The 52771-nt window shown below is 47.8% G+C and carries 60 protein-coding genes, 5 tRNA genes, 1 riboswitch and 1 other annotated feature; of the genes, 5 read left to right on the top strand and 60 right to left on the bottom strand.

The features are described from left to right. The coding region (locus tag H569_RS0113560) for a phage integrase N-terminal SAM-like domain-containing protein (protein ID WP_027365439.1) at positions 1 to 230 on the bottom strand (230 nt) is incomplete at its 3' end. Positions 231 to 496: 266 nt separating this feature from the next. Here H569_RS0113560 and H569_RS0113550 point away from each other — a divergent pair. Continuing rightward, on the top strand, positions 497 to 766 hold the full coding sequence (locus H569_RS0113550; RefSeq protein ID WP_027365438.1) for a hypothetical protein: 270 nt from the start codon (positions 497 to 499) through the stop codon (positions 764 to 766). On the opposite strand, the gene H569_RS0113545 is transcribed toward H569_RS0113550, so the two are convergent. From H569_RS0113545 to recO, 17 genes are all read right to left on the bottom strand, one after another. Next, positions 767 to 842: transfer RNA gene (locus tag H569_RS0113545), tRNA-Val, on the bottom strand. Positions 843 to 892: 50 nt separating this feature from the next. Then, positions 893 to 968, bottom strand: a tRNA-Val gene (locus tag H569_RS0113540). 3 nt (positions 969 to 971) lie between these two features. Then, positions 972 to 1047, bottom strand: a tRNA-Glu gene (locus H569_RS0113535). A gap of 22 nt (positions 1048 to 1069) precedes the next feature. Then, a tRNA-Ile gene (locus H569_RS0113530) sits at positions 1070 to 1144 on the bottom strand. Between the two features lie 7 nt (positions 1145 to 1151). Continuing rightward, positions 1152 to 1226, bottom strand: a tRNA-Asn gene (locus H569_RS0113525). Between the two features lie 66 nt (positions 1227 to 1292). Then, positions 1293 to 2399: an RNA polymerase sigma factor RpoD gene (gene rpoD / locus H569_RS0113520; protein WP_027365437.1), complete on the bottom strand. Its 1107-nt coding sequence runs from the start codon at positions 2397 to 2399 to the stop codon at positions 1293 to 1295. A gap of 17 nt (positions 2400 to 2416) precedes the next feature. Then, positions 2417 to 4195: a DNA primase gene (gene dnaG, locus H569_RS0113515; protein WP_169726472.1), complete on the bottom strand. Its 1779-nt coding sequence runs from the start codon at positions 4193 to 4195 to the stop codon at positions 2417 to 2419. Positions 4196 to 4292: 97 nt separating this feature from the next. Further along, positions 4293 to 5306: a deoxyguanosinetriphosphate triphosphohydrolase gene (locus H569_RS0113510; RefSeq protein WP_027365435.1), complete on the bottom strand. Its 1014-nt coding sequence runs from the start codon at positions 5304 to 5306 to the stop codon at positions 4293 to 4295. A gap of 80 nt (positions 5307 to 5386) precedes the next feature. Beyond that, positions 5387 to 6001 carry a flavodoxin family protein gene (locus H569_RS0113505; protein ID WP_027365434.1) on the bottom strand — a complete coding sequence of 205 codons (615 nt, stop codon included), beginning with the start codon at positions 5999 to 6001 and terminating at the stop codon, positions 5387 to 5389. A gap of 35 nt (positions 6002 to 6036) precedes the next feature. Next, positions 6037 to 6606 carry an RNA 2',3'-cyclic phosphodiesterase gene (thpR, locus tag H569_RS0113500; protein WP_027365433.1) on the bottom strand — a complete coding sequence of 190 codons (570 nt, stop codon included), beginning with the start codon at positions 6604 to 6606 and terminating at the stop codon, positions 6037 to 6039. Positions 6607 to 6850: 244 nt separating this feature from the next. Then, positions 6851 to 9496, bottom strand: a complete 2646-nt coding sequence (gene ppdK / locus H569_RS0113495) for a pyruvate, phosphate dikinase (protein ID WP_027365432.1) — start codon at positions 9494 to 9496, stop codon at positions 6851 to 6853. Further along, positions 9486 to 10322: a pyruvate, water dikinase regulatory protein gene (locus H569_RS0113490; protein ID WP_027365431.1), complete on the bottom strand. Its 837-nt coding sequence runs from the start codon at positions 10320 to 10322 to the stop codon at positions 9486 to 9488. The genes ppdK and H569_RS0113490 overlap by 11 nt, the downstream gene beginning before the upstream one ends. Before the next feature lie 14 nt (positions 10323 to 10336). Continuing rightward, positions 10337 to 10978, bottom strand: a complete 642-nt coding sequence (locus H569_RS0113485) for a helix-turn-helix transcriptional regulator (protein ID WP_027365430.1) — start codon at positions 10976 to 10978, stop codon at positions 10337 to 10339. Positions 10979 to 11219: 241 nt separating this feature from the next. Beyond that, entirely contained in the window at positions 11220 to 13307 is a 2088-nt protein-coding gene (glyS, locus tag H569_RS0113480; protein ID WP_027365429.1) for a glycine--tRNA ligase subunit beta, read from the bottom strand. A 1-nt stretch (position 13308) separates the two neighbouring features. Next, entirely contained in the window at positions 13309 to 14187 is an 879-nt protein-coding gene (gene glyQ, locus H569_RS0113475; RefSeq protein WP_027365428.1) for a glycine--tRNA ligase subunit alpha, read from the bottom strand. A 57-nt stretch (positions 14188 to 14244) separates the two neighbouring features. Next, positions 14245 to 14458, bottom strand: a binding site (T-box leader). A gap of 157 nt (positions 14459 to 14615) precedes the next feature. After that, the gene (locus tag H569_RS0113465; protein WP_027365427.1) at positions 14616 to 15080 is read right to left on the bottom strand and encodes a DUF4342 domain-containing protein; all 465 of its coding nucleotides are present in this window, start codon (positions 15078 to 15080) and stop codon (positions 14616 to 14618) included. Positions 15081 to 15153: 73 nt separating this feature from the next. Further along, positions 15154 to 15909, bottom strand: coding sequence for a DNA repair protein RecO (gene recO / locus H569_RS0113460; protein ID WP_027365426.1), 756 nt, complete (start codon positions 15907 to 15909; stop codon positions 15154 to 15156). A 140-nt stretch (positions 15910 to 16049) separates the two neighbouring features. On the opposite strand from recO, the gene H569_RS0113455 reads away from it, so the two are divergent. Continuing rightward, positions 16050 to 16610: a UbiX family flavin prenyltransferase gene (locus tag H569_RS0113455; protein ID WP_027365425.1), complete on the top strand. Its 561-nt coding sequence runs from the start codon at positions 16050 to 16052 to the stop codon at positions 16608 to 16610. Here H569_RS0113455 and corA read toward each other — a convergent pair. The 10 genes from corA to H569_RS0113405 all read right to left on the bottom strand — a co-directional run bounded on the left by corA (position 16607) and on the right by H569_RS0113405 (position 25254). Further along, positions 16607 to 17578 (bottom strand): magnesium/cobalt transporter CorA, encoded by a 972-nt coding sequence (gene corA / locus H569_RS0113450; RefSeq protein WP_027365424.1) that lies wholly within the window; start codon positions 17576 to 17578, stop codon positions 16607 to 16609. The genes H569_RS0113455 and corA overlap by 4 nt on opposite strands. Before the next feature lie 153 nt (positions 17579 to 17731). Beyond that, positions 17732 to 17900: riboswitch (M-box (ykoK) riboswitch) on the bottom strand. 54 nt (positions 17901 to 17954) lie between these two features. After that, positions 17955 to 18851, bottom strand: coding sequence for a GTPase Era (era, locus tag H569_RS0113445; RefSeq protein ID WP_027365423.1), 897 nt, complete (start codon positions 18849 to 18851; stop codon positions 17955 to 17957). After that, on the bottom strand, positions 18851 to 19258 hold the full coding sequence (cdd, locus tag H569_RS20400) for a cytidine deaminase (RefSeq protein WP_034630667.1): 408 nt from the start codon (positions 19256 to 19258) through the stop codon (positions 18851 to 18853). Before cdd ends, era begins: the two co-directional genes overlap by 1 nt. A 153-nt stretch (positions 19259 to 19411) precedes the next feature. After that, a complete protein-coding gene (locus tag H569_RS0113435) occupies positions 19412 to 19771 on the bottom strand; it encodes a diacylglycerol kinase (protein ID WP_027365422.1) in 360 nt (119 codons plus the stop codon). Between the two features lie 6 nt (positions 19772 to 19777). Next, the gene (ybeY, locus tag H569_RS0113430; RefSeq protein ID WP_027365421.1) at positions 19778 to 20239 is read right to left on the bottom strand and encodes an rRNA maturation RNase YbeY; all 462 of its coding nucleotides are present in this window, start codon (positions 20237 to 20239) and stop codon (positions 19778 to 19780) included. Then, positions 20223 to 22370: an HD family phosphohydrolase gene (locus tag H569_RS0113425; RefSeq protein WP_027365420.1), complete on the bottom strand. Its 2148-nt coding sequence runs from the start codon at positions 22368 to 22370 to the stop codon at positions 20223 to 20225. Before H569_RS0113425 ends, ybeY begins: the two co-directional genes overlap by 17 nt. Positions 22371 to 22374: 4 nt before the next feature. Beyond that, positions 22375 to 23355 (bottom strand): PhoH family protein, encoded by a 981-nt coding sequence (locus H569_RS0113420; protein ID WP_027365419.1) that lies wholly within the window; start codon positions 23353 to 23355, stop codon positions 22375 to 22377. Positions 23356 to 23373: 18 nt separating this feature from the next. After that, a complete protein-coding gene (yqfD, locus tag H569_RS0113415) occupies positions 23374 to 24627 on the bottom strand; it encodes a sporulation protein YqfD (protein WP_027365418.1) in 1254 nt (417 codons plus the stop codon). A 14-nt stretch (positions 24628 to 24641) separates the two neighbouring features. Beyond that, positions 24642 to 24926, bottom strand: a complete 285-nt coding sequence (gene yqfC / locus H569_RS0113410; RefSeq protein ID WP_027365417.1) for a sporulation protein YqfC — start codon at positions 24924 to 24926, stop codon at positions 24642 to 24644. An 85-nt stretch (positions 24927 to 25011) separates the two neighbouring features. Beyond that, the gene (locus H569_RS0113405) at positions 25012 to 25254 is read right to left on the bottom strand and encodes a hypothetical protein (protein ID WP_027365416.1); all 243 of its coding nucleotides are present in this window, start codon (positions 25252 to 25254) and stop codon (positions 25012 to 25014) included. A gap of 330 nt (positions 25255 to 25584) precedes the next feature. Between H569_RS0113405 and selD the strand changes: the two genes are divergently transcribed. Continuing rightward, positions 25585 to 26625, top strand: coding sequence for a selenide, water dikinase SelD (selD, locus tag H569_RS0113400; RefSeq protein ID WP_081411018.1), 1041 nt, complete (start codon positions 25585 to 25587; stop codon positions 26623 to 26625). Positions 26626 to 26991: 366 nt separating this feature from the next. Then, a complete protein-coding gene (yedF, locus tag H569_RS0113395) occupies positions 26992 to 27606 on the top strand; it encodes a sulfurtransferase-like selenium metabolism protein YedF (protein ID WP_027365414.1) in 615 nt (204 codons plus the stop codon). Between the two features lie 204 nt (positions 27607 to 27810). Here yedF and larB read toward each other — a convergent pair whose 3' ends face one another. The 22 genes from larB to H569_RS0113285 all read right to left on the bottom strand — a co-directional run bounded on the left by larB (position 27811) and on the right by H569_RS0113285 (position 46244). After that, entirely contained in the window at positions 27811 to 28572 is a 762-nt protein-coding gene (larB, locus tag H569_RS0113390) for a nickel pincer cofactor biosynthesis protein LarB (RefSeq protein WP_027365413.1), read from the bottom strand. Then, positions 28541 to 29320 (bottom strand): nickel pincer cofactor biosynthesis protein LarC, encoded by a 780-nt coding sequence (gene larC, locus H569_RS20395; RefSeq protein ID WP_081411017.1) that lies wholly within the window; start codon positions 29318 to 29320, stop codon positions 28541 to 28543. The genes larB and larC overlap by 32 nt, the downstream gene beginning before the upstream one ends. Next, positions 29317 to 29772, bottom strand: a complete 456-nt coding sequence (locus tag H569_RS0113380; RefSeq protein WP_157833539.1) for a hypothetical protein — start codon at positions 29770 to 29772, stop codon at positions 29317 to 29319. Before H569_RS0113380 ends, larC begins: the two co-directional genes overlap by 4 nt. A 90-nt stretch (positions 29773 to 29862) precedes the next feature. After that, on the bottom strand, positions 29863 to 30864 hold the full coding sequence (gene floA / locus H569_RS0113375; protein WP_027365411.1) for a flotillin-like protein FloA: 1002 nt from the start codon (positions 30862 to 30864) through the stop codon (positions 29863 to 29865). A 13-nt stretch (positions 30865 to 30877) separates the two neighbouring features. Continuing rightward, positions 30878 to 31375: an NfeD family protein gene (locus tag H569_RS0113370; protein ID WP_027365410.1), complete on the bottom strand. Its 498-nt coding sequence runs from the start codon at positions 31373 to 31375 to the stop codon at positions 30878 to 30880. Positions 31376 to 31468: 93 nt separating this feature from the next. Next, the gene (gene rpsU / locus H569_RS0113365; RefSeq protein ID WP_027365409.1) at positions 31469 to 31663 is read right to left on the bottom strand and encodes a 30S ribosomal protein S21; all 195 of its coding nucleotides are present in this window, start codon (positions 31661 to 31663) and stop codon (positions 31469 to 31471) included. A gap of 119 nt (positions 31664 to 31782) precedes the next feature. Next, positions 31783 to 32127, bottom strand: a complete 345-nt coding sequence (locus H569_RS0113360) for a histidine triad nucleotide-binding protein (protein ID WP_027365408.1) — start codon at positions 32125 to 32127, stop codon at positions 31783 to 31785. An 89-nt stretch (positions 32128 to 32216) separates the two neighbouring features. Further along, complete coding sequence (gene mtaB / locus H569_RS0113355) at positions 32217 to 33533, bottom strand: tRNA (N(6)-L-threonylcarbamoyladenosine(37)-C(2))-methylthiotransferase MtaB (RefSeq protein ID WP_027365407.1); 1317 nt, start codon at positions 33531 to 33533, stop codon at positions 32217 to 32219. After that, entirely contained in the window at positions 33533 to 34282 is a 750-nt protein-coding gene (locus H569_RS0113350; protein WP_027365406.1) for a 16S rRNA (uracil(1498)-N(3))-methyltransferase, read from the bottom strand. Before H569_RS0113350 ends, mtaB begins: the two co-directional genes overlap by 1 nt. A 9-nt stretch (positions 34283 to 34291) precedes the next feature. Beyond that, a complete protein-coding gene (gene prmA, locus H569_RS0113345; protein ID WP_027365405.1) occupies positions 34292 to 35209 on the bottom strand; it encodes a 50S ribosomal protein L11 methyltransferase in 918 nt (305 codons plus the stop codon). An 18-nt stretch (positions 35210 to 35227) separates the two neighbouring features. Continuing rightward, entirely contained in the window at positions 35228 to 36346 is a 1119-nt protein-coding gene (gene dnaJ / locus H569_RS0113340) for a molecular chaperone DnaJ (RefSeq protein WP_027365404.1), read from the bottom strand. 141 nt (positions 36347 to 36487) lie between these two features. Continuing rightward, positions 36488 to 38326, bottom strand: a complete 1839-nt coding sequence (gene dnaK / locus H569_RS0113335) for a molecular chaperone DnaK (RefSeq protein WP_027365403.1) — start codon at positions 38324 to 38326, stop codon at positions 36488 to 36490. Positions 38327 to 38384: 58 nt separating this feature from the next. Next, positions 38385 to 39029 (bottom strand): nucleotide exchange factor GrpE, encoded by a 645-nt coding sequence (grpE, locus tag H569_RS20390; RefSeq protein ID WP_238492561.1) that lies wholly within the window; start codon positions 39027 to 39029, stop codon positions 38385 to 38387. Positions 39030 to 39096: 67 nt separating this feature from the next. Next, the gene (hrcA, locus tag H569_RS0113325) at positions 39097 to 40143 is read right to left on the bottom strand and encodes a heat-inducible transcriptional repressor HrcA (protein ID WP_027365402.1); all 1047 of its coding nucleotides are present in this window, start codon (positions 40141 to 40143) and stop codon (positions 39097 to 39099) included. A gap of 79 nt (positions 40144 to 40222) precedes the next feature. Continuing rightward, entirely contained in the window at positions 40223 to 41422 is a 1200-nt protein-coding gene (gene hemW, locus H569_RS0113320; protein WP_051273657.1) for a radical SAM family heme chaperone HemW, read from the bottom strand. Positions 41423 to 41447: 25 nt separating this feature from the next. Beyond that, the gene (locus tag H569_RS0113315) at positions 41448 to 41672 is read right to left on the bottom strand and encodes a hypothetical protein (RefSeq protein WP_157833538.1); all 225 of its coding nucleotides are present in this window, start codon (positions 41670 to 41672) and stop codon (positions 41448 to 41450) included. A gap of 20 nt (positions 41673 to 41692) precedes the next feature. Further along, complete coding sequence (gene lepA / locus H569_RS0113310) at positions 41693 to 43501, bottom strand: translation elongation factor 4 (protein ID WP_027365399.1); 1809 nt, start codon at positions 43499 to 43501, stop codon at positions 41693 to 41695. Positions 43502 to 43669: 168 nt separating this feature from the next. Then, positions 43670 to 43858, bottom strand: a complete 189-nt coding sequence (locus H569_RS0113305) for an RNA polymerase sigma factor (protein ID WP_027365398.1) — start codon at positions 43856 to 43858, stop codon at positions 43670 to 43672. Further along, positions 43859 to 44194, bottom strand: a complete 336-nt coding sequence (locus H569_RS20385) for a sigma-70 family RNA polymerase sigma factor (protein ID WP_051273656.1) — start codon at positions 44192 to 44194, stop codon at positions 43859 to 43861. Positions 44195 to 44392: 198 nt separating this feature from the next. After that, on the bottom strand, positions 44393 to 44695 hold the full coding sequence (locus tag H569_RS0113295; protein ID WP_157833537.1) for a hypothetical protein: 303 nt from the start codon (positions 44693 to 44695) through the stop codon (positions 44393 to 44395). A 53-nt stretch (positions 44696 to 44748) separates the two neighbouring features. Then, the gene (spoIIP, locus tag H569_RS20380; RefSeq protein ID WP_051273655.1) at positions 44749 to 45822 is read right to left on the bottom strand and encodes a stage II sporulation protein P; all 1074 of its coding nucleotides are present in this window, start codon (positions 45820 to 45822) and stop codon (positions 44749 to 44751) included. 83 nt (positions 45823 to 45905) lie between these two features. Then, positions 45906 to 46244 carry a phage holin family protein gene (locus tag H569_RS0113285; protein ID WP_034630678.1) on the bottom strand — a complete coding sequence of 113 codons (339 nt, stop codon included), beginning with the start codon at positions 46242 to 46244 and terminating at the stop codon, positions 45906 to 45908. Positions 46245 to 46369: 125 nt separating this feature from the next. On the opposite strand from H569_RS0113285, the gene rpsT reads away from it, so the two are divergent. After that, a complete protein-coding gene (gene rpsT / locus H569_RS0113280; protein WP_027365395.1) occupies positions 46370 to 46636 on the top strand; it encodes a 30S ribosomal protein S20 in 267 nt (88 codons plus the stop codon). A gap of 111 nt (positions 46637 to 46747) precedes the next feature. On the opposite strand, the gene holA is transcribed toward rpsT, so the two are convergent. The 10 genes from holA to H569_RS20370 form a co-directional block, all read right to left on the bottom strand. Then, positions 46748 to 47752: a DNA polymerase III subunit delta gene (gene holA / locus H569_RS0113275; RefSeq protein WP_027365394.1), complete on the bottom strand. Its 1005-nt coding sequence runs from the start codon at positions 47750 to 47752 to the stop codon at positions 46748 to 46750. A gap of 24 nt (positions 47753 to 47776) precedes the next feature. Further along, on the bottom strand, positions 47777 to 48577 hold the full coding sequence (locus tag H569_RS22905; protein WP_238492560.1) for a HesA/MoeB/ThiF family protein: 801 nt from the start codon (positions 48575 to 48577) through the stop codon (positions 47777 to 47779). Beyond that, complete coding sequence (gene mobB / locus H569_RS22900; protein WP_207637563.1) at positions 48531 to 49043, bottom strand: molybdopterin-guanine dinucleotide biosynthesis protein B; 513 nt, start codon at positions 49041 to 49043, stop codon at positions 48531 to 48533. Before mobB ends, H569_RS22905 begins: the two co-directional genes overlap by 47 nt. Next, positions 49030 to 49467: an MOSC domain-containing protein gene (locus H569_RS0113260; protein ID WP_027365392.1), complete on the bottom strand. Its 438-nt coding sequence runs from the start codon at positions 49465 to 49467 to the stop codon at positions 49030 to 49032. The genes mobB and H569_RS0113260 overlap by 14 nt, the downstream gene beginning before the upstream one ends. Further along, positions 49455 to 49964, bottom strand: a complete 510-nt coding sequence (moaC, locus tag H569_RS0113255; protein WP_027365391.1) for a cyclic pyranopterin monophosphate synthase MoaC — start codon at positions 49962 to 49964, stop codon at positions 49455 to 49457. The genes H569_RS0113260 and moaC overlap by 13 nt, the downstream gene beginning before the upstream one ends. A gap of 2 nt (positions 49965 to 49966) precedes the next feature. After that, on the bottom strand, positions 49967 to 50947 hold the full coding sequence (gene moaA / locus H569_RS0113250; RefSeq protein WP_027365390.1) for a GTP 3',8-cyclase MoaA: 981 nt from the start codon (positions 50945 to 50947) through the stop codon (positions 49967 to 49969). 37 nt (positions 50948 to 50984) lie between these two features. Then, positions 50985 to 51680 (bottom strand): ABC transporter permease, encoded by a 696-nt coding sequence (locus H569_RS0113245; RefSeq protein WP_027365389.1) that lies wholly within the window; start codon positions 51678 to 51680, stop codon positions 50985 to 50987. 51 nt (positions 51681 to 51731) lie between these two features. After that, the gene (locus tag H569_RS0113240) at positions 51732 to 52100 is read right to left on the bottom strand and encodes a winged helix-turn-helix domain-containing protein (RefSeq protein ID WP_034630657.1); all 369 of its coding nucleotides are present in this window, start codon (positions 52098 to 52100) and stop codon (positions 51732 to 51734) included. A gap of 1 nt (position 52101) precedes the next feature. Then, on the bottom strand, positions 52102 to 52341 hold the full coding sequence (locus tag H569_RS0113235) for a MoaD/ThiS family protein (RefSeq protein ID WP_027365387.1): 240 nt from the start codon (positions 52339 to 52341) through the stop codon (positions 52102 to 52104). A 95-nt stretch (positions 52342 to 52436) separates the two neighbouring features. Continuing rightward, a partial coding sequence (locus tag H569_RS20370; RefSeq protein ID WP_034630654.1) for an aldehyde ferredoxin oxidoreductase C-terminal domain-containing protein occupies positions 52437 to 52771 on the bottom strand: 335 nt, incomplete at its 5' end.

Raw genomic sequence — 52771 nt, 5'->3', positions numbered from 1 at the left:
ACAAGTTCTTCCGTTAAAAGATAATCATAAAACGTCCTCAGCACGCTAACATAGTACCTAATGGTACTAATTTTTAATTCCGGATAACTGGAAAGCCAATTTCTTATATCCTCTGTGGCAATCTTGTTTACTGGTTTTTCTGTGTATGCCCCGAAACTTTGAATAGTTTTGCGGTAATTCCGTAAAGTTTTTTCACTAAGGCCTTCCATTCTCTTAGCCATGAGAAACATGTTCATTTTTTCCGATATGTCGGGGTGTGTTTGTCCAGTAGCTATTTTCTTAATTTCGTATTGGCTCAGTAACTCGTGCAGTTTTTCGCCGCCCGGTTCACCAGGTTCAAAGGCACTTCAGTGATTTTAGCCCGGTGCAGCTGCTTTAATATCATCAGCTGTACCTCAAAACCGGTACCGATGTCGGTTAACTCTTTTAAAACCTCCTTTCGATAAGCCATCGTCTGATAAGTAGAGAGCAATTTGCACAAAAAAACGGTGAATACTTGGAAAAAGAAAAAATACTCATGGATAAGCTGGAGCAAATAGAAGCACAATCATCAACCCGAGATCTGGAAAATGCGGAGTTAATGATTACAACAGCTGCTGCCATGCGTGAGGACTGGGCAAATATGACCGGTGCGGAGAAAAAGTTGGCCTTACGCCAGGTTATTAAGCGAATAGAAGTTTATCCTGGAAAAATTATCGTTGACTTATTTGGCTTAAAAAAAGAAATAACACCGAAGATTGATTCCGGTGCTACCCTGTTATTTTAATGGTGGGATCAACAGGACTTGAACCTGTGACATCCTGCTTGTAAGGCAGGCGCTCTCCCAACTGAGCTATGATCCCATTCTATTTCAAAACGACAGCGCCGCATATGCGGCGCTACCTCTGGATATTGGTGGGAGCAAACGGGCTTGAACCGCTGACATCCTGCTTGTAAGGCAGGCGCTCTCCCAACTGAGCTATGCTCCCTTATGGTGACCCCACCGGGATTCGAACCCGGGTTACCGCCGTGAAAGGGCGGTGTCTTAGGCCTCTTGACCATGGGGCCTTTTATATCAACTACTGCAATTTGGTGGGCCCACTAGGATTCGAACCTAGAACCAGCCGGTTATGAGCCGGATGCTCTACCGTTGAGCTATGGGCCCGGGGAATTGGCTCCCCGAGCTGGATTCGAACCAGCAACCCTCCGGTTAACAGCCGGATGCTCTACCGTTGAGCTATCGAGGAACGCTGCAGTAGTAATTATACAACAAACCTACCCCACGGTCAATAGATTATTAAAATCAAAAATTACTAATCCAGGTAGTCCTTAAGTTTTTTACTGCGGCTGGGATGACGCAGTTTTCTTAATGTTTTGGCCTCAATCTGCCGGATACGCTCCCGGGTTACACCGAATTTTTGACCCACTTCTTCAAGGGTTCTCGCTCTGCCGTCATCCAGGCCGAAACGAAGGCGCAGAACTTTTTGTTCCCTGTCTGTAAGAGTTTCCAGCACTTCATCCAACTGTTCGCGGAGCAAGGTAAAGGAAGCCTCTTCTGCTGGCGCCCTGGCATCATGGTCTTCGATAAAATCACCAAGGTGTGAATCTTCCTCTTCACCAATCGGTGTTTCCAAAGACACAGGTTCCTGGGCTATTTTCATTATTTCCCGGACCTTATCTTCGGAGATGCCCATTTCCTTGGCAATTTCCTCCGGAGCCGGGTCCCTGCCCAGTTCCTGCAGCAGCTGCCTGCTTACCCTGATTAGTTTATTGATGGTTTCCACCATGTGCACCGGTATGCGAATAGTCCTGGCCTGGTCCGCTATGGCTCTGGTAATTGCCTGGCGAATCCACCAGGTTGCATAGGTGCTGAACTTATAACCCTTTCGGTAATCAAACTTTTCCACGGCCTTGATTAACCCCAGGTTACCTTCTTGAATTAAGTCGAGAAAAAGCATGCCTCTGCCAACATAGCGCTTGGCGATACTCACCACCAACCTCAGGTTTGCTTCAGCCAGGCGGCGCTTGGCCTCCTCATCTCCCTGCTCCATGCGTTTGGCCAGGACTACTTCTTCTTCTGGAGTCAGCAGTGGCACACGGCCGATTTCCTTCAAATACATGCGCACCGGGTCATCTATGCCAACGCCCTCGGGGACAGTCAAATCTACTTCCACATCTTCTTCGGCATCTTCTCCCAGCGGCGCATCATTGATATTTTCCATATCCTGTGTTTCCGGTACAACTTCTATGCCCATAGCGGCCAACTTTTCGTATATGTCATCCATTTGTTCGGGGGTAAGTTCTATGCCCTGAAGGCTATCCATTACCTCGTGGTAAGTCAGGACTCCCCTCTTTTTGCCCTTTTCGATCAGTTCCTTGACGTCTTTAATCTGCTCTGTTCTGTTCGGGTCCTCCCTCATCGCGCATTCCCCTCCTTTCAGGGCTTGTCGGCTATACTGATTTCATGCAGGATTCGGTCCACTTCTTCACTATTGCCTGATTTTTCAGCGTTGGCCAGTGCTATTACCAGCTCGTTCCTGTATTGCAGCAAACGTTTTCTTTTAATGGCGGCAATATATCCCGGCAGTAAAGCTTTTATATCTTCACCTGGAATTGGTTCCATTAACAGCATACCCAATTTTTGCTGGTGTTCTTCCTCTAAACGATCAAATAAAGCTGAAGGGCTATAGAAAGAACTCGCAGATATCTCCAGCAAATGGTCATAAACACAGGAACAAAACGTATCTATAAAAAAATTACCTTTGATTTCACTGGCAACCTTTGTTATCGTAGAAGCATCCTCCAGCATTATTCTAAGTAATCCATATTCTGCCTTGTCCCCAAATTTAATCCTATTTTTTCTAATAATATTATGCTTATTTTTAGCAATTTTATCCGGGTTTGTCCTTTTTTTGGGATTATTTTTGCAAAATCTATGCAATTCTTCAGCTACTGCGTGAAAACTTGTATATAATCTTGATGCCACCATTTGAATTGCTTCTGTTTTTTCCAGCTCAGCACTGATGGCGGCAACGTTGGGTAAAACTTCTTCTAAAATAGCATCTTTACTAGCTGCAACATTCTTATATTTTTCCAGTGCCATCTGAAGTTTAAACTCTACCAGCGGCATTGCCTTTTCCACCTGGTGCTGCCACTCCTCATGGCCTCTGGCCCTTAAAAATTCATCTGGATCCTTGCCCTCCGGGAGGTGCAGCACCCTTACCCTGCAGCCGGCCTCCTGCAATATATCAAGACCTCTAAGAGCTGCCGCCATACCAGCAGCATCGGCATCGTAGGCAATAATGACCTCCCTGGTCTGACTGGCCAATAGTTTGCCATGCTCCCTGGTAAGGCTGGTGCCCAGCGAAGCAACGGTATTTTTAATGCCATACTGGTGAGCGGTAATGGCATCCATATAGCCTTCGGTAATAATAACGTAACCCGCTTCGCGAATATGCTGCCTAGCTTTATCCAGCCCGTATAATATTTTTCCCTTGTTAAAGTAGTCGGTTTCCGGAGTATTTAAATACTTGGGATTGCTTTGATCTAAAACCCTGCCCCCGAATCCGGTCACTCTTCCCCGGCTGTCATTAATAGGAAACATCAGCCGGGATCTGAAACGGTCATAAGTTTTGTTATTATTGCTTACCGCCAATCCAACATCAACCAGGTTACCGGCTCCAACTCCCTTGTCTTTCATAAACCGGATTAATGCATCCCATTCAGCCAGGGCATAGCCCAGGTTAAAATTTTTGATTGTGTCAATGGCCACGCCCCTGTTTTTTAAATACATCCTAGCTGCTTCAGCGCCAGGGTGACGTAATAAGACATTATGGAAAAATTCGCTGGCTAAAGAATTAATTTTCCAGGCCTTTTCTTCCTGGCGCAGGCGTTCCCGTGTTTGGGGGCTAAAACCTTCCGGAACCGGCACCCCTACCATATCCCCGAGCATCCTGGCAGCCTCAGGAAAGGAAATGTTATGCTGCAGCATTAAAAACTTGAAAACATTGCCTCCAAGGTTACAGCCAAAACAATAAAAAATTTGCTTTTCAGGTGTAACCGTAAATGATGGTTCGGTTTCATGGTGGAATGGGCAAGGCGCAACGTAATTCTTACCTTTTTTTTGTAAGCTCACGTATGAAGAAATTATTCGTACGATATCGGCCCGGTTCCGAATATTATCCAATATTTCACCGGGAATATACCCTCCCACCATACCACCTTCCGCTAAAAAATATACCAAAGACATACCAGTCGATTAACATTTATTCGCTGCCACTATAAATTATCCTTCTGTGTTCGACATTTTTTTGTCACTCGCTGTCCCCGGGAATGGCAAATGACCTGGGAATAAATAAAGCTTTAAACTGGGCGATGGCATAGCGATCCGTCATACCTGCAATGTAATCGCAAACCGCCCTTTCAACCCCAACCGATTCTGCTCTAATACGGTATTCGGGAGGAAGCTTTTCAGGGTGTTTGTTCCAGTACTCAAATAGAAACTGCACAACATGCCTGGCCTTGCTCTCCTCACTTTTAGCCTCGGAATCTATATATACATGATCGAAAAGAAATTCCCTTAGTTTATCGGTGGCTTCCTGTACCCGTCTGCTCATTGTAATTTGCGGTTTGCCCCAACTGCTGGTAATTAAATCCACTACCATATTGTTTATTCTGGTCCGGTGTTCAGTTCCCAGCACATCAAGGCAAAATTGAGGCAAATCACTGGTCCTTAAAATCCCCCCTCTCACGGCGTCATCTATATCGTGATTTATATAGGCTACACGATCGGCTATCTTTACTATTTGCCCTTCCAGCGAGGAAGGCGTGACCTTTCCCGTGTGATTTAAGATACCGTCGCACACTTCTGCGGTTAAATTTAGCCCCCTGCCCCCTTCCAATTCATCTACCACCCGCAGGCTTTGCCGGTTATGCCTGAAGCCGCCAGTCATTATCTCATTTAAGGCACTTTCCCCTGCATGACCAAATGGAGTATGGCCCAGATCATGGCCCAGCGCTATAGCTTCAGTTAGATCCTCATTTAAGCGCAGCGCCCGGGCAACAGTTCTGGCAATTTGAGATACTTCCAGAGTATGGGTAAGTCTGGTCCGGTAATGATCACCCTCGGGAATAATAAACACCTGGGTTTTATGCTTAAGCCTGCGAAAGGCCTTGGAATGAATAATTCTATCCCTATCCCTTTGATAAGCAGTTCTTACACTACAGGGTTCCTCGGGATATTTGCGCCCTGCCGTGCAGCTGCTGCGGGCCGCCAGGGGGGAAAGCAGCTGATCTTCAATTTCTTCAGTGTGCTGGCGAATATTCAACCGGCCGCACCTCTCTTCACGGGCTAATAAATAATATACCCCCGGCAGTTTAAGAACCAGCGGGGGTGTGAGGCAAATGTTTATTTGCCTTGCGCCCGGTGGGCACGAAGTTCCACAGTGGCCTTTGCCACTTCCATTACCCTTCGCGCTAATGCCCGGGTTCGCTCTATCCCATTCTGGTCGTCACTGGCCTGACTTTGCGCACAGGCACCCTGGTGCCCGGCATCATTTTCAATATAACCTTCTCCTACCACAGTCATACCCTGGCACAACATCATATCCTGCATGGCCTGCACAGTAGTTTCCTGTCCGCCGAAACGCCCAACTCCAACTGATAGCGCGCCCCCCACCACATTCAAAAGCGCTTTTTCCGTACGTAAAACCCTGGTTTTATCCCAAAAAGCCTTAAGCTGGGATGAAACGGTACAAAAATATACGGGACTGCCAAGAATTAAACCATCGGCCCGGCGCAACAGATTAAACGCTTCCTCAAGTTCCGTTCCCCGGTAGCATTTGCCGTCGCAGGGGTGACTGCAGTCGATGCAAAAAGGCGTTTTCAACTTATTCAGGACCGCAGATACCTGTAAAAAGTACCCCTCGCCTCCGCATTTGACAACTTCATCAAGTGCCGCCCTGAGCATATATGCTGTATTTCCTGTAGGGTTGGGACTGCCGTTAATAGCAACAATGAACATATTATAAACCCCTTCCTGCTTGCTCTTTTAAAATGCTACAGCCCCAGGGATACCAACGTAGTATAAATGGGGCCTTTTCTGGTAAGTTGGCTTTCAATTAGGCTTATTGAATCAACCCGTATTTTACCAATTATTTCGAGATCTTTAGCAATTAAAGCCGCCCTGTCAACCAGCTCAGCACTTCCCCGGAGAGATCTGGTTCTTCCCAAAGTAAGGTGAGGAGAAAAACGGTTGCTGTGATCGGTAAATCCCAGCCTGGCAACAGCTTCTTCCACTTTTTCATGGAGCTGTTTAAACTTTTCCACCTCGCCCCTGACACCGGCCCAAATAACCTTAGGGCGTTTGGGACCCGGGAAAAAGCCGATACCGGCTAATTCCAGAGAGAAAGCACCTGTTCCGCTAATTGAATGGCTAACGGCATTGGTTAATTCTCGCACCTGGCTTGCGCGCGTATCCCCAAGAAATTTTAGAGTCAAGTGAAAGTTGTGTTGTTCTACCCACTTCACGTCTGCAGGAACTTCACGAAGCTTGGACTGTAACCCAAACAGTTTTCTTTTGATATTTTCAGGCAGGCATATCGCCCAGAATAATCTTTTTTGTTCCACTGTCCATCGCCCTAGAATTTATCATTGCAAACGCAGCGAAGCAATCTCAGCAGGGGATTGCCACGTCGCTTCGCTCCTCGCACTGTCATTACGAGCTCAGCGAAGCAACAGTAAAATATTGTAGTTAATAATTACTCAATACAGGTTTCTTTTATTTCTATATTTTTTTCCCAATTCCCTCTTATTTAACAGATATTTAATAAAGTTTAATAAAAATTTAAGAGAGGGAGAACCCTCTCTTTATTCAACCGTTTTTCACTTTAGCCTGGGCTGCTGCCAGCCTGGCGATAGGAACCCTGAAAGGTGAGCAGCTCACATAATTCAAACCGGTTAGGTGGCAAAATTCTATCGATGAAGGTTCTCCACCGTGCTCCCCACAGATCCCAACTAATAGTTCGGGCTTAACGCTTCGGCCCTGTTTAACAGCCATTTCCATTAACTTTCCTACCCCTTTGCGGTCCAAAACGACAAACGGGTTTTCCGCCAGTAGTTTTTTCTCCACATATTCCTGGAGGAATTTGCCTTCAGCATCATCCCGGCTAAAGCCCAGGGTAGTCTGGGTCAGGTCATTGGTGCCGAAGGAGAAGAAATCCGCGACACCCGCAATTTCATCCGCCAAAAGCGCGGCCCTTGGCACTTCAATCATAGTTCCCACGGTATATTCAAATTGGGTTCCGGTTTCCTGCATAACTGCTTCGGCAACCTCATCCACCACGCGGCGCAGGAAAGAGAGTTCATTAACATCTATAACCAGTGGAATCTCCACTTCGGGTATTACCTTGTAACCTTCCTTAATTAGACGTACCACCGCTTGGAAAATGGCCCTTGCCTGCATGGCGTATATGGAGGGGAAGGTTATGCCAAGGCGGCAGCCCCGGTGACCCAGCATGGGGTTAAACTCGGATAAAGCCCTGACTTTCTTGAGCAAGTCCTCTTTCTCAGCCAACTCTTTGCTGTCACCGCCGGCCAGACGCAGTTTGGTAATATCAACCATCAGTTCCTCGGCGTTGGGCAGAAACTCATGCAGCGGAGGATCCAGCAGCCTGATAGTAACAGGTAAACTTTCCATTGCTTTTAAGATACCGTAAAAATCCTCTTCCTGCATGGGTAACAGCTTAGCCAGTGCCTCGTCTCTCTCTGCATCTGAGGAAGCAAGAATCATTTCCTGAACTATCGGCAGGCGGTCCTGAGCCATAAACATATGCTCGGTACGGGTTAAGCCAATTCCTTCGGCCCCAAACTCCCTGGCCTTTGCTGCATCCTCCGGAGTGTCAGCGTTGGCCCTTACCCCGAGCCTGCGAATTTCATCAGCCCACTCTAAAAGCTGTTGGAATTCAGAGCTAAGTTCAGGGTCAATCATAGGTACCTCTCCAAGAATTACCTGCCCCGTGGCACCGTCGATGGAAATAATATCGCCCTTTTTCACAGTTAAATTATTAACTGTAAATTCTTCTTTTTCATAATCAATGCGGATTGCCTCGCAGCCGCAAACACAAGGTTTGCCCATACCACGGGCCACTACCGCGGCGTGACTGGTCATGCCGCCCCTGGAGGTAAGAATACCCTGGGCTTGGACAATACCGTGAATATCATCCGGTGTGGTTTCTGTGCGGACAAGAACAACCTTCTGGCCTTCCTGACCCATTTTCTCAGCTTCGTCCGCCTCAAAAACAACTTTACCCGCAGCGGCGCCCGGTGAAGCGGGAAGCCCCTTGGCAATTATCTCCAGCTTGGCATTGGGGTCAATGCGCCTGTGCAGCAAGTGGTCCAGGTGAGCAGGTTCCACCCTGGTTACAGCCACTTCTTTTGTAATCAATCCTTCGTTAACCATATCAACAGCAATTTTTATAGCTGCCTGGGCGGTGCGTTTCCCGTTACGGGTCTGTAAAATGAACAATTTGCCGCGCTCAATGGTAAACTCAATATCCTGCATGTTGCGGTAATGTTTTTCCAGCAGGTTGCAAGTTTCCACAAACTGTTTGTAAACTTCCGGCATCTCGTCCTTTAAGGTGGCGATAGGCTGTGGCGTCCTGATCCCGGCCACTACATCTTCACCCTGGGCATTGATCAGGTACTCTCCGTACAGTTCGTTAACACCCGTAGAGGGGTTGCGGGTAAAAGCTACACCGGTGCCGCAGTCATTACCCAGGTTGCCAAAAGCCATAGCCTGAATATTTACTGCTGTACCCAGATCTTCGGGAATTTTGTTAACTTTACGGTAAACAATGGCCCGGTCAGTATTCCAGGAATTAAATACTGCATAGATCGCCTTAAACAGCTGCTCTATGGGATCCTGGGGGAACGGGTTCCCTGTCTCCCGTTTAATTATTTTTTTGTATTCTTCTACCACAACCTGCCAGTCTTCAGCAGTTAATTGACTGTCAAATTTAACATTAGCTTTATTTTTTTGAGTTTCAAGCGCTCTTTCGAACTTAGCATGTTCAATGCCAAGCACAACATCCCCAAACATATTTAAAAACCGCCGGTAGCAATCCAGAGCAAACCTTCTGTCACCGGAAGCTGCTGCCAGTCCTTCCACCGTTTGGTCGTTCAGCCCCAGGTTTAAAACCGTATCCATCATGCCCGGCATGGATATGGGCGCACCGGAACGAACGCTTACCAGCAGCGGGTTTTCAGCATTACCAAACTCCTTGCCGGTTTTAGCTTCAAGTAACTTTATTTTTTCCCTGACTTGTTCCTCCATACCAGGTGGAAATTGCCTGTTCTCAAGGTAAAACTGGTTGCAGGCTTCGGTAGTGATTATTATTCCCGGAGGAACGGGCAAACCTATGTAAGTCATTTCCGCCAGGTTCGCCCCTTTACCGCCAAGAAGGTTCTTCATCTCAGCCCGGCCCTCTTCAAATGCATAAACCCATTTTTTACCTGCCATATCTCTCACCCCTGTAATATATTTCGAGTACCTTGCTGGCAGTCTCTTCGACTGCTTTATTGGAAACGTCAATAATTGAGCAGCCCGCCTTTTTCATAATGCTTTCGGCATATTCTATTTCCCGTAAAATACGCTCCATGCTGGCGTAATCTGCATTTGATGTCAGCCCCAGTGATTTTAGCCTTTCACGTCTGATTTCATTTAACAAACTGGGTCGTATGGTTAAACCAATCAACTTGTGTGACGGCAGGTTAAAGATCTCCTCAGGTGGGGAAACCTCCGGTACCAGAGGCACGTTGGCTGCTTTGATCCGCTTGTGCGCCAGATACATGCACAAAGGAGTTTTAGATGTCCTGCTGACCCCTACTACTACAAGATCTGCCCGGTTAATGCCCCGGGGATCCTTGCCGTCGTCATATTTAACAGCGAATTCTATGGCTTCGACTTTGCGAAAATATTCCTGGTCCATTCTCCGCACCAGCCCCGGCTCAAGCTTGGGCGGTTTCCTTTTAAAAGCAGTAAGGGCATCCAGCATCGGAGTCATGATATCAACCGTCATGATATTGTATTTTTGTGCTTCTTTTTTCAGGGCCTCCCTGAGTTCAGGCAGCACCAGGGTATAGGCAATTAAACTGTTATACTGCCTTATTTCCTCAATAATCTCATAAATTTCGGATGCATCGTTGACGTAAGGAACCCGGCGGATCTCCACCCCATCGCCGTTAAACTGGCTGGCCGCAGCCCGGGCCACCAGTTCCGCCGTTTCACCGATGGAATCAGATATTATAAAGATATATTGCCTGGAATCATTGTTTTCCGTGGAAATGGATACCGCCCTCCTTAATAATCTCCTTCGCCCAGCTCAACAAAAAGCCTGGTTATATTTGTCTTGCTAAACCTGCCAATTACTTCATAAGCCACTGTGCCATCTTCCTGGGTACTTGCTTTAACCACCGGCAAAGCATCCACTTCGTGGTTGATTAATTTCCTTGCCGCCTCCCATACCGATTCGTCCGGTTCAGCGTAGATGATATTAGGCATTCTGGTCATGATTACCCCCAGTGGCAGTTTGTGAATATCCTGCCCTCCCAAAGTTGTTTTTAGAAGGTCTTTGCGCGATACAATACCCTCTAAAAAACCTCCTTCGCGAACCACAAACAGCGTGCCGACATCCTCGATGAACATGGTCACCACAGCATCATAGACGGTGCACTTCTCCGGAACCACAACGGGGACTGATTTAACTTCACCAACTTTGACCTGGTGAAGTTTTTCCGCCAGCACCCGGCCCGGCTTTTTTCCGCTGTGGAAATAACCAACCCTGGGACGCGCCTCCAGCATACCCGACATGGTCAGGATGGCCATGTCGGGGCGCAGTGTTGCCCTGGTAAGATTTAGCCGTTCCGCAATTTGTTCTCCGGTAATAGGACCTTCTCTTTTAACTATGTCTAAAATTAATTGTTGCCTGTCTGTGAGTTGCATATCATCGCCCCTTGGAGAGCAAATATGCCATACTAATAAACCTTGCCTCCACAAATAATATATATTATATACACACTATTTATTTTCCTTTAAGCTTAAAAAATATTTTTTTACTATTACTTGGAATTCAGTAGTCAGTAGCCAGAATTCAGTAGGGATATATTGCATTCCTTGATGGTTTTAACCTTTGCATTGTGCCAAAATTCGTTCTTACTCCTGACTTCTGAATAGTTACATTTTTTTACTTATTTTGCACTACCAATTTGCTTAAATCTGCTACCTTACCAATAAAATCAGCTATATTTTTTAACAGAGCCAACCTGTTATCCCTTACCCGCCGGTCTTCGACCATCACCATAACATCTTCAAAGAAACGGTCAACCGGCTTTTGCAGTCCCGCAATCAAGGAAAAGGCCATGCTATAATCCCGCGCTTTTAAGCTGTCTCCGGCTGCTTTTGAAACTTTATTAAAGGCGGCATAAAGATCTTTTTCAACTTCCGTTTCAAACAGCACTGGATCCACCCGGTCGCTTTCGGTATTTTTGCTTAAATTAAAGGCCCGGGTAAAAGCAGTTAACAGCGCATCGAAAGCGGGTTCGGACCGGAATTGATGCAAAGCCCGCCCCCGCAGCCAGGTGTCGTAGAAATCGTCATAACCGGGGGCAAGAACAGCATCAACCGTATCATACGGCAGCCCGCGCTCAATGAATAAAACCCGAAGCCGCTGTCTAAAAAATTCACCCAACTCAGTGGTAACCCGGTCTACCCCAAGTTTCATTTTCACCCGGTCTAAATAGCTTTTATAAGCATGTTCAATCATCTCGGTTAACGACAGCGTCAGGCCGGCGTCAAGAATTATATTACATACCCCCAGCGCCTGGCGTCTTAACGCATACGGGTCCTGTGAGCCGGTTGGCTGAATGCCGATACCAAAACAGCCCGCCAGCGTATCCATCTTATCAGCTATACTCAAAACCTTGCCCGGCAGCGTCTCAGGCAAGTCATCCCCGGCAAACCTGGGCAGATAATGCTCATAAATTGCCAGCGCAACTCCTTCCGGCTCGTTGAAACGCCGTGCATACTCCCGGCCCATTATCCCCTGCAGCTCAGGAAATTCATAAACCATATTGGTCAGCAAATCTGCCTTGGCCAGGCGGGCAGCCCTAATCAAATCGGACCGTTCCTGCGGGGTCGCACCCAGGCGGCCGCAAATATAATCTGCCAGGCTGGTAATGCGCTGAACCTTTTCATATATTGTGCCTAGGCTTTCCTGGAAAATGACTTTTTTCAGCCCGTCTACCTTGTCCTCCAGCGGCGCTTTGAGATCCTCCTGCCAGAAAAACGCGGCATCCGACAGCCGGGCCCGCAAAACTTTTTCATTTCCCGCCCGGACTATATCAACATTGCTGGTACCGCCGTTGCTTACAGCCACAAACAGCGGCAGCAGCCGGTTATCCGAACCGCGGACGGGAAAATAGCGCTGGTGCTCCCGCATAGGTGTAACCAACACTTCTTCGGGCATTTCCAGATAGCGCTCGTCAAAGCTGCCGCAAAGAGCTGTGGGGTATTCAACCAGATTTGTAACCTCATCCAGCAAATCCTCGTTGGTTTCCGGCCTGCCGCCTTTTTCAGTAGCAACTTGCTCAATCTGGCTGCGAATTTTTTCTTTACGTTCATTGATACCGGCAATAACAAAAACTTCTTCGAGCACCCGGCTATAGGAGCCTGCATCAGCAAGCGCCACTTTGCCATGACTTAAAAAACGATGGCCCATTGTGTAGCGGTCAGACTGCAAACCCGCAAACTCAAATTTGACCACATCTTTTCCATAAAGGCAAAGCAGCCAGCGTATAGGACGGGCAAACCTGATTTCCAAATCACCCCAGCGCATGGGTTTTGGGAAATGCAGCCCTTCGATTAAGTTCAGGGCAATGGCTGTTAATACGGCATAAGTTTCCCCGCCTTCTTCCTTTTTAATGGCAAAAACGTATTCCACCGGGCCAACTGATTTGCGTACCAGGTCTTCCACCTGCACTCCCTGGCTTTTGGCAAAACCCCGGGCGGCCCTGGTAGGCTCCCCGGCGGCATTAAACGCCACTTTCACCGCCGGTCCCTTAACTTCCTGAATAAGTGGTTCCTGGCTCTCTGCAACGCCAGTGATTAATATCGCTATTCTCCTGGGAGTTCCATAAGTTTTAATTTCCTTGTAGGCAATTCTGCTGTCACGCAATGCTTTACCCGCCAGTTCCCGCATTTGTTCCAGAGACGGGGCAATAAACCGGGCCGGCAGCTCTTCCACACCAATTTCCAATAAAAAATCCCTGGCCATATCAGGCATCCTCCTTTTTCAGCAGGGGAAAACCCATATTCTCCCTTTGTTCAACGTATTTAACAGCACAAGCCCGGGCCAAATTACGCACCCTGTGGATAAACCCCGTCCGTTCAGTTACGCTGATCGCCCCCCTGGCATCCAGTAGGTTAAATGTATGCGAACATTTCAAAACATAATCATAAGCTGGTAAAACCAGGCCCTTTTCGACTATCCTGGTGGCTTCCCGCTCGTACATATCAAACAATTGAAACAACATCTGCGTGTCTGCTGCTTCAAAATTATAATGGGAATGTTCAACTTCCCCGCGATGATGCACTGCACCATATGTAACACCATCTACCCATTCTATGTCAAATACGTTATCTTTCTCTTGAATGTACATGGCCAGCCGCTCAAGCCCGTAGGTGATTTCCGCGCTTACCGGACGGCAGTCTATGCCGCCGCACTGCTGAAAATAGGTGAACTGGGTAATTTCCATGCCATCCAGCCAAACCTCCCACCCCAGTCCCCAGGCCCCCAGGGTTGGTGATTCCCAGTTATCTTCCACGAACCGGATATCATGTTTTTCGGGGTCAATACCGATGGCTTTGAGACTCTGCAGGTATACCTCCAGCACAGCGTCCGGTGATGGTTTTAAGATAACCTGGTACTGGTAATAATGCTGCAACCGGTTGGGGTTTTCCCCGTACCTGCCGTCGGTGGGCCGGCGCGACGGTTCGACGTAAGCCACCCGCCAGGGCTCCGGGCCCAAAGATCGCAAAAAAGTGGCCGGATTCATCGTCCCGGCGCCTTTTTCAACATCGTAAGGCTGCTGGATGATGCAATTCTGATTGGCCCAGAAGGTATTTAGGGTTAATATCAGCTCCTGGAAATTCATGTTTTACCAACCTCCCTTGAAAAATAATCAAAAACTAAACCTCCCGCCCCGGCAATAGCCAGGGACGGGAGGCATATTCCCGCGGTTCCACCCTGTTTGGCCGCACCAAGGCAGCCCACTCGATTTTCCAGGTTTTACTGGCCGTCAAAGATGACGGTTTTCCTCCCGCGGCTCGGGAACCCCTTTCACCGGGACAATCCACCGGCTCACACCAACCGCCGGCTCTCTGGCAGAAACTATTCCCGGGTACTCTTTCCTTCATCGCCCCAAAAATATTTAGATAACAAAACAAATTTATCAAATTTAACCTGTAAAGTCAATTAAAAAAGCGCGCTCAATCAGTTCCCTTAGCGCGCGCTTTTTTATACTTTAATCCTTAGTTCTGGCCATAAATATGGCCAGGTATACTTTCCTAAAGTGTTAAAAAGCTACTGCAAGCTGTCTTTGTTAAATTCAAAGGTTTCTTCTGCGTCTGCTTCATCTCTATCAGCCTTATCATCAACATCTTTATCCCTGCGATCAAACTCAAGTGTATATTTTTTGGCCATGGCGGTAACAGTTCCCAATGCGCCCAGGACGGCCAGCTCACTGCTGGCCAGGGCGGCCAGTAATCCGATCGCGCCTACTGAAGCGGGCACTTCTAAAACAGTCCTGTCTCCCTGCTTTACTTTAATTCTGGTTTCCTGACCACGCTGCAGGATGGATTTCAAATTATCCAAAAGATCAAGCCCGCGGCATTGTATTTTCTCGGCAAACTTCTGATCCCTTTCTTCCAGATTGATTAACGCCTGAACCACATCTCCACCCGCATCATCCAGTGCCTTTTTGGCCTCCCTGTAGGTTACGCCCGTTCTGGCCCTTATCAGATCAATGTTTTCCAATTCATTGTTCACGAAATAACCCCCTTTAAATATGCCTCTTACTTGAGGATAATTTAACCTTTATTGCACTTGCTTTATACATCTATCAGGTCTTGTAATCCCGGACTTTTTCCAGGAATTCCAATGGACCGGAGCGTCTTTCCGTAAGCCATTTTATATATTCAGTCATAATTAGTTTAATTTGAGCTCCCGCTTGCCGGGTAACTCGTATTCTCTCAACCGTAGCCAGTTCCCAGGCCAGCAGTGCTTTCATCACCGAAACCGCTTCCCTGCCGCAAAAATATTCTGCCACGCCGGGTGTCCTGCAATTCCGGCAGATAAGACCGCCTGCCCAGGGACTAAAGTAGTTATCCGGGCCAGGCATGGCTTCACCGCAGCTGGTACAGCCATCCAGGTAAGGCAAATAGCCTAATAATGCAACCAGGCGCAATTCGAAGCTTCTAATCACCAATTCAGGGTCTTTCGTCTTTTCAAGAACCCTCAGTAAGCTGAGCAGCAAACTGAATATGTTCTCATCGGGCTCACCGTCCGCAGTCAGCCGGTCAACCAATCCGGTGGCGTGCCCGGCATAGCTCATCAGGTCCAGGTCGGCCCAAAGGGCGGGAAAAATTTCACGTCCCTCACACTGGCTGACACTGTCAAGTTCCCTGCCCCGGCGCAGCAAAAAATCAGTATGGCAAAAAGGCTGCACCGCACCTCTTTTTTTGCTGGTGGGCTTGACAACACCGTGGGCAACAGCCCTTACTTTGCCCTTTTCCCTCGTATACAGAGTAAGCACACGGTGTGCGTCCCGCATTTCGTATGAATTTAAAACAATGGCCTGCACCCTGTAAAGTTGCATAAGCATTCCTCCCGGAGGACAGGCGCCTGTAAAGACGGCCTTCCGCAATTAAATTAACCGGACAAAAAGATCCCCGGCCAGGGGGAATTATTTGATCCATGTTGAAACAGTTTATTATCAAACCTACAGGGAGGAAAGCAATGCGTATTATTACAGCAATCACCGGCGCCACCGGCGCTGTTTACGGCATTACCCTGGTTCGGGAACTGGCCCGGGCAGGGATAGAAACCCATTTAGTGTATAGCAACTGGGGCCAGCGAACTATAGAAATAGAAACAGGCTACAAATTGAAAGATATCAATGCCCTGGCCGCCAAAGTTTATCAAATTGATGACCTTGCAGCAGCTATCGCCAGCGGTTCCTTTAAACACCAGGGCATGGTTATTGCCCCCTGCAGCATGAAAACCCTTTCCGCCGTTGCCAATGGCTACACGGACAACCTCATTAGCAGGGCCGCCGACGTTACTTTAAAGGAAAAGCGCAAGCTGATCCTGCTTCCCAGAGAAACACCCCTGCATGAAATCCACCTGGAAAACATGCTCAGGCTGGCCCGGGCCGGAGCAGTCATAATGCCTCCTGTCCCTGCTTTTTATAACCGCCCTTTGACTATTACGGATCTGGTGCTCCAAACAATAGGCAGGGTAATGGACATGTTGGAAATAGATCATAACCTGACTCCGCGCTGGAAGGGTCTGGATTAAATCCACTTTTTCATTTTAAAGATTAAAAACATCCATACGGTAATCCCCAGCAAGCCGGCTGATATAGCCACCGTTGACCACGTGCTCTGCTGCTCCGGTAAAGGTACGTTCATGCCAAAGAAGCCGGTAACAAAGGTCAGCGGCATAAATACGGTTGAAATAAGGGTAAGTATCCTCATTGTTTCGTTGGTTCGCGCGCTGATAATTGAATAGTACGTTTCCAGTGCGCCATCCAGCAAATCCCTGAGGCTTTCAATGGTGTCGATGATTCGTTCAATATGGTCGACCAGGTCCAGGTAGTACGGTTCACTTTCCTTTGACACCTGGAACATAAATTGTCCGTTCATGCTCAAGAACATCCGCTTTAAAGGGTAAATGGCCCGCCGCATGGATAGCAGTGTTCTTTTCAACGCCAGGAATTCTTCTGTAATTTCTTTACTGGGCTGCTCGTAAAGCTGGTCTTCCAGTTCATCAACCCGCTGGTCAATACGATCAAGTATTGGAAAATATTCGTCAGTAATACCATCAAAGATGTGGTATAAGAACATATCCGACCCGTTTTCCATGTGCTTGGTGACATTGGTAAGGCATTCCCTGGCCAGCCTGCCCAATATGGGCAGGTTCCTGCGGTGGACAGTGACCACATAGTTGGAGCTCAGAAAAACGTTTAGCTGCTCAGGCGTAATTTCTTCGTCGCTGTCTTCCTTATAGCGCAGCGCGTGCAGCATAAAGAAATAATACTTATCATAGGTGTCGATCTTGGCCCTCGGGCTGTGCTGCAGGCAGTCTTCAACGGCAAGGTAATGGAAATCAAATACTTTGGCGAGGTAACTTAATTCTTTTTCGTCCTTAAAGTCATATAAATCCACCCAAAGCAAGTCATCTTCATGTTGAATCAGATTAAGGGACAAATCCACATCATGATATAATTTTTTCTGGGTGGCATTATAAAAATATGTTTTGATCAACAGGGTCGCCTCCATGGAAGTTTTGCAATAGATGGTTTATGATTATGGCCCGGCATCGTCGATTTGGTAATTCTTCCATGCAAGTCACCCCTTTCGCCACAATATAAAAGGCCTTCAATTGCATTATGCATTAAATGAAGACCAATAAATTATTACCGCCTTCAATCGTGCAAGCTTTGGCTCTGTACAGCTAGAGAAATTATTTCTCAGCCACGTTAAGTAAAACCTTAATTCGGCAATACCTGTTAACCCGTTACTGTCTCTCGACATTTCCGGGCAGCGGCTTGTGTCTATACAGTAGCCTCACCTAACGAAGATTTAATTTTCTTAAATACAATAATATTACTTGCTTATATTAAAGTCAATCAAGTTTACTTTAATCTTCAATAAAACCGAAGTTCTTCATTTGGATATCCTGGTTACGCCAATCCTTTTTAACTTTAACCCAAAGCTCAAGGAATATCCTTGACCCCAACAGCGCTTCCATTTCCTCCCTGGCGAGCTTGCCTACTTCCTTTAGCATCCTACCGCCCTTGCCGATTAATATGCCTTTTTGGCTTTCCCGCTCGGTATAGATAACAGCGCTGACCGCCACAAGATTTTCCGATCTTTGCTCCATCTCTTCCACCACTACGGCAACAGAGTGGGGAACTTCCTGACTGGTCAAATGCAGCACCTTTTCCCTGATCAGCTCGGCCATAACAAACCTTTCAGGCCGGTCAACCACCACATCATCCGGGTAGTACTGGGGACCTTCCGGCAGCCTGTCAACAATCACCCGGATCAGCTTTTCCACATTTTCCCCGGTTAAAGCGGAAACAGGGATTATTTCAGCAAAATCATGCAATTTACGAAATGTTTCAATAATCGGAACCAGTTCGGCCGGTTTAACCAGGTCAATTTTATTTATTACCAAAATAACAGGTTGGGAAACCTGCTTTACCTGTTCAATGATATAATTATCGCCGGATCCGGGCATAGCCGCTTCAACCAGCATCATAATTATGTCAACTTCCCGCAATGTCTTTAAAGCGGTTTCCACCATTCGTTCCCCCAGCTTATGCTTGGGCTTGTGGATACCCGGGGTGTCAATAAAAACCACCTGGTAATCCTCACCGGTTAATACCGATTGAATCTTATGCCTGGTGGTTTGCGGTTTGTCGGACATGATAACTACCTTTTGGCCTACCATCCTGTTTAGCAAAGTGGATTTACCAACATTGGTACGGCCGGTTATCGTAACAAAACCAGATTTGAACCCAACTTTGTTCACTACGCATCCTCCTGATTGTTGCTTTTGGACAGTGAAAAAGCCCCTGGCAAAAGTTCACCTACGGTCATGGTACGGTATTCGCCCCGGCGGTTGGCCAGGTAAACCTTAATATCTCCGCCGAATTCGGACAACACCTGGCGACAGGCGCCGCATGGACTGCAGAATTCTTCTGTGTCGGCAATCACAGCCATTGATTTAAAGGACCGCTGCCCGCAGGAAACAGCTTTAAGTATAGCTACCCGCTCAGCACAAACCGTAAGCCCGTAAGATGCATTCTCAATATTACAACCGGTGTGAACCTCACCTTCCGCGGTTAGCAGGGCCGCTCCCACTGCAAAGTGTGAATATGGCGCATACGCGTATTTTTGAGCTTCAAACGCTTTGTTAATTAACTCCTCCGGACTCATTAAATCACCCCGATAATTACCCGGAAAAAACTTTTACTGATTATCCCTGATGACTAACATCTGACACAAGGGCGGGCTGACAGGGTCGTCCGCCCCTACTTTACAACCCCTTGTTCATACTGCCGATGGTGCCTCGCTAGTTTACATGGGGTTCTACCCAAAAAGGCCGGCTATACGCGGCCATATTAATAAATAAGCCACTATCAGAGCATTTATGGCCGTTAGTAAAACCGCACCCGCACCCACATCCTTGGCTGCCCGGGCCAGGGGATGCCGGTCAGCAGTAAAAAGGTCAACTACAACCTCAATGGCAGTATTAAACATTTCAGCAGCCAACACCAGAAAAATTGTTAATGATATAATTGCCAGTTCTGCCGGCGACATTTTAAGGTAAAGGCAGGTAACTATGACCGGTATGGCCACCACCAGGTGAATTTTCATATTGCGCTGGGTTATTACAGCATATCGTATGCCTGAAACCGCCCAGCCCACAGCCCGCGCAAACTTCAACAAGCCACATCACCCTTCCGGCAAAAGCACCCGGCTCAGTATCTGCTCCTCCTTCTCCCGCATCACTTTTTTCTCAGCATCGGTTTCATGATTGTAGCCCAGCAGGTGTAGCACACCATGAACGGTAAGATAAGCAATTTCCCTGGTCAGCCCGTGGCCGAATCTTTTAGCCTGCTGGAGTGCCTTTTCCAGTGATATCACAATATCCCCCAGCATGATTGAGTCACTTCCGTCTTGAACCGGCTCACCTTCCAACATGGAAAAGCTGAGCACATCTGTGGGCCCGTCTACATTTCGGTATTGCCGGTTCAGGTCCGCAATATATTCATTATCAGTAAAAACAAGGCCAACCTCGGCATCATGATATTCTACCGTGTCAGCCAAGGCTGCTTCCACCACCCGGGTAAGCAGGCCAATCAAATCCTCATCAACCGGAAGCTTTTCCTGCAAATTACTAACGACCAATGGCACGCTTTTTCTTTCTCCTTTCCATTTCCTTGGTCATATCAGGATATTCGATCCTGTTGTGGAATATGCCTGAAAGCATCCTAATAAAAGTTGCGGCAATTGCGTCCAGGTCCTTAAAGGTTAGGTCACTTTCATCCAGTTGGCCATCCATTAGCTTGTCCTTGATAATTTTGCGCACTACCCCTTCAATGCGCCCGGGCGTTCCATTTTGCAGCGATCTGACCGCCGCCTCCACAGCATCGGCCAGCATGACAATTGCTGCTTCCTTGGTCTGGGGTTTGGGTCCTTCATACCTGAATTCGTCTTCGGAAACACTTTCATTTTTATTATTTTCCACGGCCTTGTGGTAAAAGAAACTGCATAAACTGTCGCCATGGTGCTGCTCAATGATATCGGTTATACCCTGGGGCAGCTTATTTTCCCGGGCCAGTTCAACCCCGTCCTTAACATGTGATGTAAGAATCAGGGTACTTAAGGTCGGGGCTATCTTATCATGCGGGTTGTCACCCATTTGATTTTCGATAAAAAAATAAGGCCTTTTCATTTTACCAATATCATGGTAATATGCCGCCACCCTGACCAGCAGTGAATCCCCTCCCACAGCATCAGCTGCGGATTCCGCCAGGTTACCCACCAAAAGGCTGTGGTGATAGGTCCCCGGAGCCTCAATTTGCATTCGCCGGAGCAGCGGGTTGCCTGGATTGGACAGCTCTAAAAGACGCACCGATGAAGTTATGCCAAAAGCGCTTTCCAGGTAAGGCACTGCACCATTGGTTAAAACTGATGAAAGGATGCCGTTTAAAGAGCCCAGGATCAAACTGGAAGTCATGGTTAATCCCAACGGGGTTCCGCTGATCATCCCCATAGAGAAAATCGCTAAAATATTAGCCGCGCCAGTGTAAAACCCCGCCCTGGCCATATCGCTGCGCTGGCTCAGCTTGCTCACACCATACACACCGGTGATGCCGCCAATCAAAGCCACTACGGCAAATCTGATTTGCCCCCCGGTCATTAAACCTAATAAAAAACTAATTACCGCCACAACCAGCACCGCTAACCGGGAATCAAGCAATATGGCTATCAACATTCCCGCGGCGGCAATAGGCGCCAGGTAGCCGAATAAGGCTGCAAACGCGGGCCACTGAGCTAGATTAATGGCAATTATGGCCTTGGATACACCCAGGGTGAGAAAAACAACTATTCCCAAAAGATAAATGTGCCCGGCGTTTTTATATATTTCCCGGTTTTGCTGGTAAAGATAAAAAAGCACCACCACCATTAAAAGCCCCACCAGTAAAGCCGAACCTAGTATTGACGAAATAGGGATAACCGGGCGGGAAAGGCCTAACGCCTCCAGTTTTGAAATATGCTCCTCGGTTACAATTTCACCTGCCCCGATAATCTTTTCCCCTTCCTTAATGGAAACCATTACCGGAGAAACCGCCTCCCTGGCAGACTGCTGCAGGCGCCTGGTTTTTTCGAGGTCGTCAAATTTATTTGGACGCAGGTAATTTTTAATGATATCGGCAGCAACCGAGTTATAAGGAGCTTCCAGCTGTAAATTGGGTATTCTCCCAACCAGCTTGTCCCCCACCTCTGCCGTGTTCTCTTGTGTAACACCTTCATCCATTGCTTGTGATATAAGTCCGGTAATACCGGTCTCCATCTTTTTTAAATTCTCCGGGTTGGGACGGGACAGTATTTTTAATGTGCTGTTTGATAAACTAAAAGGAATAATTTCCTTTAATTTACTGACTTTCTGGTTTTCGTCCAGGTTTCCGTCATTCTGTACTTTACCTATGTCCGCAATCAGGCTGGAAATATTTTTTTGCACATCTATACTAACCTGCGGGTCGATAATATACTGTTTTTCAACCTGGGCTGCGGCAATATTTCTTGCCTCCGCAGTTTTGTTTTTATCCTCATACGTAACGCTGCGTGGCGCAAATACATTTGTTGGCGAAACCTGGCCAACCACAAGGTTAATTCTTTGGGGCATAAATTCAACCGAAATTAATAAGGTCAAAACAACAAAAAAAACGAAAGCGGCCAAACCGCGCCGAACTTTTCTTCTTCCGGCCAAATTTAAGAATACTTGCGATATTTTCGCCCGAACCTTTGCCAGAGGAAGCATTTAATCACTCCTCTTTTAACTCAGACGTCGTGCTTCTTTCTTCATATGCCTTAACAATCTTCTGCACCAGCGGGTGCCTGACAATGTCTTCCCCGGAAAAATAGTGAAAAAACAGACCTTCTACATCATACAATACCTGCAGCGCGTGAACAAGGCCGGATTGCTGCCCCCGGGGCAGGTCAACCTGCGTAACATCTCCCGTAATTACCGCCTTGGAACCAAAGCCAAGGCGGGTTAGAAACATTTTCATCTGCTCCGGTGTCGTATTCTGAGCTTCGTCAAGAATAACAAAAGAGTCATCCAGCGTCCTTCCCCGCATATAAGCGAGAGGGGCAATTTCAATGACATGACGTTCAATATATTTCTGGGTACTTTCAAAACCCAGCACGTCATACAGACTATCATAAAGGGGGCGCAGGTAAGGATCGACTTTTTCCTGGAGATCGCCGGGCAAGAAACCCAACTTTTCCCCTGCCTCTACAGCCGGCCTGGTCAGCACAATCCTATTAACACTGCGGTTGCGTAAAGACCTGATCGCCATAACCACGGCCAGGTAAGTTTTACCAGTACCCGCCGGACCGACAGCAAAAACGATATCATGTTTCTGCAGGGCATCAATATACTTCTGCTGCCCTGCAGTTTTGGGTTTGATTTTTTTACCCCTGGGAGTAACAAGAAAGACATCTTTGGCAAGCCCTGCAAGGACTCCGGAGTTACCGGCTTTAACAGCTTTAATGGTATAATTTATCTCGTGCTTAGTCAACCGGTTGCCGACCCTGCAGTACTCCTGCAACTGTTCAACAATCTCTTTAGCCTTTTCTACCTGGTCACGCCGCCCAATAATAAGCAACTCCTCGCCGCGCGCAACCATTTTTACACCAAACGAATTTTCCAACAATGACAAATTCTCATCGTGTTTACCAAATATTTCTGCGGCAATGCCGACGTCATCAATTATCACCCGTGCTTCCACGTTTTCCACCAATTATGCTTATAACCTCCTTTAGCTCAACGGGTGGGGCTTCTCCGTTCCAATTTCTTCTATTGTTTCTATTAACGCCTTTACTCTTACCATATTTTCATTTTCCGCAATTTTCACTTCTTCATAGTGTTTGTTTATTATCCGTGCGCCGGATGGGATGTCTTTTTCAATTTTAGCAATTGCACCTTCCCCGGCCAAACGGAGCGCCTCTGCTTTACGATAAGTTTTTTTATAATCAACTTTTTCCAAGTATTTAACCTTAATAAATTCGACGGGTATATTTATATTCCTCCAAGCAGGGACTTTTTTACAATCTGTTAAGATATCATATTTAGCAAAAGGGACATCTCCGGGTCCCATTAGAATTATTTCCTTTGCTCCGATTTTAATGCAAAGTTTGGTAATTTCATGTCCCGTATAGTTTTCCCCCTTTTCTATGAGGGGAACTTCTTTATAACCTTCGTACCAGACACTGGCCTTGACAATGCCTCTGGCGTGAACATATTTTACCGTCTGCTCTTCCTCCTGCGGTTCCCGGGCGCTTTCTTCTATGTTATCCAGTTCATCTTCCACTTTCGGCGGTGGAATAGCAGAAGATATCAGTACCTGCCCTGCTTTAACAGTATCACCCTCCTGGACCAGCGGCTGCCCTTGCAGAACTAGAATCTGTTTGATCAGGCCATCTTTAGTTGCCACAATATCAATTTTGGCATTCAGGTTATTATTGGGAGGCAGCACTTTTTCTACTACTTTAATATCAGCCCTTGTCCCATCAAAACAAACACCAACCCAGGAAAGATCCGTAAACCTGTTCATAATGATCTTTTCAATTTTTTCACTATCTATTGAAGGTTTAAAAGCTCCGGGGTATAAACCGGACTGGCGGGCTATTTCTTTGATCTCCTGCTCACTGATGCTTTTATTGCCGGACACATTAACAAACCAAACAAATGATGAAGATAAATATATTGCCACCACAAAAAACAAAGCGCCTAAAAGCAAAGCCTTGCGCCTGCGCAATTTTATAATAATGAAGGGTAAACCGGCTTTTTCAACAATTGTAAACCTGCATCGGGTCATCCTGGCCACATGGCGCAAAGGTTGTACACCACTCAAGTGAACTTTTAACGTTACTCTATCTGCTCCTACTCCGGAGATACCCCACAAAAATATTCCCCTGGTGGTGGCCATATTGATAAATTTTTCCAGGCAATCTTCCGGCAAAGCTATTGTCACATAACCGCCCAAAAAAGATAGAATTCGAAACAATAACATTTTACCGCCACCCCCTAGCTTAAGAACACCACCGCTGATATTTGGCCCTCAACACATATTTCGTCAGGCAAAATATTGCGCAGTGAAAGATTCTCACCGGTAACCTCAATAACTTTATCGTTGACAACAACCCGCACCAACCGGGGATTATATTCCTGGATACCGCGATGGTTTTCTATAAAAACCTGAAGATTGCCCACAAGAACAATTTTAGGCAAGTCCAACATAATATCACCCGGCAGCTCAAGATAATCGGACAATTGCCTTTTAACCCTGTTTTTAATATCCTTCCATGCCATAAAAAATCCCCTCCTTGCCACTATAAATCTATGCGGCAAGAAGGGGAAAAATAACGAGAACGTTGGTTAATTGTACCAGATAAAATTAACCTTCCTTTGCTTTTTTCATTTCCAATACTGCATCAGCAATGACTTCTGCTGATATGCCCCCGTGAAAACGAGGTTCATCATTTATAACGGTTAATGGCAGGCGTACCCTTGGAAGAATAGACACAATCTTGGGATACTCCTGTACTTCTTCCGAAGTTACATCAACAAATTTTACATTGACCTCATCGCCAAAATTTTGTTTTAAAGCCACGCTTAAATCTTCGGCTTCATCTTTCATTGTTTTTTGCGGCCCGCAACCTGCGGAGGGTCTCGGTCCTCAGCCAAAACTCGGAGCCGGGGCATTTAAGCCGAAAACAATAACCTCATACTGTTGCATAATGTACCCCCTCAATCAAATAAATAACTATTTTACCTTTTAAAATTTTAACATATTAAGTTCGCTGGCGCATATTATATTTATTTATTATAACCATTAGGGAAAAGTATATCATAAGATTAATTTTTATAATATGTTATATTGATAAAATTTTTTTATTTTATTAATAAAGGATTGATTTAGCTTAAAAAAGAATATTTGTGAGAAGCTAATTGAAAGGAGGGGATCTGCATGTCCAACCAACAGATCAAGCTGACAAGCCTGGCCAAAACCTCCGGGTGAGCGGCGAAAGTGGGTCCCCAGACCCTGTCGCAGGTACTGCGACATATACCAGCTACCCAAAATCCAAATCTAATGATCGGACCGTGCACCTCCGACGACGCCGCAGTTTATAAAATAAACGAAAACCAGGCCCTGATTTCCACACTTGATTTCTTTACCCCCATGGTGGATGACCCGTATCTGTACGGGCAAATCGCTGCGGCAAATTCTCTTAGTGATGTATACGCCATGGGAGGTAAGCCGCTTTTGGCATTAAACATAGTTTGTTTTCCAGATTGCCTTCCCATTTCCGTTTTGGAAGAATTGCTGCAGGGTGGCGCCGATAAAGCCATGGAAGCCGGCTGTATCATAGCGGGAGGTCATACTGTACGCGACGATGAGCCTAAATACGGTCTGGCCGTAACAGGAACGGCCCACCCCGGCGAAATTATATCCAATGCCGGAGCACAGGCGGGCGACCTGTTGATACTAACAAAGCCTTTGGGTACCGGGATCATTAACACCGGCATCAAGGCAGGTCTGGTTTCACCCGGGGCTATGCAAACGGCGGTTTCCTCCATGTCCACCTTAAATAAGGCTGCCTCGGAGATAATGCTCAAGCACGGTGCCAGTGCCTGTACCGACATTACAGGGTTCGGGCTGTTAGGCCACGCCGCAGAAATGGCCGAAGCAAGCGGAGTCAGTTTACACATCAAATGCAAATCAGTACCGTTGTTACCGGAAACAATGGAAATGGCGCGCCTGGGGTTAATCCCGGCCGGCGCCTATGATAACAGAAATTATTTAGAGGGGAAAATACTATTGCAAGGTAATCTGAAGACTGAAGAGCAACTGGCGCTTTTTGACCCCCAAACCTCCGGAGGATTGCTTATTTCTATACCTGAAGCAAGGGCCAGTGCACTGGTTGATGAACTGAAGGAAAAAGGCGTTAACTGCGCGGTAATAGGCGAAGTGCTGCCTTTTACAGGCACGCTGATAACTGTGATATAGGCATTTACGTAGAAAAATTTAACGTTACTTGTAACTGGCGCTCCGGTGGTTCCCTCCGCGCGCTGCGCAATTTCCCTTATATCTTTGTAGTTATTGGTAGCTAACGCTTGCAACAGACAGCCCGGCGAAACTTTACGCTAAAGATGAAAGGGGACACACCTTCTCTTTGGGGTCGTAGCTTTGGGGTCAGAGGTATGTCCCCATGAGATGTCATAGCTTTTGGGATTTGACGGGCTAAGCACCGCTTCCAGTGCTCCGCTTGCTCCAGGAAGCCACCGGATCACCTTGTCAATGATATTTATTTTACACTACCAGTGCCGCACATTGCTATGTATTAAAGGATATTATTTGAAAGGAGCATTAACTATGCAGCACAAAACTGTGGATTGCCGGGGGCTGGCGTGCCCTCAACCGGTGATCAACACGAAAAACGCATTGGAAGAAGCAGGTGTCGACGCGGTTACCACCATTGTGGACAATGATGTGGCCCGCCAAAATATCACCTTGTTTGCCAAAAACTCCGGTTATACTGTAAGCGAGGAAGAGAAAGACGGTTTTTATCATCTAACTGTCAGCAAATCAAATAAGTCTTCCCCAGGGCCGGAATCCGTTATTAAACAACAAAGCGGAAACACCACTGATGTAGGACCTGTTTATTTCGTCACAACCAACTCATTGGGGCAGGGCTCGCCGGACCTGGGCCAGGTATTGATTAAAAGCCTGTTCACCACCCTTGTGGCTACCCAGCCGCTGCCGTCGGCGCTATTGTTTTTGAACACCGGGGTTTACCTAACCTGTGAAGGATCGCCGGTGCTTGAACAGATTAAAAAGATGCACGCAGAAGGCACTGCAGTATTATCCTGCGGGACATGCCTGGATTATTACAAACAGAAGGATAAGCTTTCCGTAGGTAACATTTCTAATATGTTTGACATCAACAACCAGCTCATAGGACCGGGCAAAGTTATTGCCATAGGATAAAAAAGCCGGTTCCCATAATCAATGGGTACCGGCTTTTTTACCGCATCACTGCGCTCCTCACAATGACATGGACCGTACGATGCAGTTTTAAGATTTTCGTTACTGCCAAGTTGTCAGAATTCAGTAGTCAGAATTCAGAATACTTCGGGACAATAAACAATTCCATTATGACTCCTGACCCCTGACCCCTCCCTTGGCTAATCTTTATCCATTCTTCAATCCGCTGCGGATGATTGCATCAGCCAGAGCCGCCGCGCCAAAGCCGTTGTCTATATTTACAACACCGACTCCCTTGGCGCAGCTGTTCAGCATGCTCAGCAGCGCCGATAAACCGTTAAAGTTGGCTCCGTACCCGACACTGGTGGGCACAGCCACAACCGGCACATCCACAAGGCCGCCCACCACGCTGGCCAGCGCGCCTTCCATACCGGCAACCACAATTAAAACCGCAGCGGTGTCAAATTTATCGTAATGGGCAAAAAGCCGGTGAATCCCGGCCACACCCACGTCGTAAATTCGCTCTACCTCGTGCCCCATAACCTCGGAGCATACCGCCGCCTCTTCCGCCACGGGAATGTCGGCGGTGCCGGCCGTCAATACCAGAACCTTGCGGGAGGAGTTTTTACATTGTTCCCTGGTCAAACTCACCACCCGGCCGGGTGCATTATATTTAGCTTCCGGGTATTGGGCTTGAACAGCTTCAAAGATCTCCTGCCCAGCCCTGGTTGCCAAAATGTTGCGGTTATTATCAGCCAGGCTGTGGAATATTTTCACCACCTGCTCCACGGTTTTCCCCTGGCAGAAAATCACTTCAGGAAAACCGTTTCGCAATGCCCTGTGATGATCTACCTTGGCAAAGTCGAGATCCTCGTAGGGCAGTTTTTTTAACTCTTTTAAAACATCGCCCAGTCCCGCCCGCCCTGTTTTATATTCTTCAAGAAGTGACACAATGTGCTGCATGTTCATGATGTCTATTTTTACCCCCCTCACCCGAAGGCAAACGCGTCCCCAACAAAATTCTTAGCATGTTCGGCAAGTCCAAGTCGTGATAACCGGCCCCGTACCCCACTTTTTCAACCACCATCTCCGGCAACGGGCCAAACCACCCGCTAATGGTGGTAATTATCGCAGCACCGGTAGGGGTCAACAGTTCTTTCCCGGAACCGTAGGCGTAAATTGGCACGCCCCGCAATAATTCAAGGGTTGCCGGAGCAGGTACGGGTAATATGCCGTGCTGGCATTTAATAAACCCCTGGCCAACATTTAATTTAGAGCAATATACCTCTTCAATACCTAAAAGATCCATACAAATTGACGCGCCCACGATGTCGACAATTGAGTCCAGACCCCCGACTTCATGAAAATGGATATTATTAATATCTGTCCCGTGTATTTTAGCTTCCGCCTCGGCCAGCCTGTTGAAGATCTTCAGACTTAAATCTTTTACATTGTGTTTTAAATCACTGCGGTCGATGATACCGGATATATCCAACAGATTTCTATGGGGCTGTGGTGCATCGTCAACTATAACATTCACCTTGGTTCCCGATAAGCCGGACCTTTTAACGGCAGCAGCCTCGAGCCGGAATCCGGGCAGGCGCAATTTCTCCAAACCATGCTGTAATTGTTCCAATTCAACGCCCAGGTCCACAAAAGCCCCCAGAATCATATCCCCGCTAATACCGGAAAAACAATCAAAGTAGGCAAATCTCATTTACGTCTCCCCCTGTAGCCGCCGCGTGTCCCTATAATTTCTCCCACCAAAATACTGCCCACAAGCTCAGGCTTGCCATTAAGGGCAGCAGCCAGCGGATTTTTTCTGCGCCTTCTTTTATGACGTCCCTGCCCTCTACCTGGTGAAATTTCACCTTTTGGGCAAACCAATTCTTCTGATTCCGGCTGCTGCAGCAGAACAGTCTCTACCATCGCCGGATGCTTAAAAGCAGCTGACTCCGGCACATGCTGCATATCACCTGTTCTTTGGGGCCCAGGTTCCATTAACACCGGATCACATCCAATAGTCTCCCTTTTCTTCGCCCCGGATTCCTTAGCGCCGCTATTTCTGTTCCAGGGACCGGAAAGCGGAGCATCGTCCTCTTCACTATAATTCGGCATCTCAGCGGGGATCGGAAAATCGGTTTCCTTTGGCCCGGGGGGGGCTGGCATACGACCGGCCATCCTTCCTAATTTAGAAAAGACTAGATAAAAAATTATAAGCAAAAAAATTAATGTCTTCATGGAATTACCCCCGGGCTTTTATTTGGAGCCTCTGTGGTTGTCTCCCGCTTCATCCGACCCCATTTTGGATAAACTCTGCCGCATACCGGTGTCAGCCAGCAGGTTTTGCATATTATAGTAATCCATTACGCCCAGTTTTCCCTGACGCAATGCATCGGCCAGCGCCAACGGCACCTGAGCCTCGGCTTCAACCACTTTGGCCTGCATCTCCTGCACAGCCGCCTTCATTTCTTGTTCCCGGGCAACGGCCATCGCCCTGCGCTCCTCGGCCTTGGCCTGGGCTATCTTTTTATCAGCCTCGGCCTGGTCGGTCTGCAGCGTAGCCCCAATGTTACGCCCAACGTCAACATCAGCTATATCAATGGAAAGAATCTCAAAAGCAGTTCCTGCGTCAAGCCCTTTGTCCAGGACTGTCCTGGATATGGAGTCGGGGTTTTCCAATACTTCTTTATGATTATCCATTGAACCCACTGTGGAAACAACACCCTCACCCACCCTGGCCAGAATGGTTTCCTCACCGGCACCGCCAACCAGCCTGTCAATATTAGCGCGCACCGTTACCCGGGCCATAACCTTTACCTCAATGCCGTCTTTGGCCACTGCAGAAACCAACGGTGTCTGAATAACCTTGGGGTTCACGCTCATTTGCACCGCTTCCAGCACATCCCTGCCAGCCAGGTCAATGGCCGCCGCCCGTTCGAACGGCAGGTTAATGTTGGCGCGTTCTGAAGCGATTAGCGCGTCCACCACCCGGTCAACATTACCCCCGGCAAGATAATGAGCTTCAAGCTGGTTCACCGAAATATCGAGCCCGGCTTTGTCGGCTTTAATCAACGGGTTAACAATACGCGAAGGCGTAACCCGGCGCAAGCGCATGCCAATTAGCGTAACGATGCCAACCCGTACTCCCGCAGCCAAAGCTGATATCCACAGACCTACGGGTATAAAACTGAAAATAACAACCACTGCCAAAACTATCAGTACAAATAAAATTATGACTGAAACTACTCCGGCACCCATTTTATACCTCCTGTTATTCTTTTAAGGCGCGCACTACAATGCGAACACCCTCTACTTTAACCACCTGAACCCTTACCCCTGCCGCGATGTAACCTCCCTCGCTGACAACATCCACCCGGTTGCCGTTTATTTCAACGGCGCCGGACGGGTGCAGCGGGGTAATTGTTAATCCTTTTTTTCCAACATAGTTTTGCAAATCAGCCACAGGCGCCTGGTAGCCCGAAGCTTTAACCTGCCGGTCTCCCAGGGTCAGGCGGCGCCAAACGTTAATTTTTGCCATTATCTTAATGCCAACTGCAAGCAGGATGATACTTGACACCATGGCAATAACCAGTGCCTTAAAAGTATCGGTTACGTCAACGCTTAACAGCAATATGCCCCAACCCAGAAAAATAATTCCCATCACACCGGCAACACCAAAGCCGGGTATAACAAATATCTCCAGCACCAGGGCCAGGAAGCCCAGTAAAAATGCCATTACTGCCAACCAGGGAACGAGTTCGGGCGACAAAGACACCACCCCTATCAATAATTTTAATGCCCGGCAGTTTTTATACCGGGCATAAATTGCTTAAGTCAGCTTATTGATATTGATTGAATTGAATTAATTGAATGACCTCGAAAACCTGGACTTACGTTTCCGGGCGGCTTCGGATTTCTTTTTCCTTCTTACGCTGGGCTTTTCGTAGTGTTCGTGCTTTCTGGCTTCAGCGAGAACCCCCGCCTTTTGGCAGGTGCGCTTAAAACGCCGGAGGGCACTGTCCAGAGTTTCGTTTTTGCCTACTCTAACTTCTGCCACCGATTTTTCCCTCCCCTCCGCTGAACCGCAAAACCTTGCGATAAATCAAGCTTTAAAACAACCCCCAATGCAAATTACCATACTTGGCTATTATACAATAACCCCCTTCAGGTAGTCAATTACCCGGGAGGCCATTGCAGCTGCCTTCCGGCCAAAAAATGATAATGTATGTGGAACACTAACTGGCCGGCATCTTCCATGCAGTTTGAGACAAGCCTGAACCCTTTTTCCGATAGTCCCATATCCCGCGCCACTGTGGCCGCAGCCCTTTGCAGCTCTCCCATAACCTTGCTGTCTTCAGGTTCAAGGTCAAAGAACGTGGGTATGTGCTTTTTGGGAATAAAAAGAAGGTGGACGGGAGCCGCCGGTTGAATATCTTTAAAAGCCAATATATTATCGTCCTCATAAACAATCTCAGCCGGTATCTCCTTATTGATTATTTTACAGAAAATACAATCCTGCACCTTTTCCACCTCCTCCCACGGAAATAAAAATAACGGCACCCGCGGGCTTGCTTAATAATTGTTTCAACAAATTTTTGTTATTTCCTGCATTACTTTAAAATTATTCTGCCCATTATGCCTGCGCCACTTATTTTCTCAGCATATATATTAATAATTCTTCCCTGCAGCTCTGTTTCACCCGGGAAAACCACGCGGATATAGTTGTCAGTGAGCCCCTCCCACAAGCTTTCCTTCTCCCCCCGCAGCGCTTGTTCAGCTAAAACCTCAACTGTTTGTCCCAGGTGCCCGGCTGCAAAGGAGCGGGCCAGGCTCTCGCCCAGAGCAATCAAAGCCCTGCTGCGTTTTTCTTTGACCGCGGGATCGACCTGATGGGGGAAACCCGCCGCAGGCGTACCACGGCGGGGGGAATATTTAAACACGTGTAACCCGGAAAAATTTAATTCTTTGATCAAAGAATAGGTGTTATTGAAATTTTCCTCTTCTTCTCCCGGAAAACCAACCATTACGTCCGTGGTTACACCAAGCCCGGCAACCATATTCCTGGCTTCCTCAACCATTTTTTTATAAAAAACAGTGTTATAGCGTCTTCTCATTTTAGCCAGGACAGTATCGTCACCGCTTTGCAAAGGAATATGCAAGTGCCGGCAAAAAGGCGGTCCCGACGCTATAAGCTCTAGTAACTCCGTGGTTATATCGTTGGGTTCAATTGAACTCAACCTGATCCTGGCGATACCCGAAACTGATGCCAGCTTTTCCATCAATCGCACCAGGCTATACTTGTCCTGCCTGTCCCGGCCATAAGCTCCGGTATGAATTCCTGTCAAAACTATTTCTTTAAAACCGCGCTGCACCAGATTGTTAGCCGCGGCCAAAACATTTTCCGGCTGTCTGCTGCGCAGCGGGCCACGCGCATAAGGCACAATGCAATATGAACAAAAATTTTCGCAGCCCTCTTGAATTTTCAAATAGGCCCGCACCCTGCCCTGGCAGTCCTCACCTGGCAGTTCCTCAAAATCATGGCACTTTAAAATATCTCCGACCGCTTTTACCTTGTCACCCTTGACCGCACTTTCCACCAGGTCCACTATCCCCGCCCGGTTGCCGGCTCCCACCACCAGGTCGACACCCTCAACTTCCAAAACCTCATCCGGCGCCGTTTGGGCATAACAGCCCGTGGCCACCACCACAGCATCAGGATTTGTTTTGTTGGCCCGCCGGATCATCTGTCTTGACTTGCGGTCCCCCAGATGGGTTACAGTGCAGGTATTAATCACATAAACATCAGCAACTTCTCCAAAATCGACAATTTGATAACCGCGTCTCCTGAATAATTCTTCCAGGGCGGCCGATTCGTACTGGTTAACCTTGCAGCCCAGAGTAGTTACAGCCACCTTTTTTTGAGTCATTACCCTTCTCCTCCCAGATCGCCCCACTGGTATAAAACCATGGTGATGACAGCCGGGCCGGCGGTTTCGGTGCGCAGAATGCGCGGGCCCAGGGTAACGGGAATGGCGCCGTGCCGGCGCGCCTCGTCAACTTCCCGCTTTTCCAGCCCGCCCTCAGGACCGATTAAGATATATACTTCCCCGGGCCTGGGCCGTACTTTAAGTTCCTCTTTTAACGCACAGGATGTCTCTTCCTCCCAGGGCACCAGCGCCAGCGCTCCGGTCGGGATAAGACTTAACGCCGCACTCCAGTCCACCGGCTCATGTACTAAAGGAACCACACCCCGGCCGCATTGTTTTGAAGCCTCAAGGGCGATACGCTGCCACCGCTCTCTGCGGGCCGCCTCCTTTTTTGCATCCAGGCGCACCACACTACGCCGGCAATAAACAGGGAAGAATTCAGAAGCTCCCAGTTCAGTGCCCTTTTGAATAACGTAGTCCATCCGCTCACCTTTGGCGATGCCCTGCACCAGCACCACCCGGACCGGTGGCTCTCCCCCGGCCCGCTCACGCTGCAACACCCGGCAATGGACACCGCCTTTTTCTGTTCTTTCAATTTGGGTGACGTAAAGGTTGCCGCAGCCATCCAGTAAAGTAACCTTTGAGCCAGGCCCAAGGCGCAGAACCCTGGTTATATGATGTGCTTCAGTACCGGTAATTACAACAGTATTGTTCTGAATTTGTTCCGGTTTGATAAAAAACCTCGGCATAATATTACCCTATACCTTTCGACAAACCATCGCCACCCATTCTCCCTTTTCCATTCTTCGTTCGCAGGCCAGCCCTTCATTCCTCAGGGCCAGCTCAACCTCATCGGCTCGCTCGCGGATTATTCCCGAAGCAATCAGCCTGCCTCCGTCTTTAAGCGCTGCCGGGGTGTCGGGTGCAAGGGCTTTGATCACATCTGCAATAATATTGGCTACAATAATATCCACCCGGACATTGGCTGAGCCTTCAAGCAAATTTCCCTGTCGAACAGTTACTTTGTCGGACACATTGTTGAGCCGGATGTTTTCTGCCGCCGTGCGCACAGCTACCTCGTCAATATCAACAGCTACAACCTTTTTTGCGCCAAGCAGCGCTGCCGCCACGGCTAAAATGCCTGAACCGGTGCCGACATCATAAACAAGCTCGCCGCCGCGCACCTCCTGCTCAAGCAAGGCCAGGCACATGGCAGTTGTTTCGTGGGTTCCACAGCCAAAAGCCATGCCGGGGTCCAGTTCTATTATTATTTCATCCCCACTGTGAATGTAATCCTCCCATGACGGTTTGATAACAAAACGTTTCCCTACTTTAATTGGCTTGTAGTATTTCCGCCAGGCGGTGGCCCAATCCTCTTCCAGGACTTCGCTGCTGCTCCAGGTCACTCCAAGTTGGCCAAGACACGCGGCCAATTGCTCCAACTGACCACCAGTCCCTTGCCCGGCCGGAAAATATCCCTTAACCACAACCCCGCCCCCGGCTGATTGACCAAGGGATGGCGCAACTGTCTCAACACTGCCTTTGTTGATGTAGTCTACAATTAAGGCGGGGTCGTCAATAACAACCCCGCCCGAACCCATTTCGTTCAATACGTTTGCCGTTGCCTCCACCTTTTCCCGGGTGCAGGCAACGGCAACCTCCAACCACTTACCCAATTAACAGCCCTCCGTAATTTATCCCATAAAGGCATCCCGAACTTTTTCAAAAAATCCTTTTTCATTGCTGCGTGGTTTCTGGCCCTCAATCTTAGCAAATTCCTTTAATAATTCTTTTTGCCTGTCGGTTAACCTGGTAGGCGTAACTACCTTAATATGAACGTGCTGGTCCCCCCGGCCGTAACCGCGCACATCGGGAATACCTTTGCCCTTCATCCGCAGTACCGTACCTGATTGTGTCCCCTCCGGAATTTTGAGTTTGGCTTGCCCATCCAGCGTGGGGACTGAAATCTCATCGCCAAGGGAGGCCTGGACGAAAGAAACCGGCATTTCAATGATAACATTATTGCCCTGGCGGCTAAAAATATCGTGCGGCCGGACATGGATAAATACAAACAGGTCACCTCTGGGACCGCCTCGCAAACCAGACTCACCTTCGCCCGACAGACGTAATCTGGTACCGTGATCAACCCCTGGAGGAATTTTAACCTTAATCGTCCTCGTGCGGCGAACTTGCCCGGCCCCTCTACAAGTGGGGCAAGGCTTTTCTAAAACAGCCCCGGTACCTCTGCAGCGGTCACAGGTGCGCGATTGTACAATCCTGCCAAAAGGAGTGCTCTGCGCAAATTGGATTTGCCCCGTACCATTGCAGGCGCTGCAGGTATTTTTTGAAGTTCCGGGCGCAGCTCCGCTGCCGCCGCAGGTGCTACATTCTTCTGTCCGTGGAATTTTAACGTCCTTTTCCAGGCCAAATGCGGCTTCTTCAAAGGTAACCTCAACATCAACCCTCAAGTCCGCACCCCGCTCGGGCCCGCGCCTGGCCCGGCCGGAACCTCCGAAAAACATGTCAAAAATATCTCCCAGACCGCCAAAATCAGCGCCGCCGAATCCGCCAAACCCGTTAAACTGGCCATCGGTAGCCGCGTGGCCAAAGCGATCGTAATTTTCACGCTTTTCTGGATTGCTTAAAACGTCGTAGGCTTCGGTAATTTCCTTAAACTTTTCCGCAGCATTTGGATCATCTTTATTCACGTCAGGGTGATACTGGCGGGCAAGTTTTCGATAAGCTTTTTTAATTTCTTCCTGAGACGCCTGGCGGGAAACTCCCAGCACCTCATAGTAATCCCGCTTCGCCACGGAACTCACCACCTTAATGATTCAAAACCGCCGGGAGGGCATGGAAATATCAGCCCTCCCGATGCAAGGTCAAAAATTAACTACAAAAAATTAACTACACTATCTATTCTACGAATATTCTACTTAAAGGTGCATTATCCTTTATTTTTTCTGATTGTCGTCAACCTCGTACTCAGCATCCACCACATTATCCTTACCTTGCTCCGCTGAAGCGCCGCCCCCACCCTGGCCTTGCGCCTGGCCTTGCGCCTGCTGCTGGTAGAGCGCGGCAGTCAACTCGTAAAGTGGTTTGTTCAAGGCTTCCATGGCATTTTTAATTTTCTCGTTATCTTCACCTTTTAGTGCTTCCTTCAATTCCTCAGCAGCCTTGTTTACCTCATTAACCTTGGCCTGATCAGCCTTGTCGCCCAGATCCTTAATCGTCTTTTCAGCCTGATAGATCGTGCTGTCCGCCTGGTTGCGCAGTTCCACGCTTTCTTTGCGTTTCTTATCTTCTTCGGCGTGACGCTCGGCATCTTTGACCATTTTTTCAATTTCATCTTCAGTGAGTCCCGTCCCGCCGGTGATAGTGATACTCTGGCTCTTACCGGTGCCCATATCCTTGGCCGACACATTGACAATACCGTTAACATCTATATCAAATGTTACTTCAATCTGCGGCACGCCACGCGGCGCAGGAGGAATACCGGTCAGCTGGAAGCGGCCCAAAGTCTTGTTGCCTGCCGCCATAGAGCGCTCACCCTGCAGCACATGGATTTCCACCGTTGTCTGTCCGTCAGCCGCCGTGGAGAAAATCTGGCTTTTTGAGGTAGGAATGGTGGTGTTCCGCTCAATCAGCTTGGTAAAGACGCCACCCAGGGTTTCAATGCCCAGTGAGAGCGGGGTAACGTCCAGGAGCAGCACATCTTTAACCTCGCCTGCCAGAACACCTGCTTGAATTGCAGCGCCAATTGCCACGCATTCATCAGGGTTAATTCCTTTATGGGGCTCTTTTTGAAGGTACTTCTTAATTGCCTCCTGCACCGCAGGAATACGGGTTGATCCGCCCACCAGCAGCACTTTGTTTATGTCCTTGGGCTCCAGTCCGGCATCCGCCATGGCCTGCCTGGTCGGCCCCATGGTTTTTTCCACCAGGTCGGCAGTGAGTTCATTAAACTTGGCCCTGGTTAAAGTGATATCCAGGTGTTTCGGCCCGCTGGCATCGGCTGTGATAAAAGGCAGGTTAATATTGGTGGTCATCACACCGCTAAGCTCCACCTTGGCCTTTTCAGCAGCATCTCTCAAACGCTGCATAGCCATGCGGTCACCCTTAAGGTCAATACCTGCGTCCTTTTTAAATTCACTTGCAAGGTACTCAACGATCCTTTGGTCAAAATCGTCTCCTCCCAGGCGGTTATTACCGCTGGTGGCTTTAACCTCAAACACGCCATCCCCCAGTTCAAGAATGGAAACGTCAAAGGTTCCTCCGCCCAGGTCAAATACCAAAATGGTTTGGTCTTCTTCTTTATCCAAACCGTAAGCAAGAGCCGCAGCTGTCGGCTCGTTGATAATCCGCAGCACCTCAAGCCCGGCAATTTTTCCTGCATCCTTTGTCGCCTGCCGCTGGGCATCTGTAAAATAAGCCGGAACCGTAATTACGGCCTGGGTAACCTTTTCGCCCAGGTATGCTTCGGCATCGGCCTTTAATTTCTGTAAAATCATGGCCGAAATTTCCTGCGGGGTATAGCTTTTGCCGTCTATATTTACCTTATAATCACTACCCATATGTCTTTTAATTGACGCAATGGTACGATCGGGATTGCTGATAAACTGGTTCTTGGCCACCTGGCCGACCAGCCTTTCCCCTGTTTTTGAAAAGCCTACAACTGACGGGGTAGTCCTGCCGCCTTCGGCGTTGGGTATAACAGTAGCCTCGCCACCTTCTATTACAGCCATGCAAGAGTTTGTGGTTCCCAGGTCAATTCCCAGTACTTTTGCCATGTATCTCTCCTCCTCAAATGGTAAATCGGATATATCACAATTTAAACACAACAGGTAATCAGCAGGGTTTAGCTACCTTAACCATTGCCGGCCGGAGCAGTCTGTCCTTTAAATAATATCCCCGGCGCAATTCAGCTATTACCGTATTTTCAGGGTGTTCCCGAGTTTCTTCCTGCATTACCGCCTCGTGTTTAGCCGGGTCAAATTGTTGTCCCACCGCTTCGACAGGGGTCAACCCTTCCCTTTGGAGTATTTCTTCCAGCTGGCGATAGATCATCTCAACCCCTTTAACCACGTTGGAGGGATCCTCATCCTTTGCAGCCAGCGCCAAGTGAAAGTTGTCAATTACCGGCAAAAGCTGTTCGCACAGTGAGGCGGACGCGTATTTAATATACTCTTCCTTCTCCCTCTGGGTACGTTTTCGGTAATTATCAAAATCAGCCTGAAGCCGCACAAGACGGTTAAAGTATTCTTCAGCTTTTGCTTTTTGTTCCGCCAGCTCTTTGCGCAGCTGCTCGACATCCAACTGCTCTCCAGCAGCCCCAGCAGGTGAACCTTCTTCCTGCTGTTGCACGCTGTTCAGTTTCTGCCCATTCAATTGCTCCTCAGCATCCTCGGCCGATAAACCTTTTTCCTGCTGGCCACTGGTGTCATTACTATCTTTTGCCCGGCAGGAGTCTTGCTGCATTTCCGAATTTGGCAAAGTAAATTCACCTCCGCAGCTGCCAGCCTGGCCAGGCGGCAGCTTATTCAAACATAATTGCTGTTAATTAACTGCCACGGCCCCTCAGCAACCTTTCCATCACCAAGGAAAGATTTCTGGTCATGTATTCGACCACGGCAAAAGCTTTAGCGTAATCCATCCTGGTTGGACCGATTAAGCCAATGCTTCCCAGCGCTTTCCCTCCGGCAGAATAGCCGGCCATGACCATACTGCAGTCCTTCATTTGCTCGTTTTCTATTTCATCACCTATCTTTGCCGTTACACCATCGGTATTAATTACATCAACCATGATCTCCGCCAATTTGGCCTCTTGCTCCAACAAGCTGAGCAGGGTTTTAACTTTTTCAATGCTGTGGAATTCCGGCTGGTTAAGAATATTAAATATACCACCCAGGTAAATTTTGTCCCCTCCTTCAGTGGACAGGCTCTGTTGAATCAAATCCATGGCCATGTTTAAAATATGCTTTTGTTTAGCCAGTTCAAAATAAATTTCTTTTACCAGTGTCAGGCGTATATTTTCCAGAGACATCCCTTGCATTTTCTGATTCAGAACGGTTGAGATAGTCTCCAAATCAGCAGGCCTGATGCTTTCCGGTATTTCAACAATCTGGTGATGTACAGCCCCGGCATCGGTTACCACTATCATCATCGCCTGGGTCGGATTTAAATGAACCAGCTGAATATGCTTGAATTTGCCCTTACCGTAATGATTGGTAAAAACTACAGCCGTATAATTTGTGATTTGAGACAATAACTTCCCGGTCCGGCGGAGAACCTGACCTATATCTTGAACCTTGGTCAGGTAGCTGTTAAGAACCAGCTTTTCCTCTTCGCTGCTTAATTCCCCGCGTTTCATTAAATGGTCGACGTAATACCGGTAACCCATACCGGAAGGTATCCGCCCGGCTGAAGTATGTGGCTGTTCTATGTATCCCATCTCTTCAAGATCAGCCATTTCATTCCTGATGGTAGCCGGGCTGACCCCCAACTTATATTTTCTGGCAATGGTCCTGGAACCCACAGGTTCAGCGGTAGAAATATAATCCTGAATTATTGCCAATAAAACATTTTGTTTTCTGGCGTCAAGAGTCAGTCCCAACACCCCCTTGTTAGCACTCTCTTGTATTGAGTGCTAACACCTATTAAAAACATAGCACCAATAATTTCTTTTGTCAATAACTTGTAGGAGGCACAAACTCGCTCATGACCATATTCGAAACATTTACCCCCCGGCGGGTTAAGCGCAGGCAACCTTCCGCTTCTTCAAGAAAACCCTGTTCTATCAGCCGCCGGACAACACCGGGATAGCGTTCATCTAACGAGTATCCGAATCTGGCTTTAAACCATTCCAGGTTAAGGCCGGCAGCAAGTCGCAAGCCAAGGAAAATTGTTTCAAAGGCATCATTTTCGGGCGTAACAGTTTCCTCCCAGGCTACCGGCAGCACTCCGGCTTCCAGTTTGGATAAATACAGGTTGATATTTTCGGTATTGGCAAAACGCCTGTTTTTAATCCGGGAATGGGCAGCAGGGCCCATTCCGATATACTCCCCGTTGTGCCAGTAAACAAGATTATGGCGGCATTCCCTGCCCGGCCGGGCGTAATTGGATATTTCATATTTACGTAGGCCGGCATGCTCCAGCAAAGCAGCTGTGTCCTCGTACATTTGAATTTGATCTTCCTCCGCGCAGGGTAACAGTTCACCTCGGTCCAGCCGGCGCTTGAGCCTCGTTCTTTCTTCAACTTGCAGGCCGTAAGCCGCAATGTGTTCTGTTTGCAATTGGATTGCCTGCTCCAGACAGCGGCGCCAGGCAGCGGGACTCTGACCCGGAACACCAAAAATCAGATCCAGGTTAATATTATCGAAACCGGCCGCCCTGGCTGCCCGAATTGCATCAATCGTCTGCTCGCTGGTATGGATCCGCCCCAGAATATTCAGGGTTTGACTGTCAAACGCCTGAGCGCCGATACTGAGCCTGTTCACGCCGGCCCGGTACAGCAGATCCAGCTTTTCCCGGTCAATAGTTCCGGGATTGGCCTCAACTGTGAATTCGGCATTATCTGATAAAGAAAAGTTGTTTTTGATTAACTTTATTATTTCCAATATTAGTTCTAAAGATAAACAGGAGGGAGTGCCCCCACCCATAAAAACAGTCGATATAGATAAACTTTTTTCGCAGCCGGCATTAATTAATTCTATTTCCCGGCGCAGTCCTGCTACAAACCTTACAGCATCCTTGGAGTTATAAGGAAAGGATATAAAATCGCAGTAATCGCACTTGCGAATGCAAAAAGGCACGTGGACATATAAGGACGTGGGTGGATTTTCACCAATAAAGCAGTAATTTGAAACGTAATTGATATCATTGACCATAATATTACCCAGCTTATATATTAGTTTAGCTTCCAAGCAACTTATGGCGCAGATTGGCAGCCAGCCGTTCCTCCCCGCCCGTTTCTTGTAAAACTTTTTTGATTTCTTGCCAAACTTCCGGGCACTTAGAATCCGGCAAGCCCATAATTTCCCGCATCGCCCTGTCCACTTTGCGCCGTGCTTCTTTACTTGACGGGGTTACCCCGGCCTTTTCCATAATAGTTCCACAGTGTCTTAAATAACAGCTCATAAACATCACCTGAACGTTAATTATTCATCCTTTACATTTAACACCGCCATAAATGCTTCCTGAGGAATTTCAACATTTCCTACTCGTTTCATCCTCCGTTTGCCTTCCTTTTGCTTTTCCAACAGTTTCCGTTTACGCGTGATATCTCCGCCGTAGCATTTGGCAAGGACATCTTTACGCAAAGCCCGGATCGTTTCGCGGGCAATAATTTTATTTCCAATGGCCGCCTGTAGCGGTATTTCAAACATCTGCCTGGGAATCAGGCTGCGGAGCTTTTCAACCAGCGCCCTGCCCCGGCCATAAGCCTTGTCTTTATGGATAATTACACTTAAAGCGTCCAGAGGTTCCCCGTTGACTAAAATATCCATTTTAACCAGTTTCGATTCCCGGTAGCCCGCTACTTCGTAATCCAGGGAGGCATAGCCTCTGGTGCGTGATTTTAATTGATCAAAAAAATCAAAAATAATCTCGCTGAGCGGCAAATCATATTTTAGCATAACCCTGCTCTGGATCATATAAACCATATCAACATAGACCCCGCGGCGGTCCTGGCACAAATCCATCACCGCACCCACATATTCCTGGGGCACCATAACCGTGGCGGAAACAAAAGGTTCTTCCATCATGGTTATTTTACCGGCATCAGGCATTTTGCTGGGGTTATCAATCTCAACCACTTCGCCGGCAGTGGTCGTTATCCGGTAAACAACACTGGGCGCTGTAGTTATTAGATTAATTCCGTATTCCCGCTCTAATCTTTCCTGGATTATTTCCATGTGCAGCAAGCCCAAAAAACCACAGCGATAGCCAAAGCCCAGGGCATCGGATGTTTCCGGCTCATAAACCAGAGAGGCATCATTAAGTTTCAGCTTATCCAGAGCATCGCGCAAATCTTCATAGTCAGCGGATTCAACCGGGTAAAGCCCGCAATAAACCATCGGCTTAACCTGACGGTAACCAGGCAGGGGTTCAGCCGCGGGACGCCGGGCATCGGTAACAGTGTCGCCTACCCTGGTATCCTTGACATTTTTCATGCTGGCGGCAAAGTAACCCACTTCACCGGCACTTAATTCGTCGACTGATACCGGCGCAGGTTTAAAAACACCCAGTTCGTTGACTTCAAATTCCTTGTCTGTAGCCATCATTTTAATCTGCATTCCTTTACTGATCCGGCCCTGAACAACCCGGATATAAGCAACCACGCCCCTGTAAGAGTCATAATGCGAATCAAAGATCAGCGCCTGCAATGGCGCATTTTCATCCCCCTGCGGTGGTGGTATTCGGGTAACTATGCTTTCCAATATCTCCTCCACCCCTGTGCCGTTTTTAGCTGAAGCAAGAATGGCGTCGGATGCGTCCAGGCCGATAACGTCCTCAATCTCACTCCTAACCCGATCAGGGTCGGCAGCAGGAAGGTCAATTTTATTTATCACCGGTATAATTTCCAGGTCATGATCTATAGCCAGGTATACGTTAGCCAGTGTTTGGGCCTCAATTCCCTGTGCCGAGTCAACCACCAGCAATGCGCCTTCGCAGGAGGCAAGACTGCGCGAAACTTCATAAGTAAAGTCCACATGCCCGGGAGTATCTATTAGGTTTAAAATGTATTCCCGCCCGTCCCGGGCCCGGTAATTGAGGCGGACGGCCTGCAGCTTTATAGTTATGCCCCTTTCCCTTTCCAGATCCATCTGGTCCAACACTTGTTCAGACATTTCGCGCTGGGTAAGGGCACCGGTATATTCCAACAACCTGTCGGCAAGAGTAGACTTGCCGTGGTCAATGTGGGCGATAATACAAAAGTTTCTAATTCGTTCCTGTCTTCTTTGCACTGCCAGTTCCTCTCCCTTAAAAATTAGGTCAATTCATATCAGTATATTATAGCATTCACCAGGTCAGGCTGAAAAGAACAACCTGCGGAGAGTACAGGGATTCGTCAAAGTCAGAATTTAAAATCTGAATAAGGCATAATACAAAAACTGGCCTCCAATTCTTCCAATTTATCTTTCACCATCATCCATCCTTTCTCGCAGTGCTCGCAGGCCCCTTAATGCCAGTTGTTTAACTGCCCCTTCCGACCGGTTGATTATCCGGACTACATCGCGGATACTTAAGTCCTGGATATAGCGTAGCGTTACTACTTGCTGCTGCGCTTCCGGCAATGCATGAAGAAACTTCAGCAGGTCCATTTACTCGGGCGTTATTTCTATTTCGGAAATGAAAGTATGCTCGTTTAAGCTGTTTTCTCTATTTTTGCGTCTTAAATTATGGTATATAATATTTCCCGCTATGCGATACAACCAGCAGCCAAAGGGAATGCCTTTTTGCTTTAATTTAGCAATATTTTCCATTTTGTTCAGAAAAGTCTGCGAGACCTCGTCTTCAGTTTCCTGTTTACTTTTGGTACGGTAATATGAATAGCGGTATAAATAAGGAAAGTAGTGTTCATATAGTGCAATAAAGGCATTCGGATCCGATCTTGCCCTTTCAATCAGATGTGCCTCATTTTCCAACCACTGGTCCAATGGATAATCCCCCCTGCCCCGCGGGTATGTCAGTTTATAATAATTAAGTAATTAGAGTATCAAAAGGTTACGTTTTTGTTCAAAAAAAATCCAACCACCCGGTTGGATTTAGTTTTTTAAAATCAAAAACCTTTTTTACTTACCCGGCAATTAATGCCGCTCGCTGTCGGGACGACCGGGTGTATTAAACAATGAGTGTTAAGGCCAGCCTTTAATCTCATAAACCACCTGGTGCATCATCTTTAATCTTTGTTCAATTTCATTAATCTGACGCTCAATTTCAGCCCGGGCTGTTTGCCAGGTTTTTATGGGCAATTGCAGCGTGTCACCCAGCAAGGTAATCTGTAAATTATCCTGCTCAATCCGCCAGTCAATTAAAACCAGCGGTTTATCCGGGGCCACTGCCTGGTTATAATTTTCCACAATTACATGGGCCCCGAAAAAAATTATTCCTATAAAAATGCCAAGGCTTGTCAACATTGTTCTTCCTGGGTTATGCATAATCACCAGCTCGTCTTTTTCTCTATTTTTCCCAGTTTAAATTTAACATATACTCAATCGGTATCAATACAGCGCTTAACCAATTCTGCCAGTGGTCCGGCCAGGAGCTTTGCGGTTTGCACCGCCTCTTCGGTTGAATTGCTGACGCTTCCAATTTCCAGTAATACTGCCCGGGGATGTAGAAATTGATTATAGCGGCCTTCCTTAATGCGCACGCCCAAGCATAGTCCGGGATGTTGCTTGTTAATCTCATCCGCCAATTCCCGGGCGAATTCATAATTTTGCCGCCAGGTTGGAAATGGAGATCTGGCGTCAGAGCCGACAATAATCAGAACCGGTGCAACAGTGCTGCCATCCACGGTTACCAGACTGTTTTCCCTTGGTTTTCCTGCATCCCGGTGAATGTCCAAAACCACCTGAACCGACGGGTTATCTTTTAATAATTTGCGCAGCGTTTCCTGCGAGCGTGTATAGGATGTATTGTAATTGGCATCATTTATCGTATCTGACACAGCAGCCTTGATACCATATTTTTCTTCCAGCTCCCTTCCCAGGGCTGCGGCTACTTTAACCACACCACCCCTTTTCCCGTTAAAACGTTCGGTCCCATCCGTTAAAGCATATGTTTCACCGGTATGAGTGTTATATATCGCCACCAGACTTTGCTCGGAAATTGGTGTTACGGGTTGCATCAGCTCATTATCCTGCTCCGCAACCACTTCGGGCGCACTGACTGGAACGGTCTTTTCCTGCTGCATATTAATCGCAGCCAATAAGGGCACCTGTAGTTCCAGTATGCTCCGGGGACTATGCCTGTCAATGCCGAACATTCTAACAAGGGGCACGGCAATGGAAGCAGGGAAGACAACCTGGGGAATATCCTCATTATTGCCCACCCAGGCCATAACCGGCACTGCCACCAGCATAATGCTGCGAGGGTCCCGGTCATTCCAGTCTATTAATTGATTCAAGCACCACCGCTCAACTGACAATAGCCCGGGAGAGAAATTATCCATAATGCTGACTGACATTATTAAAAAAATAAATAAAACAATCAAAACCAACCAGGGCTTGACCGGCTTATGAAGCCTGTACCGCTTATAAGAATAATAATAAGAGGGTTGCATAAAAAATCCCCCTTTAACCGGGAAGTGTTTTATCATATGCCCGGAAAAGGGAGATTATTACCAAATCTTCCAAGCTTTAATTTTCATCGCAGTACTGTTGGCACAACCGCGTCAATAAGCCCGACCACGAAAGCGGATATTAATGCCCCGATCAGGTTTACACTAAGCAGGCTCGGGATTATAAACTGGGCCAGATATATAACTACCGCAGCTGTAATAAACCCTACAATGCCACGGTTTTGCGGGGAAACTTTGTCACCCAGCAAAGCCTCGGCAACATAGCCAAGCACTGCAATTACCGCCGCAGCAATTAAAGCGCCGGTAAAGCCGCCGCGCACCACAAAACCAGGCGCCAGCCAGCTAACAACTATTAACACAAGTGCTGAAACAACAAAACGTATAATTAGTCCAAGCCATTGCATCATCCATTCACCTCCTTAAGTAAATCTAGTAATTAGATTAACCAAAAAAAGCGTTCGTATACCGGAGAAACTTGCTTTTTTTCTCAGCGCGTGGTAAAATTAGCGCTGTTGGGAGGTGAAAAAGGATGCCTAATATCAAATCTGCTGCCAAGCGGGTTCGTATTACCAGGAAGCGGACCGAGCGCAACAGGCGTATTAAATCCAGTTTGCGTACAGCCATTCGTCGCTTTCATGATGCTATAACCAGCGCGAACAAGGACGAAGCCCAACTCAAATTACGCCGTGCGCTTGTTACTATAGATAAGGCCGTTACCAAAGGTGTGCTGCACAAGAATACAGCTGCACGTACCAAGTCCCGTCTTACCAAGCGTTTCAACAAAATGGCCGGATAATCAAAAACGCGCTCAATCTTTTATTTACTAATGAGCGCGTTTTGATAATTTTATCCTTAACTCTTGCCATCATCTGCAATTAAAACCACCCGGTAAAACGTGGGTGGTTTATTATTTCTCAAAACATAGTTTTAAAATAAAAGTCTCTATTAATTCACTAAAGTTGCCTCCGCCTGTTTTTACCAGGTAATCCAGATCCGCCAGTCTCATAATGGTCCGAACAAGTTGCTCGGAGCTAAAATTCTTGTGCTGTAAGCTAATTTTTTTATAGACGAAGGGGTGCATTCGGAGCGTTTTTATAATTTCTTCCCTTGCCGTGCCCGCCTCAATCATTCCCTGTACCTGATAGAGCAGGCGAAACTGCCTGGCAATCATGCCTATTATCTGCTGGGGCTGCTGTTTTTGCCTTAATAATTGGCGAATCCCTTCAATAGCCCTTGTCCCGTCTTTTTCGCCAATAGCATCAACCATTTCAAAAATACTCTCTTCTACCCTGCTGGCAACCAGTTCCTTAACTGTATCCATATTAATTGTGTTACCAGTGCCTACAAAGCAGGCTAATTTTTGCATTTCATTATGGAGAGTATACATATCCGGGCCACAGCGCAATAGCAGCTCTTCGGCAGCTTCCCTGGTTAAGGCGGCGCCTTCTTCCCGGGCTTGTTTAGCCAGCCATTTAGTTAAGTCAGGTGTTTTAAGCCTGGTAAATTCTATAGCACCGCCCATTGTCGCGATTTTTTTGTACAATTTCTTTCTGCGGTCAATACTTTGCCTGGTTTCAAACACCAAACAGCAGCCTTTATTGGGTCGTTCAAGGTATTCGAGGATTTGCTTATCGTCTGCGTCCTTTTGAAGAATAGCGGCATCACGCACTACAACAAGTTTCCGCCCTGCTGTTAAGGGAGTAAGCTCCACGGCAGCGATGACCTCTGCCACGGGCACATGCGAGCCATCTAAAACTTCATAGTTAAAATCCCCTTCACCCGAAGGAAATAATGTTTGTTTTAGCCGCATCAGGGCCTGATCCCGTAGATAGGCCTCCGGGCCGTAGAAAAGGTAAACCAGTGCTATTTTTCCTTGCTTTAAAACATTTAAAAAGTCAATAAAATATTTCATTTGCTTTCTATTCCTTATCCAAACTTAAACATCAACACCGCCGCATACGGGACAATCAGGGTCGCGACTAATTTCAACGGGCATAAATTGCATAGTTAAAACATCACAGGTTAAAAGCCGGCCTATAAGAGGTTCCCCAATATTAAGAATAACCTTAATCGCTTCTGCAACCTCCAATGTTCCAATTAAACCAGGAATTGCCCCCAATACACCCTCCCGGTCACAGGAAGGGGCTTCACCGGAGGGTACATGGCGAAAAATGCAGGACAAGCAGGGGCTCTGTCCAGGAATTATGGTCATAACCTGTCCGGAATAGCCCAGAACGCCCCCAAAAATATAAGGCTTTCTCTGCTCCACACAGGCCCGGTTAATTAAAAACCTGGCTTCAAAATTATCAGTTCCGTCCACTACAAGATCAAATTGAGAGATTATCTCTTTATAATTCTTTTCATCCATCCGCTGGCCGATTACGGATATTTTAATGTCAGGGTTTAGCGCAGAGATTTTTTCCCGGGCTGATACGACCTTGGGGCGTCCCAGGTCGGGTGTAAAATGCAGAATTTGTCTCTGCAAATTTGACAAGTCAACGGTATCCCCGTCCAACAAACCTATATGGCCAATTCCAGCTGCCGCAAGGTAATACGCCACCGGCGAGCCAAGCCCGCCGCTGCCCGCAACCAGTACACTGGATTGCAGCAATTTTTTCTGCCCATCAACACCCACACCGTCAAGCAGCATATTTCTACGGTATCTTTCCATTTGATCTGCGGTCAAGAATTTAATCACTTCCCCTGCAATATTGATCAATAATAAAATCAGCTGCACCGGCAATATCTTCGCTGCTGAAGCAGGGAAAACCTTCCTCACAAAGAGCAAGGTCACCGATAACAGCCACCAGCCGGCCAACCCTGGACGTGGTCTCACCCCGGTAATGACCGGCTCTGCGCACTTCAATCTGGGGATAAGCACTACCTTTATATCCTTCAGTTATAACCAGGTCAACCCCCGGCATTAGCGCTGCTATATCACCGGGCGGCATGTCCTCCTCAGACCTTATCACCAGGCCAACCTTACCTGGACCGGCAATGGCCGTACATTCGGCCCCTGCCTGAAAAAGCCGCCAGGTATCTTTCCCGGGCCGGTCAATTTCAAATGGCCCGTGGTGATGTTTAATAATCCCAACCTTAATCCCCCTGGCTTTAAGCTCAGCTACCAACTTTTCCAGGAAGGTTGTTTTACCGCTGTTCGACCAGCCGACAACCGATATAACCGGTACGCTATGACCGCTCAATTTGTACCTCATCACCCACTCTGACCGTCCCACCTTTTAATACCCTGATGAATATACCTTCCCTGGGCATTACACAATCTCCCGCCTGGTGATAGATGGCGCACTTGGTATGACATTCCTTGCCGATTTGGGTGACTTCCCCCAGCGCTTCCGCCCCGATCTTTATCCTGGTTCCTATCGGCAGCGCAACCAGGTCGACTCCTACCGTGGTAATATTCTCGGCAAAATCGCCCGGGTTGACATCCAGCCCTGCATCCCGCATTTTCTGCACGCTTTCCAAGGCCAGCAAACTAACTTGCCTGTGCCAGGGCCCGGCGTGGGCATCTCCCTCCAGACCGTGTTCTTCGATCAGGCGGCCGGTACCGATATTTTTTTTGCGCATCCCTTTTTTGGGGCTGGTACACACCGCCACTACATATCCCATGGTTCATCGTCCTCCCTTTGAAATGTTCCGCTTTTTCCACCGGTTTTATAGATCAACCGCACCCGGCCCAGTTCCATTTCCCGGTCCACAGCCTTGCACATATCGTAAATGGTAAGCCCGGCAACCGTTACCGCCGTAAGCGCTTCCATTTCCACCCCGGTTTTCCCGGTGGTGTGTACCCTGGCCTGAATCTCTACCCTGTCAGGCTCATAAATTCTAAAGTCCACGTTGACTCCGGTCAAGGTAATGGGGTGCGCCATGGGAACTAGCCTGCCTGTTTCCTTGGCCGCCATGATGCCGGCTACCCGTGCCACACCAAGCACATCACCCTTCGCCACCCGTCCGCCGGCTATCAGTTCCAGCGTGCCGGGCTGCATAATTACCTCGCCTCTGGCAATTGCCACGCGGACAGTGTCGCTTTTTTTACTAATATCAACCATCCTGGCGGCGCCTTTTTCATCGAAGTGGGTTAAACCTTTATAACCTTGATCAGCCATCATTATCCTCCTATTTGTGACATGACACGGTCATCTTCCTGCCATGCCTTGTCCAAATCATGACCAACCGGTTTGCTCACAATAGCTTTCCTGAAAATCTCTGTTAGTTCCTCCAGTCCCGCCCCACTGCGCAAAGCCTGTTTAAGCTCGATTTCCCTGTGGTTAAACAAGCACGGCCGCAGTTGTCCGGTGGAGGTTAGCCGCAGCCTGTTACACCCGGCACAAAAATGATTACTTACGGCAGAGATAAATCCTATCGTACCCCGCGCCCCGGGCAGGCGGGTGTAAAGGGCCGGCCCGTTACCGTGAATGGTCTTTTCTGCAATAAGATTACCCAGTGCGCCTTCAATCTTCTCTTTAACTTCGCTGGAGGCAATGAACTTGCCCCTGGCCCATGCCTGTGATGAACCTATAGGCATCAACTCAATAAAGCGAATATGCAGCGGGTGGTCCAAAGTCAGCCTGGCCAGGTCTACCAGTTCATCGTCATTAAAGCCGCGAATGGCCACAGTGTTTATTTTCACCGGTTCCAGCTCTGCGTTTAGCGCCGCGTTAATGCCTTTCCAAACCAGGTCAAGGTTTCCTCCCCGGGTAATTCTCTTAAAGCGTTCGGGTTTCATGGTATCAAGGCTGATGTTAACCCGGTTTAAGCCGGCCCTTTTCAATGTCCCCACCATTTCGCCCAGCAAAATACCATTTGTAGTTATAGCTATATCGTCTATTTCAGGAATATTGTTGAGGCTGCCCACCAAATCTATAATACCACCGCGTACCAGCGGCTCACCTCCGGTAAGGCGGATTTTTTTTATTCCGATACGGACCCCGGCCTTAACCGCTTTTATTATTTCCTCTATACTAAGGATCTCTTCATGTTTGATACTTTTAACACCTTCCGGTGGCATGCAATAAATGCAGCGCAAATTACACCGGTCAGTTACAGATATACGCAGATAATTAATTGGCCTCCGGAACTGGTCTTGCATTTATTACACCTTCTTTTTGATTATTTAATTACGTCATTTAATACCGGCCCTTCTGCTGCAAAACTGTCAGGCTGTAAGTGATTACGTAAGCCAGCAATAAAAGGATAATGCTTAAAGCAACGCTAATGTCAAAGTTACCCTTACTGACTTCCAGCACTGTGGCCGTCGTCAAAGTTCTGGTCAGTCCCGGTATGTTACCGCCTACCATCATGGTCGCGCCGACTTCGGATATAACACCGCCGAAACCGGCTATTACAGCCGCCAGCAGGCCGAGCCATGCTTCTTTTAATATCAGCCACAGCAACTGGCAGCGTGATGCCCCCAGGGCTAAAATTTGCAATCTTATCTTCGGATTAAGCTGCCCGACAGCAGTCATCGTAAAACCGGCAATGATAGGCGAAGCTATAATAGACTGGGCAATTAATATAGCAGTTGGCGTATATTGCAGGTTTAAAAAACCCAACGGCCCGGATCGCCAGAGCATTAAACTTGTAAACAAACCCACAACCACGGGAGGTAACCCCATACCGAGGTTCACCACACTAACCGCCAGGTAACGCCCCCGAAAAGTACGAAAAGCCAGAAAAAGTCCGATAGGAACACCTATCAATACACTAATCAGTGTTGCCGTTCCTGTTACCCGCAAAGTAAAAAAAGTAATCTGGAATACCTCCGGGTCGCCGGTCAGCACCAGATGCAGCGCCTGAGAAAAACCTTTAATAAGCGTATCCATAATAATTACCACGCCCCAATATGCTTAAATTTGCATAACGGCCTAAAAAAATTAATTGCTAAAATTTTGCTTAAATAGTTTTTGTACCTCAATATCAACGCTTTTACGAAACCTTAGAAATTTTTGCATTAAATCAATGGCCTCCGGGGTAAGCATGGCACCGCCTCCGGCTTCACCGCCAACCACTGTTGTTACCAACTCAATACCGCATTTTTTTTCAACCAGTTTAATTTTACCCCAGGCAGCCCGGTAAGACATCCCCATAGCGGAAGCTGCACCGGTTATAGTTCCGGTATGCTGTATAAGTTCCAGTAATTTAAAAAAACCGTCGCCTATTACTCCATCACCCTTTTGCAGCCAAACTTTATACCCTGGCGCAAAAGGTGCGTTTTTATTAATATCTCTATTATCGGCGGTCAAATTAACCGCCTCCCACCGGCGGGAAAAGGGAAATTCTTTCCCCTCCTTTAACAGTGTAATCAAGTGACTGGTGCCTACCGTCAACCAGTATGTTAAACACGTCTTTTTCCGGTATTCCCATCTGTTTTAGCAATCCTTTAATGGTTTCCCCTTCATTCAGTTCAACCGGCACGGGCTCGCCAAAACGTTTACCGGTTAAATATTTTTCAAGCCCGCTGAATAAACGAACCTCAACCAACATATAAATTCACCCCGTCCGATTGCCAAAAGTTCCGCGGATCAATTAAAACAGGGTTGCAGGAGCTTATCTCCAGCAACCCTGTGCCTTAAATTATACTAGAAATTAAATACCTCGTCCAGCTCAACGTCACTAACATCAAACTTCGTATTGTGGGGCGGCAGCTCCTCGGTTTGGAAGAACTCGGGCAGCCGGTCATCCGCCTTGGTAAAGCCGGCGGCCTTGTTGAATTCCCTTTCCACCTTCAAAATATTCTGGCCCAGGGCCACTACGTCGTCTATTGTCAAATTAATACCGTACTGGGCGTTCAACATTTCCACAATGGTGGGCAGCCCTTCCGGGTTGTCCAGCACGGCGAAGGCGACGAACAGGCACAATCCGGTGGAGTCCACGGCGGCGGTGGCCACCTGCAGGTTGCGGGAAAGCTCCACCT

This window comes from Desulfotruncus alcoholivorax DSM 16058 (genome assembly GCF_000430885.1).
Taxonomy (GTDB): domain Bacteria; phylum Bacillota; class Desulfotomaculia; order Desulfotomaculales; family Desulfallaceae; genus Desulfotruncus; species Desulfotruncus alcoholivorax.
Note: the sequence above shows the minus strand (reverse complement) of the source record. Positions and strands in the feature narration are given on the sequence as shown.

What these genes read in the sequence shown, in the direction of transcription:
- rpoD (WP_027365437.1), bottom strand. Translation starts at nt 2,399, where the DNA reads ATGAGGGAGGACCCGAACAGAACAGAGCAGATTAAAGACGTCAAGGAA.
- dnaG (WP_169726472.1), bottom strand. Translation starts at nt 4,195, where the DNA reads ATGGTGGGAGGGTATATTCCCGGTGAAATATTGGATAATATTCGGAAC.
- H569_RS0113505 (WP_027365434.1), bottom strand. Translation starts at nt 6,001, where the DNA reads ATGTTCATTGTTGCTATTAACGGCAGTCCCAACCCTACAGGAAATACA.
- ppdK (WP_027365432.1), bottom strand. Translation starts at nt 9,496, where the DNA reads ATGGCAGGTAAAAAATGGGTTTATGCATTTGAAGAGGGCCGGGCTGAG.
- H569_RS0113485 (WP_027365430.1), bottom strand. Translation starts at nt 10,978, where the DNA reads ATGCAACTCACAGACAGGCAACAATTAATTTTAGACATAGTTAAAAGA.
- glyS (WP_027365429.1), bottom strand. Translation starts at nt 13,307, where the DNA reads ATGGCCAGGGATTTTTTATTGGAAATTGGTGTGGAAGAGCTGCCGGCC.
- glyQ (WP_027365428.1), bottom strand. Translation starts at nt 14,187, where the DNA reads ATGAATTTCCAGGAGCTGATATTAACCCTAAATACCTTCTGGGCCAAT.
- recO (WP_027365426.1), bottom strand. Translation starts at nt 15,909, where the DNA reads ATGCAACTTTACAGGGTGCAGGCCATTGTTTTAAATTCATACGAAATG.
- H569_RS0113455 (WP_027365425.1), top strand. Translation starts at nt 16,050, where the DNA reads ATGCGTATTATTACAGCAATCACCGGCGCCACCGGCGCTGTTTACGGC.
- cdd (WP_034630667.1), bottom strand. Translation starts at nt 19,258, where the DNA reads ATGAGTCCGGAGGAGTTAATTAACAAAGCGTTTGAAGCTCAAAAATAC.
- H569_RS0113425 (WP_027365420.1), bottom strand. Translation starts at nt 22,370, where the DNA reads ATGCTTCCTCTGGCAAAGGTTCGGGCGAAAATATCGCAAGTATTCTTA.
- yqfD (WP_027365418.1), bottom strand. Translation starts at nt 24,627, where the DNA reads ATGTTATTGTTTCGAATTCTATCTTTTTTGGGCGGTTATGTGACAATA.
- yqfC (WP_027365417.1), bottom strand. Translation starts at nt 24,926, where the DNA reads ATGGCATGGAAGGATATTAAAAACAGGGTTAAAAGGCAATTGTCCGAT.
- H569_RS0113405 (WP_027365416.1), bottom strand. Translation starts at nt 25,254, where the DNA reads ATGAAAGATGAAGCCGAAGATTTAAGCGTGGCTTTAAAACAAAATTTT.
- yedF (WP_027365414.1), top strand. Translation starts at nt 26,992, where the DNA reads ATGCAGCACAAAACTGTGGATTGCCGGGGGCTGGCGTGCCCTCAACCG.
- larB (WP_027365413.1), bottom strand. Translation starts at nt 28,572, where the DNA reads ATGAACATGCAGCACATTGTGTCACTTCTTGAAGAATATAAAACAGGG.
- larC (WP_081411017.1), bottom strand. Translation starts at nt 29,320, where the DNA reads ATGAGATTTGCCTACTTTGATTGTTTTTCCGGTATTAGCGGGGATATG.
- H569_RS0113380 (WP_157833539.1), bottom strand. Translation starts at nt 29,772, where the DNA reads ATGCCAGCCCCCCCCGGGCCAAAGGAAACCGATTTTCCGATCCCCGCT.
- floA (WP_027365411.1), bottom strand. Translation starts at nt 30,864, where the DNA reads ATGGGTGCCGGAGTAGTTTCAGTCATAATTTTATTTGTACTGATAGTT.
- mtaB (WP_027365407.1), bottom strand. Translation starts at nt 33,533, where the DNA reads ATGACTCAAAAAAAGGTGGCTGTAACTACTCTGGGCTGCAAGGTTAAC.
- H569_RS0113350 (WP_027365406.1), bottom strand. Translation starts at nt 34,282, where the DNA reads ATGCCGAGGTTTTTTATCAAACCGGAACAAATTCAGAACAATACTGTT.
- dnaK (WP_027365403.1), bottom strand. Translation starts at nt 38,326, where the DNA reads ATGGCAAAAGTACTGGGAATTGACCTGGGAACCACAAACTCTTGCATG.
- hemW (WP_051273657.1), bottom strand. Translation starts at nt 41,422, where the DNA reads ATGGTCAATGATATCAATTACGTTTCAAATTACTGCTTTATTGGTGAA.
- H569_RS0113315 (WP_157833538.1), bottom strand. Translation starts at nt 41,672, where the DNA reads ATGAGCTGTTATTTAAGACACTGTGGAACTATTATGGAAAAGGCCGGG.
- H569_RS0113305 (WP_027365398.1), bottom strand. Translation starts at nt 43,858, where the DNA reads ATGGACCTGCTGAAGTTTCTTCATGCATTGCCGGAAGCGCAGCAGCAA.
- H569_RS0113295 (WP_157833537.1), bottom strand. Translation starts at nt 44,695, where the DNA reads ATGCATAACCCAGGAAGAACAATGTTGACAAGCCTTGGCATTTTTATA.
- spoIIP (WP_051273655.1), bottom strand. Translation starts at nt 45,822, where the DNA reads ATGCAACCCTCTTATTATTATTCTTATAAGCGGTACAGGCTTCATAAG.
- H569_RS0113285 (WP_034630678.1), bottom strand. Translation starts at nt 46,244, where the DNA reads ATGCAATGGCTTGGACTAATTATACGTTTTGTTGTTTCAGCACTTGTG.
- rpsT (WP_027365395.1), top strand. Translation starts at nt 46,370, where the DNA reads ATGCCTAATATCAAATCTGCTGCCAAGCGGGTTCGTATTACCAGGAAG.
- holA (WP_027365394.1), bottom strand. Translation starts at nt 47,752, where the DNA reads ATGAAATATTTTATTGACTTTTTAAATGTTTTAAAGCAAGGAAAAATA.
- H569_RS0113260 (WP_027365392.1), bottom strand. Translation starts at nt 49,467, where the DNA reads ATGGGATATGTAGTGGCGGTGTGTACCAGCCCCAAAAAAGGGATGCGC.
- moaC (WP_027365391.1), bottom strand. Translation starts at nt 49,964, where the DNA reads ATGGCTGATCAAGGTTATAAAGGTTTAACCCACTTCGATGAAAAAGGC.
- moaA (WP_027365390.1), bottom strand. Translation starts at nt 50,947, where the DNA reads ATGCAAGACCAGTTCCGGAGGCCAATTAATTATCTGCGTATATCTGTA.
- H569_RS0113245 (WP_027365389.1), bottom strand. Translation starts at nt 51,680, where the DNA reads ATGGATACGCTTATTAAAGGTTTTTCTCAGGCGCTGCATCTGGTGCTG.
- H569_RS0113235 (WP_027365387.1), bottom strand. Translation starts at nt 52,341, where the DNA reads ATGTTGGTTGAGGTTCGTTTATTCAGCGGGCTTGAAAAATATTTAACC.